Genomic DNA, 41213 nt, shown 5'->3' on the forward strand with positions numbered 1-41213 from the left:
TCTTTCAGGCTAAGCTGGAACCAGTCGCGACAGGTCACGCGATTACCGGACCAGTTGTGGAAATACTCGTGGGCCACGATCGACTCGATGCGTTGGAACGCCATGTCCGTCGCGGTTTCCTGGCTGGCCAGTACGCACGAGGAGTTGAAAATGTTCAGCCCCTTGTTCTCCATGGCGCCCATGTTGAAGTCATCCACTGCGACGATCATGAAAATATCCAGATCGTACTCGCGGCCATACACCTCCTCGTCCCAGCGCATGGCGCGTTTCAGGGAGTCCATGGCGTGGTCGCACTTCTCGGCGTTGCGGGGCTCAACGTACATGCGCAGATCAATGTCACGACCTGACATTGTCTTAAAGGTGTCCCGCTTCTCCAGGAGGTCACCGGCCACCAGAGCAAACAGGTAGCAAGGCTTCGGGAATGGGTCTTCCCAGGTAACAAAATGCCTGCCGTCGGCCAGATCGCCCTTTTCAACATCGTTGCCGTTGGACAGCAGGATGGGATAGCGGGTTTTATCCGCCTCAACACGAGTGCGGAAACGGGCCATCACATCGGGCCGGTCAGGAAAGTACGTAATGCAGCGGAAGCCTTCGGCTTCACACTGGGTACAGAACATGCCCGACGATTTGTACAGGCCTTCCAGGCGCGTGTTGTTCTGGGGTTCGATCCAGGTCACGATCCCCAGATTAAACTGATCCGGCACTTCATGAAGGGTGAGTTTGTCGTCACGGTCCTCGTAGGCGCTGCCCTCCAGGAGGTTGCCATCCAGGCTCACCGATTCAAGTGTGGTCAGGCTGTCGCCGTCGAGTTCAAGGCTCTTGTCCGAGGAATCGCTGTCGGGATTCCGGCGCATGGCCAGGGTACAGTGAACCCTGGCCCCATCTTCAAACAGTTCAAAACGCAGATCCACATGGTCCACCAGAAAGGCGGGCACGCGGTAATCCTTGAGGAAAATGGTCTGTGGCTGACTGGTACGCATTCACTTTCTCCAGAATTCGTTGGGCCGGGCTCAGTGGTTTGGGAAGACCCGGAAGCGGACTTCATAACCGGTGTATTTACGGATATTGATAACACCGGTATCCAGGATCAGGTATTGGCCCTTGATCCCCTGGAGCACGCCGTCCGCCGAGGGCGACTTGTCCAGATTATGAGTTTTTACCGTCCGGGGCCATACCTCGACCGGATAGCTTAGAGCCAACCCGTCTTCATCGACAGCCCGGATACTGTTCTCACCGTGGGCTGCGCGCAATTCCGACAAATCGTCGGCGACCAGCTCCAGCATGCGGCGACGCTCTTCAACCAGGTCCAGATCCGGCACGTCGCCTTTAAGCATGGCCCGCCAGTTGGTTCGGTCCGCGACGTACTTCTTGCACGCGACTTCCACAAAACCTGCTAACTGTCGGGTAGTCACCCGGACCATCGGGATGGCATCGACGGCACCCTGGTCTATCCAGCGAGTTGGCACCTGAGAACCGCGGGTTATGCCCACCTTGAGACCGGACGAATTAGCCAGATACACCACATGCTCAATCATGCAGTGAGTCTCTCCCCACTCCGGCTCACGGCAGGTGCCCTCATGGTAATGGCATTTTTCCGGGCTCATGATGCAGCTGTCACAGGCGGCCAACTTGCGAAAACAGGGATAGCAGTAACCCTGGCTGAAACTCTTGTTGGTCTTACGATCACAGTTGATGCAGCGTATCACGCCATCGAAATCAAACTGCAACGGGTACCCGACCATCTCATTAAGGGGGATGAGGGTATCGCCCACCCGGATGGTATAGCTGACCGGATCACCGGCCTCTGCAGGCATCTTGCGCAGGCGACCGGTCACATCAACCAATGCGGTCAAGACTTCACCTCAAAGTACTGATCTGAGCCAGCGGTACCGTTTGACGATTTCCCTGCTGTGCGCGACACGCTGGGATCGCACGCAGTCCCCGCCTTTTCGCCGCGGTCAAGGTAACCAACCCGCTCTTCCATCGGTGTGTTGTGGTGGTCTTCGTAATAAATAACGGCCTCCATGCAGATCGACCGCTGCTCGTCACTCAGTTTACGACCATCCGGCCACTTGCCCAGCTCAAGGGCGCGCTTGAGGCTCTGATAAACAGCGGGGTCCAGCCGTTTGATCAGCTCTTCGTAGGTCATTTCGTTCTCCAATCATTTGCTAGCAAAAATGTGAGGAAACCCGTTGACAACAATAAACGATAATGATTATCATTAACTCACCAAATGACGAAGGTCGTATTCATTTGGTCTCTCTCATCAGGAGCTATACGCTCTTTTCATGCCCCGCGGTTTCGCGGGGCTTTTTTTGGTACCGGCAAAATGGCCGCCAGGGCAAGGCCAGCCACAAAGCCTCCCAAGTGGGCTTCATTTGCCATCTGCCCCAACCCCACCATTTCGGTAAATGGCGTAAAGCCAATCACCATCCAGGCCACGGCAAACGTCACCAGTGCAGGCGGGAACTGGAAACGGGGCACGCGCCGCTGGCTCAACCAGCAATAACCCAGAATGCCGTACACAACGCCAGACAGACCGCCAAACAGAGGCCCACTCACGATGTACTGCAATCCGTTGGACAGCAGGCTGGTCACTACGAACAGGGCAAGTAACCGCGCACGGCCATCGAACCACTCAACCTGACTGCCCAGGAACCACAACATGACGGAATTAAAGATGATATGGGTCCAGCTGAAATGCAGGAAATCCGGCGTGATCAGGCGCCAGACCTGCCCACCAGCCAAGGTAGAAGACAGCGCCTGGATTCGATCCGCCATGGTACCAACATCATAGAAACGCGGATCGACGAACATCAACAGGGTGGATAGCTGATTCTGTCCCATGGCCGTCACCCAAGCCATCAATACGGCCAGGGCAATCATGGCGAGCACCATGGGTGCGTGGCGTGGCGACGGCTGCCAACGCCCCCCGACAAACACCGGCGATTGCGCTGTCGTATTGACAGCGTCCTGCACCTCGGGTTCCTTCAGGAAGCGCTCAAGGGCCTGTAACACCGGCTCCGTATGCTCAGGGTTCTCCAGCCACAGCACCTGTGACCCACCCTCCTCGGTGATCCGGTGCCCCACCCCCTGCTCTTTCAGCCAACGACTGAAACCAGCCAGGTTTATGTCGGTCTCAATCTGTTTCACGCGATACACAGGTTACCTCGCCACGCTGTCTTCGCTGGTGGGATAGTCCGGCTGCTCCGGCCTCTCCACATCCACCCAAACGAACTTGTCACGGGACAGGGTACGTTCGCCATCCAGGCGATAGGCCACTAGCTTGCCGTATTTGACCGCACTGAAGTCGATGCAGGCCACATTGTGTTTCAGTGGTGCCGGCTCGCCTTCCATCCAGTAATGGCCCACGAACACCGGTGGCGCTGAAGCGGGATAGCTGATCAGCTGGCCTCGCTCAGCGTCCGTCAGCTCACGGCAGGCGACGTCCTCCGGCAAGGGGTCAGGCTGGAACACCACGTCGGCGTAGGTTTTCGGGTTATCAGCCCAGAACTTGGTGCGGAAAAACTCCCTGACGTAGCCGTCTTTACCGGTAATCTTCACGCCCGGCGGCAAGCGAAGATCCGTGCCGCGCAGCAAGGTATCCATGACCTGGCCGGCGAAGGACTCAATCGCCGCCGATGCATGGAGGAACTCGTCATCGATACAGGCACTCCCCTGATTTTCCTTGAATTTGGTGATCAGGTCGCTGTCCCAACACGCATGTACTGCCCGGAAATCCGGCTCATCGATAAACAGGGGAATGGTGTAGAACCACTCCAGAAACTCGTTCCATTCGTGGGGGTAATGCTCGAACTGTTCGAGGGTTTCTCGGATCAACCGGTCGTGCCGGGCATTGTGCTCCCGCAGGAACGTCTTGCCACTGCCGGGGCGGGCACGGGTGCAGTAGCCCAGGGCGTTGTACTCGTGATTTCCCATTACGATGCGGGCGGAACCGTGCTCGACCATGTCCCTGACCAGATGCAGTGCCTCACGGATACGAGGTCCGCGGTCAATGATGTCACCAATGAATATGGCCTGGCGCCGGGGGTGTTCATAGACACCGTTAACCTTGCGATAGCCCATCTGGTCCAGTAGCCGCACCAGGGTATGAGCGCATCCGTGAATATCGCCGATAATGTCGTAACCGCGGCTCGCGGATCTTTCCTGTCCTGGCATGTTGTTAGCTCGCTGCAATCTCACTGGCCCAGCCCAGCTTGTCCCGGCATGTGGCGTAAAAATTATGATCCGCGGGGTGAATCAGGCGAATCTTGAAGGGTTTCTTGGTGATTCGGATGATGTCGCCGGGGGCACAGGCAATGTTCATCTGCCCGTCGAAACTGATCTGCGGATAGGTTTCGTTGGTTTCACCGATCACCAGCTTGATCTCGCTCTTGCCGTCCACCACGATCGGGCGACTGCTCAACGTGTGCGGGAACATGGGCACCAGCACGACGGCATCGAGTTTCGGATGCATGATCGGCCCGCCCGCCGATAACGAATAGGCGGTCGACCCGGTCGGCGTAGCCACGATAAGCCCATCCGAGCGTTGGCTGTATACGAAATGTCCGTCGATGTAGAGGTCGAACCCGATCATCCGGGTCGATTTGCCGGGATGCAGCACCACGTCATTCAGGGCGGTTCCAAAGCCCAGGGGCTGGCCATTGCGCTCCACGTGCCCATCCAGCAGGAAACGTGTCTCTTCGATGTATTTCCCCTGCAGGACCTTGCCCAGCCGTTCCTCCAGGTCAGACGGAGAAATATCGGTCAGGAAACCAAGACGACCACGGTTCACACCCAGCAGCGGAATCTTGGATTTGGCCAGTTCCCGGGCAGCGCCCAGCAGACTGCCATCACCACCTACCACAATAACCAGGTCACAAATTTCACCCAGCAGCTTCTTGCTGGCCACCTGAAGACCATGACCAGGCAGCATACTGGCGGTGTCTTCCTCAATGATCACGTGATAGTTATTGCTCACCAGATACTGTTTGAGCTGACGCAGCGATTCGACCACCTTTACGCTGCCCATGCGGCCAATCACGCCAATGTTTCTGAATTGATCCATGTAGCTTCCTGTGGGTGTCTGGGTTGGGCCGGGGCGGAGCTGATTCATCACCCGGGGGCGTATCAGCACCCATAGTAACGAAATACGGCCCGATTCTGAAAAAAGATCCCGCAGGAAATCGCTAGAGGCAGGTTAGTTGGAGTCCTTCGGCCGGTGCTGTTCGCAGCGATCATCCACCTCTGCCCGAAACTCAGCCGGCTGACTGATGCGCATGACGGGCTCACCACAGGGTTTACCGTTGGTAAGCTTATGATGGCAGACCGGGTGTTCATAGTGATCAAGCCATTGCCGATAGGCCGGCTCATTGAGCCCGCAACGCTCAGCAGCGTAGGCCACAGGGTTGCGGAAATAGCTCTCGATATCATCGTAAGGCAGGGTAATATGACCTACCCCGGCGTGGTAGGCCACCAGGAAGACCGAATGGTTTTGCAGATGATCCATGACTGAATTTTCGGTTGGCGGCTGGTGTCGCAAGTCATAGTTTTCCTGCTCCAGCACCACGATCTTTTCGTCCCTCAATTCCAGTTCGCGCTGACGGCGCTCCAGTTGCTCTCGCAGCAACACCACCTCGGCATCCGCCGTAGCACCCTCGCGCTCATTACGGGCCTCACCACTGGCGATCTGCTCCTGCATCATCAGGTACTGCTCATTGCGCTCAGCAAGGCGTTTTTTCAGCTGTTCATTGCTGAGTTTCTGGCGCTCATACTTCTGCTGGAGTTCGGCGGTTTCATTACGCAGGGCCTGCATCTCATGGCGGTTTTCACGCTGCAGATCAGACAGCGCATCGCGATGAACACTTTGCAGGGTTTTGATGCGAAGCCGCTGTTCCCGGATAACACGGGCAAGCCGCACCCGGTCTGCGGAAACCTCAGGTTCTTCCTGGGAACGGGACTCGGCACCCAACACAGGAATATCCTCTTCCGGCGTGGGCTCCACCTTGCGGAACCTCAGTGTGTTCGCATCCACGGCGCGCCGAATGGCCTGGAAGTGGTTGCTTCCCGGGGTCATATCAGGATCCCAGAAATCCTCGGCACTGGCAGACTTCGGGCATTGACTGCGACACACCAATCGAATCGGACCAGCACCCATATCCGGGCCCTTGGCACCTTTGCGGGCCAGTTTTTCTACGGGCAAGTTCCAATGGCTGTCAGCCCTGCCTTCCTCATCAAAATAGATTCGGAAAAAAACCAGCGAACGCACCAGAAGGTCGCTGCCAAGCAATACGTAAACGGCCTTTACATCGGTATCTGCCAGGTCGGACAGGCCAACGTAGCCATCAAGAAAGGCCCCGAACTCAGACGCACGCATCTGGCGCGACACGTCGCTGCCGTCCATGAAAAACACCGCCGAATAACCATCGCTTGCCTGGTCGGCAGACCCCATTGCTAACTCCCCACTCTCCAAAAACCCGACCGCTACACGACAAACACACCAAAAGTGTTCCGTTTTTTTCGTCAGACACCAGAAACCGGCCCTGCACAGTGCGCGGGGCCGGCTTCAAACTGACAGACTTCCGGATAATAGTCTAGCGGGTCAAACCTCTGAAGGTAGAGTAAAACTGCAACGTTTTGTGATCAGGGCCCGCACGCCCGTGGCACTCAGAGCTCCGCTGCCAGGCGGCTGCCCTGATTGATCGCGCGCTTGGCATCCAGTTCCGCGGCCACGTCGGCGCCACCGATCAAGTGCACCTTCATTCCAGCGGCTTCAAGCCCACTCTGTAACTCACGCAAAGGCTCCTGGCCGGCACACACAACAATGGTATCCACCGGCAATACCCTATCCTCTCCCTGCTCGGCACCTTTCGGGGTCACCGTTATGTGCAGCCCGTCATCATCAATCTTGCGGTAGCTCACGCCCGGAACCATCTGCACCTGGCGATTCTTCAGTGAAGTGCGGTGAATCCAGCCTGTGGTCTTGCCCAGGTTTTTACCGACTTTCGATGCCTTGCGCTGCAACAGGTACACCTCGCGGGCCGGCTCCGGCACCTCCGGCTCCATGCCCTGAATACCGCCACGATGACCAACGCTCAGGTCCACTCCCCATTCACGCATGAAGTGCTCGGGATCCAGCGCCGCCGAGGTGCCCTTGTGGACGATGAATTCCGAGACGTCGAAACCGATGCCACCGGCACCAATCACCGCCACTTTCTGCCCTACGGGCTTGCGACCCAACAGCGCATCCAGGTAACCAATGACACTGGGGTGATCCACTCCCTCAATCTCCGGTGTGCGCGGGCTGACGCCGCTGGCCAGCACCACATGGTCGTATCCACCAGCCTTGAGGGCATCGACATCCACACGGGTATTCAGGCGTACGTCCACCCCGTGCTTGTCCAACATGACCCGGAAATAACGCAGGGTTTCGTAGAACTCCTCCTTGCCCGGTATCCGCTTGGCCACGTTGAACTGACCACCCACTTCGCTACCGGCGTCAAACAGCGTTACTTTATGACCACGCTCCGCCGCTACCGTCGCAAACGCCAGGCCTGCGGGGCCGGCCCCAACCACCGCGATCGTTTTGGGCTCGGCGGTTTTGACGTAGGTCAGCTCAGTTTCGTGGCAGGCACGGGGGTTGACCAGACAAGAGGTCAGCTTGCCGCTGAAGGTATGATCCAGGCAGGCCTGGTTGCAACCGATGCAGGTGTTGATTTCGTCCGCGCGGTCTTCGGCAGACTTCAGAACAAGGTCCGCATCCGCCAGGAACGGACGGGCCATGGATACCATATCAGCATCGCCTTCCGCGAGGATCTTCTCGGCAACATCCGGCATGTTGATGCGGTTGGTGGTCACCAGGGGGATGCTGACCTCGTCTTTCAGGCGCGCCGTTACCTTGGTAAACGCGCCCCGAGGCACAGAGGTAGCAATGGTCGGTACACGGGCTTCATGCCAGCCGATGCCGGTGTTGATAATGGTGGCGCCGGCTTTCTCGATTTCTTTCGCCAATTGCACCACTTCATCCCAGGTACTGCCATCTTCGATAAGATCCAGCATCGACAAACGGTAAATAAGGATGAAATCGCTGCCCACGCGCTCGCGAACCCGGCGAACAATCTCGATCGGCAGTCGAATGCGGTTCTCGTAGCTGCCACCCCACTGGTCAGTACGATGGTTTGTATGGGCCACGATGAACTGGTTGATGAAGTAACCTTCCGAACCCATGATCTCCACGCCGTCGTACCCGGCTTCCCGCGCGAGCGCCGCGCAGTTGACGTAATCCTCAATCTGCTTTTCGATACCCGCTTCGTCCAGCTCTCTAGGCTTCATCGGGTTGATGGGTGCCTGAATCGCGGACGGGGCCACCAGCTCCGGATGATAAGCGTAGCGACCGGCATGGAGAATCTGCATACAGATCTTGCCGTCGGCCTCATGCACCGCGCGGGTGATCACCTGATGCTTGTCCGCTTCTTCCTGGGTGTTCATCTTGGCCGCGTGCTGGAACACCGCACCTTCCACATTCGGGGAAATACCACCAGTCACAATCAAACCCGCACCGCCACGGGCACGTTCGGCGTAGAAAGCGGCAAGCCGATCAAAACCATTCTTCGCCTCTTCCAGGCCAGTATGCATGGACCCCATCAGTGTACGATTGCGAAGACGCGTGAACCCGAGATCCAACGGCTCCAGCAAATTGGGGTAACGTTTAACGCCCGGTGTCGATTCGGTCATGATCTCTCTCCTGTTATTGGATCGGCAATGCCGTGATATGGGCTCTAAATTAGCCATCCGGCCCTTCCCAAACAATATCCCGAAACAACAGTTTGATATCCTGTAACGACTTGTCGGACAATACCTGCATCATGAAAACGAGCACCAGACACAAAAACCCCCTCGGCGATATCAGCGTGCTGTACGTCGCCGTCATGGCCCGCGCACTTCGGGCCGAAGGCCGGGACCCCACAGACCTGCTGAGCCGGTTTGGGCTGGACGAACAAGCACTGGGAGCGCCTGCGGCCCGGATCAGCATCCCCCGGTTCATGAGAATGGGTCAGGCGGCTATCGCCCTCACCGGCAACCCCGCGCTCGGCCTGACGATGGGCCAGCTGTCTCGCCCCGTGGACGCGGGTATCGCAGGGCTTGCCGCCCAATCTGCCGCCACAGCTGGCGAAGCCATCAGCACGCTGATTCATTATTCCCTACTCAACAGCCGCAACAGCAGGGGTGTTCCCTGGACAGCCGGCAAGGGCCGTGAAGCGCATTTTTACTCCATCAAACCCTACAACGCGTTTAATTACTTCGTGGTGGATTCGGTCCTTGCAGCCTGGGCCCAATTCCTGAGGCTCATTACCGGCCACGACCGGGTCGTTGAACGGGTCTGCATTGAGTACCCTTCCCAGGGTTACGACGATGTGTTTGAACAGTGGTTCGGGTGCCCGGTGAAGTTCGGTGCCGAAGGCAACAGCCTCAGACTGGCCCCGGGAATAGCGGAAGCCGCTTCGCTACAGGCGCAGGCCGCCATGTTCGAGTCACTGTCAGGGCAGTGCGCACTGGAACTGTCACGTATCCGCGCCGGGTGGAGCACGGCTGACCGGGTGAAAGACCAGCTCCCACCCCTGCTACAGGGCGGCACTCCGACCCTGATGACCGTCGCCCATAAGCTCGGCGTCGCGCCCTGGACACTTCAAAGGCAATTGGCAGAGGAGAACACCGGATTTCGGGAACTGGTGGACGACACCCGCAAGGAGCTGGCTGTCGAGTACATACGGGAAACACGGGTATCGCTGTCAGAAATTGCGTGGCTATTGGGCTTTGCCAATCCGGCAGCATTTCATAAGGCGTGGCGTCGCTGGTTCAACACCAGCCCGGGGGAACATCGAAAACAGTACCTAGCGGAGCAGGCTGCCAAAGGCATTCTCTAAAAACCTGAAAGCACCACTACAACTCAGTGGCATCGTCCAGAGTATCGTCATCATCATAGTCTTCAAACTGACAATCCATCAGCTCTTCTTCGTAATCGGACATTATTCGTCTCCCCAGTTTCAAACAGGAGAACGATAGCATGGACAATATTACAGAGAGATGAATCGGGAATGACAACAAAAAGAGGTAATCAAAGAAGGGAAAATGGCGGAGCGGACGGGACTCGAACCCGCGACCCCCGGCGTGACAGGCCGGTATTCTAACCAGCTGAACTACCGCTCCGCGTGAGCCGCCACCTCGGGCGCAATCAAGGGTGTGACTGCTCGGTGACAACGAGGGCGCATTATAAAGAGGCCGCCCTGCATGTCAACGTTTTTCATGAAAAAAGTTCGGTTTTCGGAAGGCTCTTACATGGCATCAACCATGGCATCCTTTCCCTGTGCGGTCTTCCGGTATTCGATAGGCGTCATGCTCGACCAACGCTTGAACGCCCGGTAGAAAGTACTGGGTTCCGAGAAGCCGGTGAGATAAACGATTTCGTCAATGGATTCGTCGGTGGTTGCCAGCAGCTGCCGCGCCAGGCGATAACGGAAATCCGCCAGCACCTGGTTGAAGCTGGTTTCTGCTTCAGTCAGGCGGGTACGCAGGGTTCGGGGTTTAATGCCAAGACGTTCGGCCACTGCATCCAGAGTAACCTCGCCGCTGTCCAGCAGTTCCGCAACAATCCGCTCGACCTGTCCGACGATGTCTTTCTTCTCAAGACGGGCCACCTGCTCACTGGCAAACCGCTCATGGAGGTCCAGCAACTCCGGTTCCGCATGGGGTGAAGCATGGGACAGCAGGGTGGCAGGGAAATACAGCCGGTTTTCCTTGGCGCCAAATATGACATCGCAGCCAAGCACGTCGATCACATGCTCCTGGCCATGCTCACGCTGATGCTCAAACTCGATGCGCGACGGATAGAAGCTGTCATCGGTGATCGATCTGAAAAAGGTAATCAGGCCCTGCACGAAACATTCGTTGAAGTGCCGCAGACGGCTGACTTCGCTGGAAGCGGCATCCAGAACCATGCAAGCCTCGTCACCCTCGATGAAGAAGTCGGTATTGGCAGCATCGCTCAACAGGCGCTGATAGTTCTGAGCCCGCCGCAGGCCCTCGCCAAACGTCGGGCTACTCAGAAACAGATATTCCAGTACCTGCCCCTTGTAGGCCGGTAACAACTGACCCAGGTGGAGGCCGGCGTCGGAGTCACCCGACACATCCTCAACCACCTGCCAGAAATACAACTGGGCACTGTGAGGTGTTCTTAGCTGCTCGGTGTAGACATAGTCTTCATCCACTCCCAGCCGGGCAAAAATGGCATCTGTATCAATCCCTTTGCGTTTCATGGCCTGATAAATCAGGCGCAACATCACACCCGCATCGCGAAGTTCCTGCATAAAATCCCGCTTTATAGTTGTTTATTAATCGGCTTGGCCGGCCGGACAACCTTGCTGGCAAGCCAGGTCAATGCTCATACTGGCCGGGTTTGCCAGACTCTGAGACCTTAGTCTTATATTAGAGCATATCAGGCCACAGACGCACAGGTGTACCAGGAGAGATAGCAATATGACAGATACTTCAATCTACCACCGTCACCCGCCCGGCCTATGGTCGCTTTACAGCAAGGCCCTACTCCCGAAAACCAAGCCATCCGGCGACGAACTCAGAATCCCCGGCCTGTCCACCCGATTAATCGGTGTCAGTACGGCCAACGATAACCTGAAACGCTACCGGAAGGTATGTGGCTTCGATACACAGGCTAACGTGCCCATCACCTGGCCCCACATCCTGGCGTTTCCGTTGCATCTGAAACTGCTGACCGAGAAAGACTTCCCACTGCCCCTGCTTGGGCTCGTTCACCTTCGCAACAACATCACGCAGCACCGAGCCATCGGCACCGGGGAAACACTGGACATCACCGCACGGCTGGACGGTCAGAACAATACGTCGAGGGGCCTGGAGTTCGATCTGGTCACCGAAGCCTGGTCCGCAGGGCGGCTGGTGTGGGAAGAGACGAGCACCAACCTGTTCCGGCAGCCGGATAAAAGCAAAAAGGCCTCGGGCGATAAACCTCCCGAACTGCCCCACTACCCTGAGACCACCGACATCAGTGCCGCGGAATCCATTGGCCGGCAATACGCGGGGGTATCCGGTGACAGAAACCCGATACACCTTCACGCGCTGACCGCAAAGGCCTTCGGTTTCCCCCGGGCGATTGCCCACGGCATGTGGAGCAAGGCCCGAGTGCTGGCATTACTGGAACAGCAAAGCGGCTGGCGCCCGGACGCGATATCCGTCTCCTGCCAGTTCAAGAAGCCGCTGTTCCTTCCCGGAACCGCACAACTCAACTGGCAGGCGGGGCAAGACGGCTGGGACTATCAGCTACTGAACGCGTCCGGAAACGCACCTCACCTGAGCGGCCAGATACATTGGGAAAGTTAAGTGGGGAGAGAGGTTACTCTGTCGGCTCTCCGGAGCCGTCAGTGGACGCACAGGGCGAACCCACAGCACCGGCGACCGGCAGGGTAAAGAAGAAACACGCACCACCGTGCTCGGGCCGCTCAAACCCGATATCACCGCCCTGCGCCTGGATCAGGGATCGACACATGGGCAAGCCAATCCCCATGCCTTCTTCCTTGGTGGTATAAAACGGCAGGAACAGCTTTTCTTCCGCATCGTCCTGCAGGCCAACACCATGATCGGTGACCGCCACACGGACACAGCCCGTGCCTGACATCGCCACGGTTACCTCCACAGGCTTTTCCGATTGGGCGCTACGAGTGGACTCCAAGGCATTACGAATCAGGTTCAACGCAACCTGCTGTACCTGAATCGGGTCCGCAAGGACATCCGGCACGTCATTGGCCACCGAAATCTCGACGCCGCCCTCGTTGTTGCGGATATCCACTTCTGCGAACTGGCGGGTATCTTCCAACAGCGCCGCAATCGACAACACATCCTTTCCGGCAGCCGGCTTCTTCATAAACCGCCGGATGCGTCGGATCACCTCACTGGCGCGGTGTGACTGGGCTTCGATCTTCTCCAGCGTTTCCTCAAGCAACTCGTGGTCCGGCGCTTCCTTGGCTAACACGCGCTTGGCAACGCGGGCATAGTTGGTGATAGCCGTCAGTGGCTGGTTAACCTCATGTGCCACACCGGCCGCCATCTCCCCCATGGTAGTCAGGCGGGAGAAGTGGGCCAACTGCTCACGCTGCTCCTGAACCATGTGCCGGGCGTCGTCCAGTGCCCGCTCACTTTCAAGCTCAGCAGTGATGTCACGGAAGACAACCACCGCGCCATGCAGTTCATCACCATCCAGTTTCGGTGTCGCACGATACTCCACCGGAAACGGTGAACCATCTGCGCGTAACATCTCGATATCGCGCTGGTTCTCCGCAACACCCTTGGTACAGGTGGCATAAACAGGAAGTGACTCACATCCGTGGCCGGCGGTGCGGAAATGGAGATCGAAAAAACCCTCACCAATCAACTCTTCAACAGGCCTGCGCATGATCAGCGCCGCCGCCGGATTGGCGAACACGATGGTACCCCTGGCGTCGAGACCGTAAATACCTTCGCTGATGGAATTGAGTATGCGGGCCTGATCGTTTTCAAGCTGGCGATTACGGGCCTGAAGCGCCCGCTCAAGGCGGATTACCCTGGCATGGGTTTTCACCCGGGCAATCACCTCCTGAGCCTGGAACGGCTTGGAGATATAGTCGGCGCCTCCCAGGGAGAATCCCCGGACTTTCGCCTGCAGATCATCCAGAGCGGAGAGAAACACCACGGCGCTGTCTGACGTAACCGGGTCTGCCTTGAGGCGTTCACACACCTGATAGCCGTCAAGTTCCGGCATCATGATGTCGAGAAGGATCACTTCCGGCTGATGGCGATGAGCAAGGTCCAGCGCCTTTTCACCATCGTTGGCAATGAGCAGGCGATAACCCTTGTCTTTCAGGGTCTCATAGAGAACCTTGAGGTTCTGCGGGTTGTCGTCAACGAGCAGAACCGTTACGTCTGTTGTCTCAAGGACAGCATCTGTCATAGAAGTACGGCCGGTTACGATGATGAATGCATGATGCCGGCCAAATCAGCGCGCGTCGATAAGGTCCTTTACGGACAGAACCATACGGACCAGGTGTGCCAGTGAATGAGTACCCATCTTATGCATCACCCGTGAGCGATGAATTTCCACGGTACGCTGGCTGATCTCCAGTTCGATGGCAATGACCTTGTTCGCCTGCCCGGCAATCATCCGATCCATGATTTCATGTTCCCGGGGCGTCAGGCTTTTTACGCGGCGCAGGATTTCCTGCTTCTCACCGAGAGTTTTGCGCTGCTCCTTGTCCTGTTCCAGGGCGGCTTCGATTTTCTGGAGCAGGGCCTCTTCACGATAGGGTTTCTGAATGAAATCGACCGCGCCCTCTTTCATGGCATCCACGGCCATGGGGACATCACCGTGCCCGGTGACAAAGATAATGGGCAGGATGGAGTGCTTTTCATTCAGTTTCTTCTGGAGTTCCATACCATCCATGCCCGGCATGCGGATATCCAGTACGATACAGCCGGCCATTTTTTCGGAGTAATCCTTGAGGAATGCGTTGGCATTGTCATAAGTCTTGACCGGCTTGCCATCGGATTTCAGCAGCAGTTCAAGAGAATCACGAACCGCCTCATCGTCCTCAACTACGTAGACCGTTTGCTGGGTATCAGTCATGTGCCTTGTCTCTCCTTTCAATGACCGCCGATCACACTTGTGAAACCGGCTGATGGCTCTCAGTGAATCGACGGATCTTTGTGGTCGTCCCGGGCATGCTCCTGACGCTCATGCTCGCGCATTTTTTCCAGACGTTGCTGGATAATGCCAAAAACGCTCTGCTTAGGGTACCTGCCTTTGTCATCAGCCTTGCCTGCCGGTTTACCGAGCAACAGCGTAATCGCTTCCTCGGCACGGCTGACCGCATGCACGGCAAACTGTCCATTGCGAACAGCCTGGACAACCTCCTGCTCAAGCATCAGGTTCTGGACGTTGGTGGAGGGTACGATCACCCCCTGGGTGCCAGTGAGTTCCCCGGTCAGCCTGCAAGTGCTGAAAAAGCCTTCAACCTTCTCGTTCACGCCACCAATGGGCTGAACCTCTCCGAACTGGTTCACCGACCCGGTAATCGCCAGGTCCTGCCTGACAGGCAGGCCGGATAACGCAGACACCAGGGCGCACAGTTCCGCCAGCGAAGCACTGTCACCGTCCACTTCGCCGTAGTTCTGTTCGAAGGTCAGGCTGGCCGACAGATGCATGGGATCCGTAACGGCAAAATGGGCAGACAGCCAGGAACTGAGGATCATCACCCCTTTCGAGTGAATATTACCTCCCAACTTGACGTCCCGTTCGATATCCATCACACCGCCATCTCCATAATAGCAGGTAGCGGTGATACGGTTGGACAAACCAAACTCGAATCCGCCGGTAGAGAGCACTGACAACGCGTTCACCTGCCCAACACAGGTGCCCGTTGTGGACACCAGCGTGGTGCCATCGCGGATGGAGTCGTAAAACTGATCACGGATACGGCTGCTGCGATATTGGGCGCTCTCCAATGCCTGATCCACATGGGAGTTCTGGATCAGCTTTGCCCCCGCCTGTCTCGCCCAGTAATCAGATTCCCTCAGCAGATTGGCGATATCCGCTGCGTGCAGCGACAGCCGATCCTGATGTTCTGCCATGCGCGAACTGTGCTCAATCACACGTGCCACGGCTTTGTTGCTGCAATGCAGCAGCTTCTTTTCGTTCACCAGGCTGGCGATGAACTTGGCGTACAGGAGCTGGCTCTCGTCCGTACGCATCATCTCGTTTTCAAAGTCTGCGGTGACCCGAAACAACTCAGCGAACTCGGGGTCGTATTCCTGCAACAGCATCCAGGTTTCCCGATCGCCGAACAGTACGATCTTTACGTCCAGCGGAATGGCTTCGGGTTCCAATGAAATCGTGCCCGACAGGGTCAGCTCCCGTTCCAGCGAGTTGATCTGGATGGACTTGGATCGCAAGGCACGCTTCAACCCGTCCCAGACAAATGGCTGCTCAAGCACCTTGATCGCGTCCATCAGCAGATACCCCCCGTTGGCACGGTGAATACTGCCAGGGCGTATGAGCGAGAAGTCGGTAAACACCGAACCCTTGAAGGTAACGCTTTCCACGTAGCCAAACAGGTTGTGGTAGGTGGGATTGTCCTCGACCACAACCGGCACTTCGTCGGTTTTCTGGTGCACCAGCACATTGACCAGATAGCGCCGGGGCATTTTTTTATCCAGCGACGCATAGGCGATGGCCGCCTGCTCTTCATTGTCTTCCAGAAAAATTTCCAGGCTCTCGGAAAGGTCCTTACGCACTTCCTCGAAATACGAAACCACCTCCGGCATATCCCTGTATTTCTCAATCAATTCGTCGATCTGGTGGCCGGAGATGCTTTCCAGTGTTTCCTCGTTGAGCGCCTGCTGGCTTTCGGCGTATTCCTGCTCCCAATCCGCCAGTTTGCGTAGGGCCTGACGCAGCTTCTTCTCGAGCTTGTTGATATCATTCTCGAACTTGTCCCGCTGAGCTTCTGTCAACGCCTGGAAGGATTCAGCGGTATGGGGTTCCTCGCCATTCATCGCCACCAACCGATAGCCGCCGGGTGTCGTAATATTCAGGCTGACCTTCTTTCGCCTGGCCTGGGCCGCCACCTTCTCCAGTTCATCTTCCTGCTTCTTGGCATACCCGTTTTTCAGCTGCTCTGCACGCTCAAGGAAACTGTCGCTGTCGAACGTCTGGGGGATCATCTTCATCAGACGCCCCATCAACTTTTCCATATCCTGTTTGAGCTCGGTGCCCTTACCGGCGGGCAACTGAAGAACACGGGGAATTCGCGGTTCCTCGAAGTTGGCGACATAACACCAGTCGTGGCTCTGATTCTCAGTGTCCACGTGATGCTCCAGATAACGGAGCATCATCGTGCGCTTGCCTAAGCCGTTACGGCCCACGGCATAGACGTTGTAACCGCCATGGGGCATGGCAAGCGCAAAACGCACCGCTGCCTGGGCCCGATTCTGGCCAACAATTTCCGCCAGGGGCTCGAGCTGTCGCGTGGTCTTGAACGGTAGATCTTTTAAAACACAGGCTTTGTAGAGCTGGTTCAGGGACAGTGACTTCAAGGTTCGGTCCTGTAACGGTATGAAAGCATTTTGGTGTTGGCCGCTCATTGTAGAATCTGGGGCCGGCCCTGTCGCGCTCTCGCTAAAGATTTAGCCCAACTTGTCGATAAATTGATCAATCGGGCATAATAACAGAGGCCTCAACCTCAGGGCGGGACACTCATTCAATGGATATTTATCGAAATCAGTCACAACCGTTGACGGTGCTGGAGTCACTGCGGAAACGCAAACCCTTTACCGCACCGCAGCCGCAACAGGCGTCACCGTCGCCGGAAAAACCGCAGGGCGACCGACGTGTACAGCCCGACCGACGCCGGGCACAGGTCGCTTTTGAGGGGCCAGACCGCCGCAAGAAGCGGTCCAGGCGCAGCCCGCGATTACTGAACCCGAAAACCGGCAAGGCCGCTCCCACCGAAGACCGCAGGGGGCGACTGGTCAGCACCCAGGCCTGAACACCATGTCATTAGGGGCATGATTTTGCTGTTGGCACACTGCAGCCCCATTTTGATAACCCGGTCACAGTTCTTCGCTTGGTCATTTTTCAGTCACCATCGTGGGCACTAGACTTCAACGTCCCGGTGGAAGAACGGGCCAATAATAATCACAAGATACGCAACGGATGCCAACGTATGATGAGTGATTCCGCAGACCGCAGAATCAAGGACCGCTACCCTGCCATGTGCCTGAAGGTACAGCTGCAGGAGCGTGGCTTCTTTGGTCGAGGGAAGAATTCAACCGCTGTCACCTGCCTGGACCTGAATCGCTATGGCATGGCGGTGCTTTGCCCAAGGCCAGTAGAGTCTGGCGCCCGTCTCTATATGGACTTTCATGGCAAGTACATCTGCGAATCCCGTGTCGCCGCCCGGGTGATCAGTTGCCAGCCCTATCAGACCGGTTACCGGGTAAGCATCCAGTTCAGCTACTGTTTCGACAAAAAGGGGTATTCACGAACCGTGGACAATGCCCTTTCCCGCATTGAAGGCCTGTACAATCGCTACGCCAGCTAAAGCTTCCTAGAACAGTCCGGCATCCAGGCTGGCGGCCATGTAGAGCCCCAGTTCCCGGCACTGATCCTCGAATTCGTCCCGATAGTCGCCATGACAGAGCAATGGCTCCTGCACCAGCCGCCAACGCAGGCCCGTGGTGATGGAATCGATAGCGCGATGGGTGCCGGTACCGTCGAGACCGGCGCGGATGTAGAAGGTGAAGGGCAAACCCTGGGTTTTCTCAAGGCAGGGGTAGTAACTGCGGTCAAAAAAATCCTTTAACGCACCACTCATGTAACCAAGGTTTTCAGTGGTACCGAGGATGATGGCATCGCAGGCCAGAACATCTTCCGGGCCTGCTTCCAGCGGAGGGAGCACCGTGACCTCGACATTTTCGATGTCTTCGTGTTTTGCGCCCTGCTCTACGGCTTGCCTTAGTTTAAGGGTATTCGGGGAGGGTGCATGGGCGACAACCAGTAGTTTTTTCTTCGCATCCATACTATCTCCCCGATAACGCAGGAACTAATAACAGAGCTTAGAGAAGCTCACCGTTCGCGTCTGCTGTTGCCTCTTCCTTTGCCGCTTCTTCTTTCTTGGCCGGCTTGGGCATCAGCTTGTCACGCACCGCCGCTTCGATCTCATTGGCGATCTCAAGGTTCTCTTCCAAAAACTTGCAGGCATTGGCCTTGCCCTGGCCGATCTTGTCGCCCTTGTAGGCGTACCAGGCGCCGGACTTGTCCACGAAGCCTTCCTTCACACCCATATCGAGCACTTCGGCCATGTGGTAGATGCCCTTGCCGTACATGATCTGGAACTCGGCCTGCTTGAACGGTGGAGATACCTTGTTCTTGACCACTTTCACTCGGGTTTCGTTGCCCACCACTTCATCGCCATCTTTAACAGCACCGATGCGGCGAATGTCCAGGCGAACGGATGAGTAGAATTTCAGGGCGTTGCCGCCGGTGGTGGTTTCGGGGCTGCCGAACATCACACCAATTTTCATACGGATCTGGTTGATGAAGATCAGCAGGCAGTTGGCATGCTTGACGTTGCCCGTCAGCTTACGCAGCGCCTGGGACATCAGGCGGGCCTGGAGACCAACATGGCTGTCCCCCATCTCACCTTCAATTTCGGCCTTGGGCGTCAGCGCTGCCACGGAGTCCACGATGATGACGTCAACAGCGTTGGAGCGTACCAGCATGTCAGAGATTTCCAGCGCCTGCTCACCGGTGTCCGGCTGGGATACCAGGAGTTCATCCACGTTCACGCCCAGCTTTTCGGCATAGACCGGGTCCAGGGCATGCTCCGCATCCACAAACGCACAGGTTTTTCCGGCCTTCTGGGCCTCGGCAATCACCTGCAGGGTCAGCGTGGTTTTACCAGAGCTTTCCGGGCCGTAGATCTCACAGATACGACCATAAGGCAGACCGCCTATTCCCAGCGCCACATCCAGGCCCAGGGAACCGGTGGATACCGCAGGGATCGCTTCCCTGGGCTGGTCGCCCATCTTCATGACAGCGCCCTTGCCGAACTGGCGTTCGATCTGGCTCAGTGCTGCACCCAGTGCTTTCTTGCGGTTGTCTTCCATCGTTGCAAACCCTCTGTCGCCAATGCCGTTATCGGGACGGGAGCCCGGCGGCCAAAATCATGGACTGCGGAACCCGGAAAACCGGACTCCTGTATATTTGAACAGTATTAAAACACAACACGAAGGTAAGACCAACCCCTCCGTTTCAGGCCTTTTCCAGAAAGCCCCTAACTCCCTGTAACACATAAAGAACCGCCTGGCGCCGAACCTGATCACGGTCGCCCTGGAACTGCTCAACCACCGCTTCGGTGTCAGCCGGAGAGCGCCCCCAGGCAAACCACACCGTGCCTACCGGCTTGTCGTCACTGCCGCCACCAGGGCCCGCCACGCCGCTGATCGCAACAGCCACATCCGCACCCGTGGCCGCCAGGGCACCAGCAACCATTTCCCGTACCACCGGTTCGCTAACCGCGCCGTGCTCCCCCAGCGACGGTTCAGTCACACCCAGCAAGCCCCTTTTTGCATCGTTGCTGTAGGTCACCAGTCCCGCCAGAACGTAGGAAGAAGAGCCCGCGCGGTCGGTCAGCACCTTGGCAACCCAGCCGCCAGTGCAACTTTCGGCAGTGGCTATCGTAAGCTCGCGTTGCATTAATACGTCAGCCAATTGCGTGCCGGCTTCCGCCAATGCCTCGTCAGTCAGTGGCATAATGATCTCCTTCGTTTCATCATGGCGGTTATTTTCTTACAATCCCTGCCTTCACATAAAGCCAATGGATCCGGAACCGTTCATGTCAGCAGCCCAGACCGATCTGTCCCACCACACCCCGATGATGAGGCAATACCTCAAGATCAAGGGTGAACACCCCAATGAACTGGTGTTCTACCGCATGGGGGACTTTTACGAGCTGTTCTACGAGGATGCCAAGAAAGCCGCCGAACTGATGGATATCACCCTGACGGCCCGAGGGCAGTCCGGGGGCAGCCCGATTCCCATGGCGGGCATTCCTTACCATTCCGCTGAAGGCTACATTGCACGTCTGGTTCGTGCTGGTCAATCCATCGCCATTTGCGAACAGATTGGCGACCCGGCGACCAGCAAGGGGCCGGTAGAGCGCAAGGTGGTTCGCATTGTGACGCCGGGCACGCTGAGCGACGATGCGTTCCTGGAGGACCGCCGGGATAACCTCCTGGTCGCCATCTACAGCCACCGGGAGCAGTTTGGTTTTGCCTCCCTCGACATCTCCAGCGGACGGTTTACCGTGTCTGAACTGGACGATCTCGAGGGCCTGCAAGGGGAACTCCAGCGCCTGCGCCCAGCGGAGATCCTGATCAGTGAGGACTTTCCTTATCAGGACGTACTGGACGGCTATACCGGTATCCGTCGCCAGGGCCCATGGCTGTTTGAGTCCGACACCGCCCGCCGCGTGATTACCCAGCAACTGCAGGTCCGCGACCTGACCGGCTTTGGCTGCGAAGACCTCACGCTGGCCATCTGCGCCGCCGGATGCCTGCTGCAGTACGCCAAAGAAACCCAGCGCACCGCCCTGCCCCACATTCGCAAACTCAGCCGTGAACGGCGCGAGGAAGCGGTAATCCTGGACGCCACCAGCCGCCGTAACCTGGAAATCGACACCAACCTGATGGGCGGCACCCAGCACACCCTGGCCTGGGTGATGGACCGGACGGCGACCGCCATGGGTGGGCGCCAGCTAAGACGGTGGCTTAACCGGCCTTTACGGGACATTACCGTGGTGGAACAACGCCAGCAGGCGGTTTCCGCACTTCTGGACGGCTTTCACTATGAGCCGGTTCATGACCTGTTGAAAAGCATCGGTGATATCGAGCGGATTTTGGCCCGCGTGGCACTGCGTTCAGCGCGCCCAAGGGATCTGGCACGGCTGCGGGATGCCTTTCTAAGCCTGCCGGATTTACAGAAGGCACTGACACCGGTCAATTCCCACCACGTCGTCAGACTCGCCACAACGATCAGCGAGTACCCCGAACTATCGGACCTGCTGGAACGAGCCATCATCGACAACCCGCCGGTGGTTATCCGGGATGGCGGTGTTATCCGCGAAGGTTTTGACGAAGAACTGGACGAACTGCGCAATATCAGCGAGAACGCAGGCCAGTTCCTGCTGGACGTTGAGACTCGTGAGCGCGAGCGTACCGGGATCAGCACGCTGAAAGTGGGTTATAACCGGGTACACGGCTACTACATCGAAATTACCCGCGCCCAGTCCGGGCAGGCGCCAGTGGATTACATCCGCCGCCAGACCCTGAAAAACGCAGAACGCTTTATCACCCCGGAACTGAAAGAATTCGAAGACAAGGCCCTGAGCGCCAAGAGCCGCTCGCTGGCACGGGAGAAAGCCCTGTACGACGAGGTACTGGAAACCGTAGCCGCAGAACTGGCACCCCTGCAGGACGCTGCCCAGGCCCTGGCGGAGCTGGATGTGCTCAGCAACTTTGCCGAGCGGGCCACCAGCCTTCGCTTCAATGCCCCGGAATTCAGTGACACGCCCGGCTTCGATATCGAAGAAGGCCGCCACCCGGTGGTAGAACAACTGCTGAGCGATCCCTACGTGCCCAATGATCTGCTGATGGACCAGCAACGGCGCATGCTGGTGATCACCGGCCCCAACATGGGCGGTAAGTCCACCTACATGCGCCAGGCAGCACTGATTGCCCTGCTGGCTTACACCGGCAGCTATGTGCCCGCCAACCGCGTGGTCATCGGGCCACTGGATCGTATTTTCACCCGCATGGGGTCGTCAGACGACATCGCCGGCGGCCGCTCAACCTTTATGGTGGAAATGACTGAGACCGCCAATATCCTTCACAACGCCACGGAATACAGCCTGGTGCTGATGGACGAGGTGGGGCGCGGCACCAGCACCTTCGACGGCCTGTCCCTGGCGTGGGCGACAGCGGAACACCTGGCCAAACACATTCGCTGCTACACCCTGTTTGCCACTCACTATTTCGAGCTCACGCAACTGGCCGACGATCTTGAGCACGCCGTTAACGTTCACCTGACTGCCACCGAGCACGACGACACCATCGTGTTCCTGCACAACGTTCATGACGGCCCGGCGAGCCAGAGCTATGGTTTGCAGGTGGCGAAGCTGGCTGGCGTGCCCCAGGACGTGATTCGCAATGCCAAGGAGCAGTTGTCCCACCTTGAAGGCGGTGCGGCACCAGCCAGGCCGGCAGCCGATCATACCGCCGTGGCGCCGGCTGAACCTGAAAAACAGCCACGCACCGCCCGCGTTAGCGAGCCGGTTATGCAGGCAGACATGTTCGCCAGCCTGGAGCCCAGCAAAGTGGAAGAATGCCTGGCCGACCTGGACGTGGACGGACTGACTCCGCGGGATGCCCTTAACCGACTGTACGAATTGAAAGAACTGCTGGGGAAATAGTGGAACTCAGCGGCAGAATTGATCTGTGTAATAACGATAGTGCACCTCAGCGCTTGCGACAGGGCAGGCCGCTCAATACAATATCGCGCAATTATTATTACACTGATGAGATTGACTACTGGACCAGGAAACTGACTATGACGTTTGTCGTTACTGATAACTGCATCAAGTGCAAATACACGGACTGCGTGGAAGTATGCCCGGTTGACTGCTTCTACGAAGGCCCGAACTTTCTGGTAATCGATCCGGACGAGTGCATCGATTGCGCCCTGTGTGAGCCGGAGTGCCCCGCTGAGGCCATTTTCTCGGAAGACGAGCTGCCGGCGGATCAGGTCCAGTTTGTGGAGCTCAACGCCGACCTGGCAGGCAAGTGGCCCAACATCACCGAAAAGAAAGACCCGCTGCCAGAAGCCGAAGAGTGGGACGGCAAGCCGGACAAGCTGCAGTACCTCGAAAAGTAATAGCTGCGTTCAGCGTATTACCATCAAAAAGGGGAGCCTCGGCTCCCCTTTTTCATACATCACCACTTCACTGCGTCGCCAGTTTTGCCCCGATAGCGACGAAGAAGCCACCAGTCAGCGCGTTCAGCATGCGCTTTACGCCCTGCCCCACGCCAAGCCTTCTTGATTTGACCACCACCAACGCCAGCCCACATTGCCAGGCCATCGCCAGCACAAAGTGAACCGCCGCAAGGAACAGCGATTGCTGGAATGCATTCCCGGCGGGATCGATAAACTGAGGAAGCAACGCCATATAGAACAGCGCCGTTTTCGGATTCAGCACGTTGGACAGCAGGCCTTCTCGAAACGCCACCCAGATTGATACCGGTTTCATCAATGGCGGTTCGGCGCTCGATATCGAGGATTCATCGGCGTTTGCGGGGCCCCGGGCCATGGCCTGACGCAACGAACTCAGCCCCAGCCAGATCAGGTAGCAGGCACCTGCCCATTTGACCGCGGTAAACGCCCAGGCCGTCTCTACCAGCAGCACCGAAATACCCAGAGCGGACAGGGTGGCGTGAATAAACAACCCACAGCAGATGCCCACGCTGGTGACACAGCCATCCCGCAAACCATGTTTCAATCCACCGCGCCCGGCGTTCCGCATCACCAGCAGGGTGTCCACCCCTGGCGTGACAGTCAGTAGCGAGATGGCCACCAGATAGGCCCAGAACAGCTCCGTTGGTACCAGCATTGCCAAACATCCCACGCGAACGCAGGAGTGCTCAGCTCTCCTGCTGCAGAAGTTTTTTCGCCGCGGCCGACTTATAGAATGGCGCAAGACGACGACGGATCAGGGCCTCAAGATACCCCTCCTCCCGCAGCACGTCTATCACAGGAAGTGCGTAGGCATCCACCTCCGCCATGACTACATCGCGATCGACCCCAACGGCAGCCAACAGCTCAATTACCGGCTTGTCGCCATACAGGGTAAACAGGTGCTCCACCACGGCCCTGGCACACCCCTCAAAATAGGCCGTCTGTCGGAACTGCAGCCAGAACTCATACCCCAGAACCACAAACTCCTGGAGCTGTATGTCTCCAAGCCCCTCGTGCAACTCTTCGATGGTGCGGTCTTCCAGTGACACCCATACGGCCATCACGCTGTCGCGCAGCTCCTCGTCGCTCAGCGCCTTGTTCAGGAACTGTTCACTCCGGCTGATCAACCCCGGCAGGCTGTCGGACAACCAGGCCTTGAAACGGCGCTCAAAGGTCTCGTCCAGGCCCGGAACCGCCCTGTTGGCCATGCGCTTGCCAAACTTCATCATCGAGCCGACACCGGGAACACTCTTGGTAATCAGGTTGTCCTCGTAGAGGTAGTTCACCACGCCCTGATACACCACGTTTGAAACCAGCTCCTGATAGACCGGGTGAGCCATGATCTCGCTGATCACCCGCTCACGCTGCTGACGTAGTTCAAGGGCCTCTTCGAGGAACCCGGTGGCCTGCTCTCGGGTGATAATATCCCGTAACCGGGACGTGCGCTGGACCGGCGCGTTCAATACCTCCGTAGCCATTTCGGCCGCCAGTTCCGGGATACCGGCATCCAGTTCCATGTTGATCACAATGCGCTGGATCACGCCCATAACCTGTTCCGCCGAGGTCAGCCGGTTCAGGGTGATGGCCCCGGCGTAGTCAAACAGTTCATCCACTTCGGTTTCGAGAAAGCGCCGCAACTTGGCCCCTTTCAGGGAAGCCAGTTCGTGTTTTACGTGTTGCTCGAGCAACGCATTGGCGAGATCCGTTTTACCTTTGGTCATAATCGGGGTCCGGTGCTGTCTGGAAGTGGGCTTCTGAATTGAGAACGACATGAGGCTAACACGAAGCCCGACCGGCTGCGTTTGCCGAAGATACAGCCTTTGGTGTGCGAGTGAGCCAAGAAACGGGAGGTGGTGCCTGGGCGCCCGATAGCCCCGGCTACTGGAAATCGCTGAATTCGTGGGGTTCTGCGGCAAGCGCCAGGCACAGGCTGCCGGGGCCGATGTAGATGCTGCTGGTAATGCCCATCTGGGAGAGCAACAGCTCAACACCGTTTTTCTCACAGGCGTCACGCAGGCGATTCAATCCTGGAAGGTCCTCGATTTCAGTCCAGGTCAGGCCGCAGGAAAGGCTGACATAGGGCGTCAACAGACCTGCCTCGACCCTCGCGGTGGCATAGTTCATCACTTTTTCCACTGCCACGTCGAAACTCCGGGTTTTGGCAACCGGTTGTCCTTCAGCGCCCTGACCAAAAATGACCGGGGTGATGTTCAGTGCCTTGCCGAGAAACGCCACCAGTGCCGACACGCTCTTGTCTCCACGCCGACGGGCCCGTTCGCGGATATAGTGCAAATCCCGGGGAATCACGCAGGTGTAGATTCTGTCGGTGAACGTGTCGACTTCATTGCGTAAGGCGTTTTTCGAAAGCTTCTGCTCAATCAGGCGAAGGGTGTGAGCCGCCAGCAGCCCCTGGCCGGCAAAGATCTGTTTGCTGTCGATCACCCGCATGGAGAATTTGCCCTCCCGCCCGGCGGCGTGGCGGGCCTCATGATAGTGCCCCATCACACTGTTCATGGCTTCCGTGGCATTCTGGAAAATCAGGCTGCGAGACCGGGTGACCGTTTCGCAGATGGCAACGTCAAATTCCGTGACAATTTTTTCCATGAACAGATCGTGGATCTGTTCGGCGGAGAAGGCGTGTGTTTCGGCGTGGTGGCCCTTCTGCAACAGGCCGCTCTGGTAGAATTCCTGGGTCCTGACCGGGTCGTGCTCGTCGATGTAGGTCTGGCCATCAATAACGGCCGTGACCGGCAGAACAAACAGATCGTGCTTGCGACTGAACTCATAGGGCAGATCGCAGGCGGAATCAACGATAAGACCAACGCGCATGGGGCCTCCAGCTATGGGAAGCTATTCCAGCCGGTTGCTTCCCTTTATTGTCATTGTTTTTGGCAGGCCCAGTCTTACACAAAGCGGTCAATATTTCAGCACCCTGCTAGCGAGCGGATGGCTTCAGTTCAAGTTCATTGAGGTTTTTCTCGATCAGTTCACGGTTATCCTGTTGCCACGGATGAAACCCCTTGCGGAAATAGGCCAGGAAGTCCGGCATGCACTTGCGCAACACCCCCGGTTTACCCCATAGAAAGTTAATACCACCGATCCACGTGCCGAGGCTCCACAACTTGCCGTCGGTTTTCAACAGACTGCAGGTGTTCAGGAAGGTGTACTTGAAGAAATTCCAGGTCACAAACAGGAATACAATCCGGCGAAGACGCTCATTGCCAACGCAGTGTCGATAGACGTCGAAAGCCACCGATTTGTGCTCAGTTTCCTCGATGGCGTGCCAGCGCCACAGCTTTTCCATGTCCGGTGTGGCCCCTTCCATCCATTCCGGGTGACGGAGAATGGCATTCGCCAGCACCGCGGTATAATGCTCGGCGCCGCAGGTTCCGGCCAGTTGGCGACTGGGCGGCAGGTTGCCTACCCACGCCATATGCCTGCGGAATCGCTCATCAATGGCATCGATGTTGTACCCACGAGCCTTCAACGCTTCGTTGTAGTGCTTGTGCTCCCGGCTATGCAGCGCCTCCTGGCCAATAAACCCGCGAATCTCTTCCTTAAGCTTGGGATCGTCCACCTTGTCCCGGTAGAGCCGAACCGCATTGATAAACTGCTGCTCGCCATCGGGGAACTGGAGCGAAAGCGCATTGAAGAACGCCGTGCGGAAGGTGTCATTGCCGTGCCACAGGGTTTTGAGGTCGTCGGCAATATCGAAGTGCATGTGTCGGGGTGCAACCGAAACGCCTTCGGGCGTGGAGCTGATGGTCATGACTGCCTCCGGGTTATTGTGATTATGAAGCGGCATTCACCGTACAGCGGCAACGTCGCGTACGAAAATTGATCAGAAACTTCAGTTTAAACCCGAATTCAACACGGAAGGAAGGCGACAACTACAAAAAAGCGACAAGTTGTCACTATATGACAACTTGTCAAACAAAAAAGGAGGCATGGCCAAGCCGATGCCTCCAAGGACACATAAGGGTAAAGTGCGTTCAAGCAGATCAGACGCTGCTGGCTTAATGTTCTTCAGTTGCCTTAACACCCGGCGCTTCCGGGTCGGCGGTAAATCCAAGCAGCTTGGTGCGCTCGATAAGAAAATACAGCACGGCACCGGTGGCCAGTCCCCAACCCGCTCCATAGACTGCCAGAACCACCCCCATGGTACCGGCGATACCACGTTCAGTGTTGTTCTCCAATTGCTCAAGCCCCACCATTAGGCAGATGTAGCCAGTCAGAAGCAGAGTCAACGACAAGGCAATCGGCAATACTGGCTGGAAGAAGCTCACCAACGGCAACACAAACAAGGCAATGAAACCAGTAACCCAGAACGTACCACCACCGCTGTAGATGGAATCCATGGCGTTACGGCCATATTTATAACGCTCAGCCATGGTAGCGGTAACCGCCGTCCAGATAGGGCCGGCAAGACCGGGGTATGGCGCAAAGAAAGCGTGCCCACCGTTGCGGATAGCCGTCACGAGATGTACACGATCAATGCTGTTATCAATCTCCTCATCCTTTCGCAGGTGATCCACCCGGTTCATCAACGACTGCCCAACTACGATGTCACCAAAGGCAATGACATAGGCGATCACCGCTGTCGGAATGGCGTACATGAACACTTCGGCATCGGGAAACCCGACAGCAAACGGCAGATAGTTCCACAGCTCGTCAAACGCCGGCTTGGTAATGCCCCACTCCACGTCTGGAACGGCATACTCACCAGTGGCAAAACCCACCAGGATGGCGACGACCATTCCCGGGACCATTCCGTAGTTCGCAATCTTGCGGGCAATGTTGCTGGTGTCGACGAACCCTTTGAAAGATACCGAAAACATCAGATACAGACAGACCAGACCGCCCACAATCAGGGAAATGGGGGTTTCAGCCAGTCGTCCACCTGCTTCGATTTCGCCCATCAATGCGGCAATACCGGCACCAATAATAATGCCGCCCTTCATGGAACGGGGAATCAGCTCCACCAGCTTGCTCCCCAAGCGGGTAACCCCCAGCACCAGGAAAATAATGAACACCAGGAACTGTAGCGCAAACAACGCTTTAATTGCCTCCGGACCCGGCTCGTAGTCACCCAGGAAGAGAAGCACCACAGGGATGCCCGGCGTGATCCAGCCCGGTATCAGTGGAACACCGAGTAACGCTGGCAACATGAAACCGATGCCGCAAATCACCACGTAGGCAAGCGCAACGTCGTAGGGCACACCGAGGTACTTCTCCAGAAGCGGAATCATCGCAAGGCTGACCACGAACATGATCAGCGCCTGCACCATTTCGGCAAACTCCCAACGGTAGTGAACAAACGGCAGTCGAATCTTGAATGGACCAGCCGGCCAATATGGCTGCTCTTCCCCATTTTTACGGTGGTAAACTTGCATAAAAAGTCTCCTGGTGCGGAATCATCCGCACCTCATGTTGTTTTTGTGTTAACGGTTTCCAAACCCGGTCGCCGGGCTATAACACCACCAGATCAATCCAGTTCTTTTGCCTGGTCTCGCAGCACGAATTTCTGGATCTTGCCGGTTGAGGTTTTTGGCAGGTCACTAAATACGATCGTCTTGGGCACCTTGAAGCGAGCCAATCGTTCACGGCAGAAGTCGATCAGATCCTCCTCGCTCACTTCGCTGGCTTCCGGCTTCAAGGTGATAAACGCACAAGGGGTCTCGCCCCATTTGGCGTCTGGACGCGCAACCACCGCTGCCTCCAATACCGACGGATGGCGATACAGAGCGTCTTCCACCTCAATGGTAGAAATATTTTCGCCCCCCGAAATGATGATGTCCTTCAGACGATCCTTGATCTCCATATAACCGTCCTCGTGCCACACAGCCAGATCGCCGGTGTGGAACCAACCGCCGCGAAAGGCTTCCTCAGTGGCCTTGGGGTTTTTCAGATAGCCCTTCATTACGGTGTTACCGCGCAGGAATATCTCGCCAATGGTTTTACCGTCTTTAGGTACTGGCTCCATGGTGCTTGGCTCGCCCACCATCGTGCCTGCCAGCGTCTGATAACGAACGCCCTGACGTGCTTTGATCGTGGCCCGTTCATCCAGCGTTTTCTCATCCCACTCGGATTTCCACGCACACACTGTCACTGGGCCGTATACCTCGGTGAGACCATATACATGGGTAATCGCAATCCCCATTTCCTCAATGGCACCGATAACCTGTGCAGGAGGGGCTGCACCGGCTGTCATCGCCTTCACCTCGTGATCAATTCCGGCTTTTGCAGACTCTGGCACATTCAACAGAGCGTTGAGCACAATTGGCGCACCGCACATGTGAGTCACCTGATGATCGCGAATCAGCTGGAGGATTTTCTCCGGGTCCACCCGCCGTAGACACACATGGGTGCCTGCCATCGCCGTGACGGTCCAGGGGAAACACCAGCCGTTGCAGTGGAACATGGGAAGCGTCCACAGGTAGACGGGGTGCTGGCCCATTGACCACACGGCCTGATTGCCAAGACTGTTCAGATAAGCGCCACGATGGTGGTAAACCACACCTTTCGGGTTCCCGGTGGTACCTGATGTATAGTTCAGTGAAATTGCATCCCATTCGTTTTCAGGCAGGTTCCACTGGAACTCCGGGTCGCCTTCCTGAAGGAACGCTTCGTAATCCAGATCGCTCACCTGGATACCCTCACCGTATTCGGGATCGTCAATGTCAATGACCAATGGCTTTGAGTCCAGACGACTGATTGCATCGCGAACCACACTACCGAACTCCCGATCGGCCACCACCACTTTGGCTTCAGCGTGCTCAAGCATAAAAGCAATGGCCTCAGCATCCAGTCGCACGTTAAGAGTGTTGAGCACAGCCCCAATCATCGGAACGCCAAAGTGACATTCCACCATCGCCGGAATATTGGGCAGTATCGCCGCCACCGTGTCGCCACGACCGATGCCCCTGCTGGAAAGCGCAGAGGCCAGTCGGCGACACCGTTCATAGGTCTGTCCCCAGGTATAGCGAATGGCTCCGTGTATGACTGCCGGATAGTCCGGGTAGACACTGGCGGTACGCTCAATAAAGTCGATGGGGGAAAGGACAGAGTGATTGGCGCTGACTGGCTCGAGGCCCTGATCAAAAATTGATGTCATTGTATGGTCCTGTAAGCGTCATTATTCTTATGGTGCATTAAAGAAGTCTACCAAAAGGGCTACAATATCTGGTATAGAGATACTATTTTATAGCAACACTACTAGAAATTACACCAATGTATTATAGTGTATTTACTATATTAAAATGAAAAATAACCAAGGAAGCACTATCACAACCTTCCAGCTGCCAAGTTCCGACCCTGAAGCAGGGCTTATACTCGATTCCGACGGCCAGCTGCTAGGCTTGAATCAGGCAGCGAAAGATCTGTGTGCGGAGACCGGAACCGACAACCCGATCAGACTGCTACCAGTCAATTTCTCAGCTCTGATCAATGCCTGCCTTACCCAGGGGCGCGCTATTGAAGGCGTGGAGAGTCGTCTGCATTCGGCCACCCTGTCGTGGACGTTCATTCCCGACCAGGACTCTCGCCAGATTCTGGCACGGGGACGGGATGTCACAGACAACATTCGGAAACTGGACGAGGCAACCCGATCCAGCCGGCTTTACCGATTGATTACCGAAAACACTACAGACCTTATTTCCCGGCATGCACCGGATGGCAGGTTCATTGATGCCACGCCGGCATCCTGGAGGCTGCTGGGGTACTGGCCTGAGGAACTTAGGGGCAAACCTCTTGAAGAGGTATTCCGAAGCAATGCCTTCAGCGCCGAAATGGAGGAAGCCCGTAACCGGCTTCGGGACGAAGGCTACGCCACCATGACCATAGAGATCACCCACCGGGACGGCAGCAAGCGATGGTTTGAAATCGCCAGCCGGGCGATCAGGGAAACCTACACCGGAGCAGTGATCGAGGCCGTCAGCGTCTCACGAGACATTACCGCAAGGGTAAAGTCGGAAGAAAACAACCGCCGACTGGCCGAAGAACTCGCCCACACTGCCCGCCTGGCGACACTGGGCGAACTGGCATCCAGTATCGCCCACGAGATGAACCAGCCACTGGCGTCGATCGTTAACTTTGCCAGTGCAAGCCAGCGTTATCTGAAACTGGCCCTGGAGTACCCGGAGAACCTCGAGCGGGTGGACGATGGTCTGCAGCGAATCACTCATCACGCCAACCGCGCCTCGGAAGTCATCAAGCGACTGCGGGCCTTTCTACGTAAGGGGCAGCAACGCACAGCGCCGGTTAACATCAATGACGCGGTAACCAACGTCAAGCGACTATGCCAATGGGATGCAGACAAACATAATGTTGTCATCCAGGAGAACCTAACGCCGCTCAACCCCGTACTCACTGCCGACCCGGTCTTACTCGAGCAGGTGTTGATCAACCTGATTCGCAACGGTATCGACGCCAATACCGAAGCCCGGCAGGATAACAACGCCCCATCTCACATTAAGATTGAAACCTGCATAACACCGGCGCAGGAGACCCTGATCAAGGTGACTGACCACGGAACGGGCCTTGACGAGGAAGGCCTGCGACACATGTTCACGCCCTTCTATACCAGCAAACCTCAAGGACTTGGCCTTGGACTTTCCATGAGCCGCTCCATTATTGAGGGATATGGCGGCTTTCTGGACGCACAACCAGCCGACGGTGGCGGCCTGACACTGATATGCCGCTTCCCTCCTCCCCACTGCAAAAAGAATGAATCCGGCAACCCTAGGGAGACAGACCAGGATGAGTGATTCAGCCCATACCGTTTATGTTGTAGACGATGATGCCGGCATGCTGGAGTCCACCCAGTGGCTGCTGGAGTCCGTTGGCCTACACGTGCAGCCTTATGCAGATGGCCGGCAATTTCTGAACGCCGTTAATCCGGAGCATACCGGCTGCGTGGTCCTCGACATACGGATGCCTGGCCTCGGCGGCCTGAACGTTCAGGAAGAGCTTCAAAAACGGGGCTCGCAACTTCCCATCATCTTTCTCTCTGGACACGCGGATGTGCCCATCGTGGTCCGCGCCTTCAAATCCGGGGCTTTTGATTTCATCGAGAAGCCATTCAACGAACAACTTCTTCTGGATAGCGTCCAGCAGGCCCTTCAGGAACATCAGAAAACCAATAGTCAACAACGTGGAGACCAGCACACTGACACGCTTGTCGCTTCTCTCACACGGCGGGAACGGGATGTATTCATGCCATTGGCACAAGGATACACCAGCAGGGAAATAGCGGAGCAACTGGGCATCGGCGTGAAGACAATTGACTTGTACAGGGCGCGCGTAATGAAACGGCTAGGTGTGGAGCGCGTGCCGGATGTTACGGGCATTGCGGTTGCCATCGGCCTGCTGGATCCGATGAGCCTGCGGAAAAAATAGGCCCGAGTCAGGCCCGGGACTCAGCCGCCACAGCCGTTACGATGGCACCGAGGCGCGCAATGGCCTGCTCAACCCGCTCACTCCAGGGATTGGCACCATTCAATCGCAGGCAGTTTTCGTACTTGTCGGTGGTGGAGAACATCAGGCCCGGAGCCACGTTGATATTCTCCTCCCGCGCCCGGCGAAACACCTCTGTACCGGACACTGTGCCCGGAAGCTGAACCCACAGCACGAAACCGCCCTGGGGACGGCTGACAGCCGTACCTTCCGGGAAGGAGCGTCCTACTGCCGCACGCATACGGTCCGTTGCCTCGCGGTAACGCTGCCGGGCTGAACGCAGGTATCGGTCGTAACCGCCCTGCTCCAGGAAATGCGCTACGGCAATCTGGGGCACACTCGCCGTACCCAGATTACTGAAATACTTCTGCTGCCGTGCTTCGGCGAGGTATTTTCCCGGCATCATCCATCCCAGCCGTAAACCCGGAGAAATGGTCTTGGAGAAGGAGTTGCAATAGATAACATTGCCGGTGCGATCAAAGACCTTTGCCGGTCTGGGTCGATTCATGCCGTAATAGAGATCGCCGTAGATGTCGTCCTCAATCAAAGGAACGCCCACCGCTTCCAGCATCCTTACCATCTGCTGCTTGCGAAGATCAGACATCGTCGCGCCCATGGGATTGCTGTGATTGGGGACCACCACGCATGCCTTCACCGGCCACTGTTCCAGCGCCAGCTCCAATCCCTCCAGGCTCAGCCCTTCCGAAGGATGCGTCGGCACTTCAATGACCCGGAGCCCAACCACGTCCAGCGCCTGGAGGATGCCCGGGAACGATGGTGACTCGACAACCACGATATCCCCAGGCGAAGTGACCGCCTGCAGGGCAAGAATAATGGCTTCCTGGGCACCGTTGGTGGCAAGAATGTCGTCGGGCGTGGTAATAATCCCCAATGCGGCCATTCGCTGGGCCACCTGACGGCGATACTCGATCTTGCCGGGAAAGGCATAGTCTAATGTTTCCAGCCCTCGCCGTGCAGCCCAGAGGGTGGCATGCTGGATCTGCCGCACGGGCAGGAAATCGGGATGTGGCACAGCGGCCGCCAGAGGCACCATGCGTTTCTCTTCGTCAGCACAAAGATCAAGCGCCATGTCACGGGCACTCACCGGCACCGGCTTGGCTTTGTGCTTCTGCATCACCGGTTCTGGTGTATCCCGCCTGGGCAGATGCACAAAATAGCCGCTGCGCTCTCGCGCTTCGAGGTAGCCTCGGGCCTCCAGCGTCTGGTGTGCTTGAAGCACCGTTGACACGCTCACGCCAAACTGGCGACTGAGCGCCCGAACACCAGGCAACCGCTCACCTTCGCGATAAACCCCATCACGAATCAATGCGTGTAACTGGTCTGCTACCTGATTATAGAGAATGCCCATCGCTTCATCCTGCCAGATCAATCCAGAATGGCTGCAGTACAGATCAAACAGATTCTTACCAGCACAGATGTCGAACAAAAAAGCCTGTACCGGTCCAAAATCACAATATCTGAATCTGTTATGGTTGTCTGCATAAACGGAGAATGGTGACTCTGGCTATCACTCATCGAATCTCGCGAAAGGAAAGAGAATGAAAACACTACCGATATATCAGGTCGACGCCTTCGCCAGCCAGGTTTTCGGCGGAAACCCCGCTGCCGTCATGCCACTTGAAGAATGGCTGCCGGACGACACCATGCAAAAAATGGCGCTGGAAAATCATCTCTCGGAAACGGCCTTTCTGGTGCCCCTTCCTGATAACGCAGAAGAAGACTTTCACATACGCTGGTTCACGCCCGACATAGAAGTGCCTCTCTGCGGCCACGCCACCCTCGCCAGCGCCTGGGTCCTCTTCAACAAGCTGGGCTGGAAAAAGGAGCAAATCCGATTCCAGTCCAAAAGCGGCCCCCTGGGAGTGAAACAGACCGACGACGGCTGGCTGGAACTGGACTTCCCTAATCTGGGCTTTGAGGAACGCCCGACACCCGGCCTGATTCTGGAAGCCCTGGAAGGCTGCCCGAACACGTCGTTCTTTGTTCCCAAAGACACCAATTACCTCATCGTCCTCGGAAACGAAGCGGCGGTAAAAACCGCGCAGCCGGACATCCGCAAGCTCAAAGAACTTGGCAATCTAGGTGTCATCATTACGGCACCCGGCAATGACTGCGACTTCGTCAGCCGTTACTTCGCCCCCGGCGGCGGCATTGATGAAGACCCGGTCACCGGCTCAATCCACAGTATTCTGGTGCCCTACTGGGCCGAAAAACTCGGCAAGGATCACCTGTTGGCACACCAGGTGTCCGACAGAGGCGGCGTTCTGCGATGTGAACTGAAGGGCGACCGCGTCGCCATTGCGGGCCAGGCGGCATTCTATATGGAAGGTTCCGTGCAACTGCCCTAACGTCTCCGCAAAAATGTATACTGCGCCCAACTAATACATGCGGGGCGGTACAAGCACAGATGTTTGGCAAGGCGCAGGTTGAGAGCTGTCAGGGATCGTCAAAAACAGGGATGTTTTTGTCGAGCGTACAGGGACGCATTCACCGCGTATCCCTGACCGCCCTCAACCCGTGCCGGAACTCCGTAGCCCTGCAGCGGGACAACATCAGATGAACACGGCGAGCTACGACGTCATCATCATAGGCGCCGGCGCCGCAGGCCTGATGTGCGCTCTAACTGCAGGCTACCGCGGCCGTAGCGTGCTGGTGATCGACCACGCCAACAAACCCGGCAAGAAGATCCTTATGTCCGGCGGTGGCCGTTGCAACTTCACCAACCTCAACAGCACGCCGGCGAACTTCCTCTCGGACAATCCCCACTACTGCATCTCCGCCCTGAAACGCTACACCCCCCAGCACTTCCTGGACTTGGTGGAACGCCACGGCATCGAGCACGAGGAGAAGGCCGCCGGGCAGCTATTCTGCAAGGACAGCAGCAAGGAAATACTCGATATGCTGCTCACCGAATGCGAATGGGCTGGCGCGGAAGTGCGACTTAAGACAAGCGTTAAAACAATCAGCGGTGTCGATCACGGCTATCAGCTACAAACCAGCAGCGGTACCCTGACCTGCGAATCCCTGGTCATCGCCTGCGGTGGGCTGTCCATCCCCACCATGGGCGCAACCGGCTTTGGCTACGATATTGCGAAACAGTTCGGGCTTGCCGTACTGCCCACCCGGGCAGGGTTGGTGCCCTTCACCCTGCACCCGGAGCTGAAGGAACAGTTGGCGCCCCTGTCCGGCGTCAGTTGCCCTGTGGATGTGCATTGCAACAACGAACATTTCCGCGAACCGATGCTGGTCACCCACCGCGGGCTCAGCGGCCCTTCGATGCTGCAGATTTCCAGCTTCTGGCACCCCGGCGACAGCCTGAGCGTCAATATGCTGCCCGCCACCAACGTAGAACAGGACCTGCACGACCTGCGTAACTCAAAACCGCAATCCACGGTGGCCCAATACCTTGCGCAACACCTGCCCAAACGCTTCGCCCAGGCCCTGAACGACGTTCACGGCTGGGCCGGTCCATTGCAGGGCTACAAAAACAGCGACATAGAGCAGGTGGCTCGCGCCCTGGACCAATGGACCATCAAACCTGCCGGCACCGAAGGCTATCGAAGTGCGTTATTCCGAACGCATTAAATTGTCAAAAAAAGGCCCACTCGCCCATTTTTCGTCTACACTGCAATAACCTACATGATCTGACAGCTACAATTATTGAGAGACATTTTTTGACAGCTTTTTGGTAGAGATCTCACGTGAGCGAAGGCCGAATCGTGCAGATGCTGTTTTTAATATGGGGCGCCATTGATTTAAACGAGAACGACAGTTAACGGAAGTAGAGATATAGTGAAAATCACCATGAAAAACGGCGAGCATCAGTTAAGGATAGAATCCGAAGCCGGGGCTTGTAGGCACATCAATATTCACTATCTGTCTCATGTAAAAGACTGGGAACCTTTCGCACAGCATGCAGTCAATTACTGCACGGGTAAGAAACCAATCTCAATAAAAAGTTGGTGGAGTCGCCTAAATAGCGTGTTGCGACCGACTATTACTGACTCAGAGATGAAAGCTTTTCCAAAGAAAGCCGACGACTGGTCGACGCTAATAAAAAATCTTTATCTGACGACATTGATCACGCCTGAAATTAAATCAAGCATCACTACACGGGTCGCTATTTGGAATAAAAATCTTCTCCCCTTTTTGGTGTACTTGCAAGACCGAGATCAGATACCCATTTCAGTTCTCATTCCCGCAATGAAGCAGGTCAATCAAGTCCAAAAAGAATCCAGCTTCAATGTGAGCATAATTGGCGAAAAGGCAGCATACAAAGTTAATAACAAAGACCAAATTGATAAACTAATTTGCCCGGTGAGCTTGAGCAGGACTGACTCTGAATATTTGGACGAGCTTTATTACGATCTTGAACGAAAACGAAATAGATTGCATCAAGCGTTAACAGATTATTGGAAGACCCTAAAAGCATTTTTTGAAGATGGCCAAAAATTAATAAACGAAATTGATCTCGCTTCTCTTGAGCGACGGGTCAAAGCTAAAGACTTCTATGACATATATCCTCGCGAAAAAGGCACCCCGCCCATTAGACGCCATTTTTCATCTGGACATAACAGGAAATCTTTCGCCGCCTATCTATTATTGAGCAAAAAATACAAAGGATTCATTAAACTTTCATCAAAAATTGAAGACTGTGGGCTGGCAAGCAGAACCGTTATGTGGGAAAACAAATCATTATGGATGAGTCATACCCCCCCGAGCCATATTGAAAAAGATAAAATCGGCTATACGGGAAAACTAAATTGGATGTTAGGCATTTTGGGTAACATGGATGTTTCCTTTATCGTCGCACTTTTAATGATGGAAAATCCAAAATTTACTTTTTTATCCTTGCTTAACTGCAAGGTTGAAGACAAACATGGTAAATCACGTCTCGAAATTGGGGAAACTTCAATTTCTTTTATGATTGAAAAGAGTCGCGCCAAAGCTTTTAAGAAAGAAGGGTTGTCAGATTTAAGTCTCGAGATTATCTCAACGCTTTTAGAAATGCGCACGGCCAACCTCGCGAATCTCCCCACCAATTTATCTAAGTACCTATTCGTTATCCTCGCCATGAATTCAAAGGATAAGGATTTTACCTGTGCGCAAGGTTCGAGAGTAACAGCCTATTTGACCGGGAGAACTGAAGGCTCACTCTTCATCGGCAGCTTGTTTCCGTCCCTTGCTGATGCCGGGATTTCCCGAAATCAGATAACCCATTCGAAACTGCGAGCTTCAGAAGGCGTTCTAGAGTATTTTCGAACTGGATCAATCAGAGCCGTTTCTAGAAAATTAGGCAACGGAACAAGAGTAGCGCTTGAGCACTATCTTCCAAAACCTCTCATAGCAGCCTATAACACAAGGCAGGTGAGACGGTTTCAAAACCTAATGCTTGTTTCCGCATGTGCAAATGAGGATTATCTACTCGACGCTGTAGATTTTAGTAATTTGAATGAATTACATAGCTTTATTCTCGAAATGCTTGCTCTTGATTCCAAAGGTAACAATCCTCTAATCAGCTATCTGAAGGATAAAATCGACGAAACACGCGAAAGGCATCAAGGCGATCTGATCGCAAATATTTCAGAGAGGTCTCTGTCATTGTTGTATGCTTATAAACTTATTGCCGAGAACAATAATATAGGTGCATCGACACTTGCACAGAAAGACTCTAAAACAGGTTTGGCTCCTATCAGTTTCATTACATTAGCAAAGCATTTAAACACCACCCTCTCTCAACATAACGAATCCTCCGTCAGAGAAACCAATTTTTCTGCAAAAAACAAAGCATTATTAATGGCCGAAAAATTGGAGTGGGATCAACTTATCATGCGACGGGCTAATATTTCATGAGAAAACTCAACGCCCATTTGGACTGGAGCCAAGCGGACGTAGTAAGCATTCAAAAGTATCTCGCAGGCTACGACTCTGGAATCACAATCTATTCCGGTGATTTTATCGCGGATTGGCTGCTATCTGGAATTCATGAAAGCAAATGGATCATTAAAACAGCAAAAACTGTTAAAAGGGCTGACGGTAGCTATAAGTACGTGCGAACCATAAATTGGAACAGACGGCTTCCTGATGGGACACTTCTCTATTCACCTCAAAATCGTGATTTTCTTGACTTCCTCCAGAAAGCAATTTTCGTGATAGTAGAATCAACCTCTATCGCTCCAAACGTCTCCGTGAGTTCACTACCTGGTCTAGTTAATAACCTTCTATCTTTTGCTCAATGGTGCTTTCGTAAAGATATTAATCTATGCCCACGATCAGAGTTTCTTAGAAATCTCACTCAAGAACGACTTTTTCGCTACGTAAGAGAGAAAATTCACGGCGGAATCATGGAGTTGTTCGGCGTTGCAGAGATTTTTAAAGCTCGTTTTTTTGAGATGTCCGGTACAGCTTTAATCAGCGACGATATTTACCATCTAACATCCGCTGATATTAGCGAAGCAATCAGAGTCTTTAAATCAAAAGGATTTTACCGAAAAACCAAATTCGGTGATTCTGTCATAGACCGCATGAAATTCGTCGAGGAATTTGAGCTCCCACAACAAATTACGCATAGCGATAAATTCAGTGCGTTTTTGAGACAATTTGAGCCAGATCTACTAAGGAAAAGCCAAGACGTTCTCGTGCCTGTGACGCTTGAGTATGAGTTTCCTGGACATACGACTCCGCTTATTTCTGAAGTTATAGCTAACAAGGAAAACATAAAGCAGTTCTTGGGTTACTTTAAAATTTTTCTATCTACAAAGAAGTTGTTCCACCGTGAATTGCCCGATTCAGAGCAGTTTAGGTTTGAAGAGATCCACACATACATACAGAACAATCAATTGCAGATTAAACACACACCTTGGATTCCGCTGCCCGTTTGTCTGCAGATAATCAACTCCTCGGTTGATTGGGTGCTTAACAAAGGGGAGGCGATTATCAGTGCTATGGTAGACGCTTTCGACACTTTGCACAACGAGGGTTTATTAGTCATTGAAAAACCATTTACTCAGCTTTATAAGAAACGAGAAATTGTTGTTGAAAACGTACTTCAACGACATCGAAAGAAAATAGAGATCAGTTCGTTTGATTATCACGGCCGCGATGTGGAATTATTCAGATCAAGACCTCCGCTAACCTATCTCATTGACATCTTGCGGGGTGCTTGTTTCATTATAATAGCTTCAATGAAACCGATCAGAGTAAACGAACTCTCCTCATTAAAATACGATTGTTTATATTTCAAGGATAACGATGGCTTTTGGCTCATGCAGGATATTGAAAAGTCGGGTATACGCGGAATCCTTCCAGAAGATGCGAAGCCAATTCCGCGTGTTGCAGCTAGGGCCATCGTACTACTTCAAGAAATGAACAAACATGCGCGAAAACATGTCCCTTCAAAAAAAGAAGAACAATACCTTCTGTATGGAATCAACTACGGATTTAGTTGGACATCTGCTTCGATTGCCGATCATGAATTCATAAGGTCACGGCTTTCCTATTTCTGTGACCATATCGAAGTACCACTCGATGAATACGGAAGACGGTGGTACGTCAATACACATGAATTACGAAAATCGTTTCTTTTGAACTTTTTTTGGACATTTAAATTTTCCTCCTTAGATAGCGCTCGGTGGATGGCAGGTCACACCAATCCAGATCACATTTTTGAGTATATTCAGGATAACTTTGAAGGCCAGGAGATGGTTGAGGTTGAATCTGAATATGCGTATCAGCAATTGAGGCTTTTCAAGGACGGTAATAATCTCTCTGACGTCAGCAACATCGAAGATGTTTATGACGCAGTCTGCAATCAGTTCAAGGTTAACTCTATTTCCGAGATTAAAGAAGACGAACTGAAACAATGGCTTGAAATTCAAATTGAGTCGGGTCATTTCGAAGTAACTGTTTTTGGTATCGAGAATGTCGATGAAGGATTAAAGGTCGACATTGCTATCAAGATTTCGTAGGCGGTGAGATGTCTGATATAAGAAAAGAATCCATTAGAGTGCTCTATCATTCAATGATTGAAGCACTGAAAAATCCTGACGCATATTCCTGGATAACATCTAAGTGCGGGAGCCAGGCTGCGATTGCTTCTGTTGAGCGAAAATCA

34 protein-coding genes and 1 tRNA gene are annotated in these 41213 nt (G+C 55.2%); 12 read left to right on the plus strand and 23 right to left on the minus strand.

Annotated features, from left to right (window positions below; genetic code table 11):
• From AXW11_RS13870 to AXW11_RS13905, 8 genes are all read right to left on the minus strand, one after another.
• A partial coding sequence (locus AXW11_RS13870) for a M1 family aminopeptidase (RefSeq protein ID WP_286792390.1) occupies window positions 1-980 on the minus strand: 980 nt, incomplete at its 3' end.
• 30 nt (window positions 981-1010) lie between these two features.
• Window positions 1011-1853, minus strand: coding sequence for a DUF2797 domain-containing protein (locus tag AXW11_RS13875; protein ID WP_085681349.1), 843 nt, complete (start codon window positions 1851-1853; stop codon window positions 1011-1013).
• Window positions 1850-2149, minus strand: coding sequence for a YeaC family protein (locus AXW11_RS13880; protein WP_036204593.1), 300 nt, complete (start codon window positions 2147-2149; stop codon window positions 1850-1852). Before AXW11_RS13880 ends, AXW11_RS13875 begins: the two co-directional genes overlap by 4 nt.
• 137 nt (window positions 2150-2286) lie before the next feature.
• Window positions 2287-3162: a rhomboid family intramembrane serine protease gene (locus AXW11_RS13885; protein ID WP_041334732.1), complete on the minus strand. Its 876-nt coding sequence runs from the start codon at window positions 3160-3162 to the stop codon at window positions 2287-2289.
• Window positions 3163-3165: 3 nt separating this feature from the next.
• Window positions 3166-4179, minus strand: coding sequence for a metallophosphoesterase (locus AXW11_RS13890; protein ID WP_041334729.1), 1014 nt, complete (start codon window positions 4177-4179; stop codon window positions 3166-3168).
• A 4-nt stretch (window positions 4180-4183) separates the two neighbouring features.
• Window positions 4184-5068 carry an NAD(+) kinase gene (locus AXW11_RS13895; protein WP_007151855.1) on the minus strand — a complete coding sequence of 295 codons (885 nt, stop codon included), beginning with the start codon at window positions 5066-5068 and terminating at the stop codon, window positions 4184-4186.
• A 132-nt stretch (window positions 5069-5200) separates the two neighbouring features.
• Window positions 5201-6451, minus strand: coding sequence for a DNA repair protein (locus AXW11_RS13900; RefSeq protein ID WP_041334726.1), 1251 nt, complete (start codon window positions 6449-6451; stop codon window positions 5201-5203).
• A gap of 215 nt (window positions 6452-6666) precedes the next feature.
• On the minus strand, window positions 6667-8733 hold the full coding sequence (locus AXW11_RS13905; protein ID WP_091644146.1) for an NADPH-dependent 2,4-dienoyl-CoA reductase: 2067 nt from the start codon (window positions 8731-8733) through the stop codon (window positions 6667-6669).
• 131 nt (window positions 8734-8864) lie between these two features.
• Here AXW11_RS13905 and AXW11_RS13910 point away from each other — a divergent pair, with 131 nt between their 5' ends.
• Window positions 8865-9923 carry an AraC family transcriptional regulator gene (locus tag AXW11_RS13910; protein ID WP_075195588.1) on the plus strand — a complete coding sequence of 353 codons (1059 nt, stop codon included), beginning with the start codon at window positions 8865-8867 and terminating at the stop codon, window positions 9921-9923.
• A 206-nt stretch (window positions 9924-10129) separates the two neighbouring features.
• On the opposite strand, the gene AXW11_RS13915 is transcribed toward AXW11_RS13910, so the two are convergent.
• Together AXW11_RS13915 and AXW11_RS13920 are read right to left on the minus strand one after the other, a co-directional pair.
• A tRNA-Asp gene (locus tag AXW11_RS13915) sits at window positions 10130-10206 on the minus strand.
• Between the two features lie 125 nt (window positions 10207-10331).
• Window positions 10332-11363, minus strand: coding sequence for an AraC family transcriptional regulator (locus AXW11_RS13920; protein WP_036204580.1), 1032 nt, complete (start codon window positions 11361-11363; stop codon window positions 10332-10334).
• A gap of 169 nt (window positions 11364-11532) precedes the next feature.
• On the opposite strand from AXW11_RS13920, the gene AXW11_RS13925 reads away from it, so the two are divergent.
• Window positions 11533-12408: a MaoC family dehydratase gene (locus tag AXW11_RS13925; protein ID WP_036204579.1), complete on the plus strand. Its 876-nt coding sequence runs from the start codon at window positions 11533-11535 to the stop codon at window positions 12406-12408.
• Between the two features lie 13 nt (window positions 12409-12421).
• Here AXW11_RS13925 and AXW11_RS13930 read toward each other — a convergent pair whose 3' ends face one another.
• The 3 genes from AXW11_RS13930 to AXW11_RS13940 are packed head-to-tail and all read right to left on the minus strand — an operon-like array spanning window position 12422 to window position 17151.
• A complete protein-coding gene (locus AXW11_RS13930; protein ID WP_041334723.1) occupies window positions 12422-14011 on the minus strand; it encodes an ATP-binding response regulator in 1590 nt (529 codons plus the stop codon).
• Window positions 14012-14056: 45 nt separating this feature from the next.
• Window positions 14057-14683 carry a response regulator FixJ gene (gene fixJ, locus AXW11_RS13935; RefSeq protein ID WP_007151863.1) on the minus strand — a complete coding sequence of 209 codons (627 nt, stop codon included), beginning with the start codon at window positions 14681-14683 and terminating at the stop codon, window positions 14057-14059.
• Between the two features lie 59 nt (window positions 14684-14742).
• On the minus strand, window positions 14743-17151 hold the full coding sequence (locus AXW11_RS13940; protein ID WP_036205776.1) for a Lon protease family protein: 2409 nt from the start codon (window positions 17149-17151) through the stop codon (window positions 14743-14745).
• Between the two features lie 167 nt (window positions 17152-17318).
• Here AXW11_RS13940 and AXW11_RS13945 point away from each other — a divergent pair, with 167 nt between their 5' ends.
• Both AXW11_RS13945 and AXW11_RS13950 read left to right on the plus strand, forming a co-directional pair.
• A complete protein-coding gene (locus tag AXW11_RS13945) occupies window positions 17319-17603 on the plus strand; it encodes a hypothetical protein (protein WP_036204572.1) in 285 nt (94 codons plus the stop codon).
• A gap of 177 nt (window positions 17604-17780) precedes the next feature.
• Window positions 17781-18158: a PilZ domain-containing protein gene (locus AXW11_RS13950; protein WP_036204571.1), complete on the plus strand. Its 378-nt coding sequence runs from the start codon at window positions 17781-17783 to the stop codon at window positions 18156-18158.
• 6 nt (window positions 18159-18164) lie between these two features.
• On the opposite strand, the gene AXW11_RS13955 is transcribed toward AXW11_RS13950, so the two are convergent.
• The 3 genes from AXW11_RS13955 to AXW11_RS13965 form a co-directional block, all read right to left on the minus strand.
• The gene (locus AXW11_RS13955) at window positions 18165-18635 is read right to left on the minus strand and encodes a flavodoxin family protein (RefSeq protein WP_041334718.1); all 471 of its coding nucleotides are present in this window, start codon (window positions 18633-18635) and stop codon (window positions 18165-18167) included.
• A gap of 37 nt (window positions 18636-18672) precedes the next feature.
• Window positions 18673-19725 (minus strand): recombinase RecA, encoded by a 1053-nt coding sequence (gene recA, locus AXW11_RS13960; RefSeq protein WP_036204567.1) that lies wholly within the window; start codon window positions 19723-19725, stop codon window positions 18673-18675.
• A gap of 145 nt (window positions 19726-19870) precedes the next feature.
• Window positions 19871-20371: a CinA family protein gene (locus tag AXW11_RS13965; RefSeq protein WP_036204565.1), complete on the minus strand. Its 501-nt coding sequence runs from the start codon at window positions 20369-20371 to the stop codon at window positions 19871-19873.
• A gap of 82 nt (window positions 20372-20453) precedes the next feature.
• Here AXW11_RS13965 and mutS point away from each other — a divergent pair, with 82 nt between their 5' ends.
• The gene (gene mutS / locus AXW11_RS13970; protein ID WP_091644149.1) at window positions 20454-23087 is read left to right on the plus strand and encodes a DNA mismatch repair protein MutS; all 2634 of its coding nucleotides are present in this window, start codon (window positions 20454-20456) and stop codon (window positions 23085-23087) included.
• A gap of 137 nt (window positions 23088-23224) precedes the next feature.
• Window positions 23225-23548 (plus strand): ferredoxin FdxA, encoded by a 324-nt coding sequence (gene fdxA / locus AXW11_RS13975; RefSeq protein WP_007151871.1) that lies wholly within the window; start codon window positions 23225-23227, stop codon window positions 23546-23548.
• Between the two features lie 67 nt (window positions 23549-23615).
• On the opposite strand, the gene AXW11_RS13980 is transcribed toward fdxA, so the two are convergent.
• From AXW11_RS13980 to AXW11_RS14005, 6 genes are all read right to left on the minus strand, one after another.
• Window positions 23616-24281 carry a LysE family translocator gene (locus AXW11_RS13980; protein ID WP_036204562.1) on the minus strand — a complete coding sequence of 222 codons (666 nt, stop codon included), beginning with the start codon at window positions 24279-24281 and terminating at the stop codon, window positions 23616-23618.
• A gap of 31 nt (window positions 24282-24312) precedes the next feature.
• Complete coding sequence (locus AXW11_RS13985; RefSeq protein WP_085681355.1) at window positions 24313-25347, minus strand: hypothetical protein; 1035 nt, start codon at window positions 25345-25347, stop codon at window positions 24313-24315.
• A gap of 157 nt (window positions 25348-25504) precedes the next feature.
• Entirely contained in the window at window positions 25505-26455 is a 951-nt protein-coding gene (locus AXW11_RS13990; RefSeq protein ID WP_036204559.1) for a DegV family protein, read from the minus strand.
• 106 nt (window positions 26456-26561) lie between these two features.
• Window positions 26562-27395: a metal-dependent hydrolase gene (locus AXW11_RS13995; protein ID WP_075195840.1), complete on the minus strand. Its 834-nt coding sequence runs from the start codon at window positions 27393-27395 to the stop codon at window positions 26562-26564.
• Window positions 27396-27642: 247 nt separating this feature from the next.
• Window positions 27643-29019 (minus strand): solute carrier family 23 protein, encoded by a 1377-nt coding sequence (locus AXW11_RS14000; protein ID WP_041334715.1) that lies wholly within the window; start codon window positions 29017-29019, stop codon window positions 27643-27645.
• Window positions 29020-29111: 92 nt separating this feature from the next.
• Entirely contained in the window at window positions 29112-30740 is a 1629-nt protein-coding gene (locus AXW11_RS14005) for an acyl-CoA synthetase (RefSeq protein ID WP_041334713.1), read from the minus strand.
• Between the two features lie 145 nt (window positions 30741-30885).
• Here AXW11_RS14005 and AXW11_RS14010 point away from each other — a divergent pair, with 145 nt between their 5' ends.
• Entirely contained in the window at window positions 30886-32391 is a 1506-nt protein-coding gene (locus AXW11_RS14010) for a sensor histidine kinase (protein WP_036204553.1), read from the plus strand.
• Window positions 32384-33022: a response regulator transcription factor gene (locus tag AXW11_RS14015; RefSeq protein WP_075195841.1), complete on the plus strand. Its 639-nt coding sequence runs from the start codon at window positions 32384-32386 to the stop codon at window positions 33020-33022. Before AXW11_RS14010 ends, AXW11_RS14015 begins: the two co-directional genes overlap by 8 nt.
• Window positions 33023-33029: 7 nt before the next feature.
• On the opposite strand, the gene AXW11_RS14020 is transcribed toward AXW11_RS14015, so the two are convergent.
• Window positions 33030-34448, minus strand: coding sequence for an aminotransferase-like domain-containing protein (locus AXW11_RS14020; protein WP_075195842.1), 1419 nt, complete (start codon window positions 34446-34448; stop codon window positions 33030-33032).
• Between the two features lie 190 nt (window positions 34449-34638).
• Between AXW11_RS14020 and AXW11_RS14025 the strand changes: the two genes are divergently transcribed.
• The 4 genes from AXW11_RS14025 to AXW11_RS14040 all read left to right on the plus strand — a co-directional run bounded on the left by AXW11_RS14025 (window position 34639) and on the right by AXW11_RS14040 (window position 41067).
• Window positions 34639-35448: a PhzF family phenazine biosynthesis protein gene (locus tag AXW11_RS14025; protein ID WP_041334710.1), complete on the plus strand. Its 810-nt coding sequence runs from the start codon at window positions 34639-34641 to the stop codon at window positions 35446-35448.
• Window positions 35449-35656: 208 nt separating this feature from the next.
• Window positions 35657-36685, plus strand: coding sequence for a BaiN/RdsA family NAD(P)/FAD-dependent oxidoreductase (locus AXW11_RS14030; RefSeq protein WP_258955227.1), 1029 nt, complete (start codon window positions 35657-35659; stop codon window positions 36683-36685).
• A 207-nt stretch (window positions 36686-36892) separates the two neighbouring features.
• A complete protein-coding gene (locus AXW11_RS14035; protein ID WP_177190656.1) occupies window positions 36893-38953 on the plus strand; it encodes a hypothetical protein in 2061 nt (686 codons plus the stop codon).
• Window positions 38950-41067: a hypothetical protein gene (locus AXW11_RS14040; protein ID WP_075195764.1), complete on the plus strand. Its 2118-nt coding sequence runs from the start codon at window positions 38950-38952 to the stop codon at window positions 41065-41067. Before AXW11_RS14035 ends, AXW11_RS14040 begins: the two co-directional genes overlap by 4 nt.
• Window positions 41068-41213: the final 146 nt, after the last annotated feature.

It is taken from the genome of Marinobacter sp. Hex_13 (assembly GCF_001566815.1).
Taxonomy (GTDB): Bacteria; Pseudomonadota; Gammaproteobacteria; order Pseudomonadales; family Oleiphilaceae; genus Marinobacter; species Marinobacter salarius.

What these genes read in the sequence shown, in the direction of transcription:
- AXW11_RS13880 (WP_036204593.1), bottom strand. Translation starts at nt 2,149, where the DNA reads ATGACCTACGAAGAGCTGATCAAACGGCTGGACCCCGCTGTTTATCAG.
- AXW11_RS13890 (WP_041334729.1), bottom strand. Translation starts at nt 4,179, where the DNA reads ATGCCAGGACAGGAAAGATCCGCGAGCCGCGGTTACGACATTATCGGC.
- AXW11_RS13895 (WP_007151855.1), bottom strand. Translation starts at nt 5,068, where the DNA reads ATGGATCAATTCAGAAACATTGGCGTGATTGGCCGCATGGGCAGCGTA.
- AXW11_RS13900 (WP_041334726.1), bottom strand. Translation starts at nt 6,451, where the DNA reads ATGGGGTCTGCCGACCAGGCAAGCGATGGTTATTCGGCGGTGTTTTTC.
- AXW11_RS13905 (WP_091644146.1), bottom strand. Translation starts at nt 8,733, where the DNA reads ATGACCGAATCGACACCGGGCGTTAAACGTTACCCCAATTTGCTGGAG.
- AXW11_RS13910 (WP_075195588.1), top strand. Translation starts at nt 8,865, where the DNA reads ATGAAAACGAGCACCAGACACAAAAACCCCCTCGGCGATATCAGCGTG.
- AXW11_RS13920 (WP_036204580.1), bottom strand. Translation starts at nt 11,363, where the DNA reads ATGCAGGAACTTCGCGATGCGGGTGTGATGTTGCGCCTGATTTATCAG.
- AXW11_RS13925 (WP_036204579.1), top strand. Translation starts at nt 11,533, where the DNA reads ATGACAGATACTTCAATCTACCACCGTCACCCGCCCGGCCTATGGTCG.
- AXW11_RS13930 (WP_041334723.1), bottom strand. Translation starts at nt 14,011, where the DNA reads ATGACAGATGCTGTCCTTGAGACAACAGACGTAACGGTTCTGCTCGTT.
- fixJ (WP_007151863.1), bottom strand. Translation starts at nt 14,683, where the DNA reads ATGACTGATACCCAGCAAACGGTCTACGTAGTTGAGGACGATGAGGCG.
- AXW11_RS13945 (WP_036204572.1), top strand. Translation starts at nt 17,319, where the DNA reads ATGGATATTTATCGAAATCAGTCACAACCGTTGACGGTGCTGGAGTCA.
- AXW11_RS13950 (WP_036204571.1), top strand. Translation starts at nt 17,781, where the DNA reads ATGATGAGTGATTCCGCAGACCGCAGAATCAAGGACCGCTACCCTGCC.
- AXW11_RS13955 (WP_041334718.1), bottom strand. Translation starts at nt 18,635, where the DNA reads ATGGATGCGAAGAAAAAACTACTGGTTGTCGCCCATGCACCCTCCCCG.
- recA (WP_036204567.1), bottom strand. Translation starts at nt 19,725, where the DNA reads ATGGAAGACAACCGCAAGAAAGCACTGGGTGCAGCACTGAGCCAGATC.
- AXW11_RS13965 (WP_036204565.1), bottom strand. Translation starts at nt 20,371, where the DNA reads ATGCCACTGACTGACGAGGCATTGGCGGAAGCCGGCACGCAATTGGCT.
- mutS (WP_091644149.1), top strand. Translation starts at nt 20,454, where the DNA reads ATGTCAGCAGCCCAGACCGATCTGTCCCACCACACCCCGATGATGAGG.
- fdxA (WP_007151871.1), top strand. Translation starts at nt 23,225, where the DNA reads ATGACGTTTGTCGTTACTGATAACTGCATCAAGTGCAAATACACGGAC.
- AXW11_RS13980 (WP_036204562.1), bottom strand. Translation starts at nt 24,281, where the DNA reads ATGCTGGTACCAACGGAGCTGTTCTGGGCCTATCTGGTGGCCATCTCG.
- AXW11_RS13985 (WP_085681355.1), bottom strand. Translation starts at nt 25,347, where the DNA reads ATGACCAAAGGTAAAACGGATCTCGCCAATGCGTTGCTCGAGCAACAC.
- AXW11_RS13990 (WP_036204559.1), bottom strand. Translation starts at nt 26,455, where the DNA reads ATGCGCGTTGGTCTTATCGTTGATTCCGCCTGCGATCTGCCCTATGAG.
- AXW11_RS13995 (WP_075195840.1), bottom strand. Translation starts at nt 27,395, where the DNA reads ATGACCATCAGCTCCACGCCCGAAGGCGTTTCGGTTGCACCCCGACAC.
- AXW11_RS14000 (WP_041334715.1), bottom strand. Translation starts at nt 29,019, where the DNA reads ATGCAAGTTTACCACCGTAAAAATGGGGAAGAGCAGCCATATTGGCCG.
- AXW11_RS14005 (WP_041334713.1), bottom strand. Translation starts at nt 30,740, where the DNA reads ATGACATCAATTTTTGATCAGGGCCTCGAGCCAGTCAGCGCCAATCAC.
- AXW11_RS14010 (WP_036204553.1), top strand. Translation starts at nt 30,886, where the DNA reads ATGAAAAATAACCAAGGAAGCACTATCACAACCTTCCAGCTGCCAAGT.
- AXW11_RS14015 (WP_075195841.1), top strand. Translation starts at nt 32,384, where the DNA reads ATGAGTGATTCAGCCCATACCGTTTATGTTGTAGACGATGATGCCGGC.
- AXW11_RS14020 (WP_075195842.1), bottom strand. Translation starts at nt 34,448, where the DNA reads ATGGGCATTCTCTATAATCAGGTAGCAGACCAGTTACACGCATTGATT.
- AXW11_RS14025 (WP_041334710.1), top strand. Translation starts at nt 34,639, where the DNA reads ATGAAAACACTACCGATATATCAGGTCGACGCCTTCGCCAGCCAGGTT.
- AXW11_RS14030 (WP_258955227.1), top strand. Translation starts at nt 35,657, where the DNA reads ATGAACACGGCGAGCTACGACGTCATCATCATAGGCGCCGGCGCCGCA.
- AXW11_RS14040 (WP_075195764.1), top strand. Translation starts at nt 38,950, where the DNA reads ATGAGAAAACTCAACGCCCATTTGGACTGGAGCCAAGCGGACGTAGTA.